The sequence below is a fragment of the Paraglaciecola arctica genome (assembly GCF_018861065.1).
In the GTDB taxonomy this organism is placed as follows: domain Bacteria; phylum Pseudomonadota; class Gammaproteobacteria; order Enterobacterales; family Alteromonadaceae; genus Paraglaciecola; species Paraglaciecola arctica_B.
Genome location: NZ_JAHKQO010000037.1, coordinates 1 through 57671 on the forward strand (window position 1 = coordinate 1; position 57671 = coordinate 57671).

General features: G+C 40.8%; 46 protein-coding genes (1 of these 46 running past the window's edge). 16 read left to right on the top strand and 30 right to left on the bottom strand.

All coding sequences use genetic code 11. The annotated features are described in order from the left end of the window. From KO534_RS16910 to KO534_RS16940, 7 genes are all read left to right on the top strand, one after another. The coding region (locus KO534_RS16910; RefSeq protein WP_215931280.1) for an Ig-like domain-containing protein at positions 1 to 1193 on the top strand (1193 nt) is incomplete at its 5' end. Positions 1194 to 1289: 96 nt separating this feature from the next. Then, positions 1290 to 3464 (top strand): type I secretion system permease/ATPase, encoded by a 2175-nt coding sequence (locus KO534_RS16915; RefSeq protein ID WP_215931282.1) that lies wholly within the window; start codon positions 1290 to 1292, stop codon positions 3462 to 3464. Then, the gene (locus tag KO534_RS16920; protein ID WP_215931284.1) at positions 3461 to 4834 is read left to right on the top strand and encodes an HlyD family type I secretion periplasmic adaptor subunit; all 1374 of its coding nucleotides are present in this window, start codon (positions 3461 to 3463) and stop codon (positions 4832 to 4834) included. The genes KO534_RS16915 and KO534_RS16920 overlap by 4 nt, the downstream gene beginning before the upstream one ends. Positions 4835 to 4895: 61 nt before the next feature. Further along, on the top strand, positions 4896 to 6266 hold the full coding sequence (locus KO534_RS16925; RefSeq protein WP_215931286.1) for a TolC family outer membrane protein: 1371 nt from the start codon (positions 4896 to 4898) through the stop codon (positions 6264 to 6266). Then, positions 6256 to 6912 carry an OmpA family protein gene (locus tag KO534_RS16930; protein ID WP_215931288.1) on the top strand — a complete coding sequence of 219 codons (657 nt, stop codon included), beginning with the start codon at positions 6256 to 6258 and terminating at the stop codon, positions 6910 to 6912. Before KO534_RS16925 ends, KO534_RS16930 begins: the two co-directional genes overlap by 11 nt. 15 nt (positions 6913 to 6927) lie before the next feature. Next, positions 6928 to 7638: a transglutaminase-like cysteine peptidase gene (locus KO534_RS16935; RefSeq protein WP_215931290.1), complete on the top strand. Its 711-nt coding sequence runs from the start codon at positions 6928 to 6930 to the stop codon at positions 7636 to 7638. A 3-nt stretch (positions 7639 to 7641) separates the two neighbouring features. Further along, positions 7642 to 9564 carry a bifunctional diguanylate cyclase/phosphodiesterase gene (locus KO534_RS16940; RefSeq protein ID WP_215931292.1) on the top strand — a complete coding sequence of 641 codons (1923 nt, stop codon included), beginning with the start codon at positions 7642 to 7644 and terminating at the stop codon, positions 9562 to 9564. 115 nt (positions 9565 to 9679) lie between these two features. Here KO534_RS16940 and pmbA read toward each other — a convergent pair whose 3' ends face one another. After that, positions 9680 to 11005: a metalloprotease PmbA gene (pmbA, locus tag KO534_RS16945; protein ID WP_215931293.1), complete on the bottom strand. Its 1326-nt coding sequence runs from the start codon at positions 11003 to 11005 to the stop codon at positions 9680 to 9682. 85 nt (positions 11006 to 11090) lie between these two features. On the opposite strand from pmbA, the gene yjgA reads away from it, so the two are divergent. Together yjgA and KO534_RS16955 are read left to right on the top strand one after the other, a co-directional pair. Then, entirely contained in the window at positions 11091 to 11630 is a 540-nt protein-coding gene (gene yjgA / locus KO534_RS16950; RefSeq protein WP_215931295.1) for a ribosome biogenesis factor YjgA, read from the top strand. Between the two features lie 5 nt (positions 11631 to 11635). After that, positions 11636 to 14071, top strand: coding sequence for an Ig-like domain-containing protein (locus tag KO534_RS16955; protein WP_215931297.1), 2436 nt, complete (start codon positions 11636 to 11638; stop codon positions 14069 to 14071). A 7-nt stretch (positions 14072 to 14078) separates the two neighbouring features. Here KO534_RS16955 and tldD read toward each other — a convergent pair whose 3' ends face one another. The 8 genes from tldD to KO534_RS16995 form a co-directional block, all read right to left on the bottom strand. Beyond that, positions 14079 to 15521, bottom strand: a complete 1443-nt coding sequence (tldD, locus tag KO534_RS16960; protein ID WP_215931299.1) for a metalloprotease TldD — start codon at positions 15519 to 15521, stop codon at positions 14079 to 14081. Further along, the gene (locus KO534_RS16965) at positions 15514 to 16317 is read right to left on the bottom strand and encodes a carbon-nitrogen hydrolase family protein (protein WP_215931506.1); all 804 of its coding nucleotides are present in this window, start codon (positions 16315 to 16317) and stop codon (positions 15514 to 15516) included. Before KO534_RS16965 ends, tldD begins: the two co-directional genes overlap by 8 nt. Before the next feature lie 28 nt (positions 16318 to 16345). Continuing rightward, the gene (locus KO534_RS16970) at positions 16346 to 20260 is read right to left on the bottom strand and encodes a YhdP family protein (protein ID WP_354667955.1); all 3915 of its coding nucleotides are present in this window, start codon (positions 20258 to 20260) and stop codon (positions 16346 to 16348) included. 61 nt (positions 20261 to 20321) lie between these two features. Beyond that, positions 20322 to 21785: a ribonuclease G gene (gene rng / locus KO534_RS16975; RefSeq protein ID WP_215931301.1), complete on the bottom strand. Its 1464-nt coding sequence runs from the start codon at positions 21783 to 21785 to the stop codon at positions 20322 to 20324. Continuing rightward, positions 21775 to 22344 carry a Maf family protein gene (locus KO534_RS16980; RefSeq protein ID WP_215931511.1) on the bottom strand — a complete coding sequence of 190 codons (570 nt, stop codon included), beginning with the start codon at positions 22342 to 22344 and terminating at the stop codon, positions 21775 to 21777. The genes rng and KO534_RS16980 overlap by 11 nt, the downstream gene beginning before the upstream one ends. Before the next feature lie 2 nt (positions 22345 to 22346). Then, on the bottom strand, positions 22347 to 22823 hold the full coding sequence (gene mreD / locus KO534_RS16985; RefSeq protein WP_215931303.1) for a rod shape-determining protein MreD: 477 nt from the start codon (positions 22821 to 22823) through the stop codon (positions 22347 to 22349). Then, on the bottom strand, positions 22820 to 23680 hold the full coding sequence (gene mreC, locus KO534_RS16990) for a rod shape-determining protein MreC (protein WP_215931305.1): 861 nt from the start codon (positions 23678 to 23680) through the stop codon (positions 22820 to 22822). The genes mreD and mreC overlap by 4 nt, the downstream gene beginning before the upstream one ends. A 58-nt stretch (positions 23681 to 23738) precedes the next feature. Further along, positions 23739 to 24782 (bottom strand): rod shape-determining protein, encoded by a 1044-nt coding sequence (locus KO534_RS16995; RefSeq protein ID WP_039989107.1) that lies wholly within the window; start codon positions 24780 to 24782, stop codon positions 23739 to 23741. Between the two features lie 157 nt (positions 24783 to 24939). Here KO534_RS16995 and KO534_RS17000 point away from each other — a divergent pair, with 157 nt between their 5' ends. The 4 genes from KO534_RS17000 to KO534_RS17015 are packed head-to-tail and all read left to right on the top strand — an operon-like array spanning position 24940 to position 27553. Next, the gene (locus tag KO534_RS17000) at positions 24940 to 26622 is read left to right on the top strand and encodes an ATP-binding protein (RefSeq protein WP_215931307.1); all 1683 of its coding nucleotides are present in this window, start codon (positions 24940 to 24942) and stop codon (positions 26620 to 26622) included. Beyond that, the gene (locus KO534_RS17005) at positions 26606 to 27010 is read left to right on the top strand and encodes a response regulator (protein ID WP_215931309.1); all 405 of its coding nucleotides are present in this window, start codon (positions 26606 to 26608) and stop codon (positions 27008 to 27010) included. The genes KO534_RS17000 and KO534_RS17005 overlap by 17 nt, the downstream gene beginning before the upstream one ends. A 29-nt stretch (positions 27011 to 27039) precedes the next feature. Further along, positions 27040 to 27147, top strand: coding sequence for a heme NO-binding domain-containing protein (locus KO534_RS23780; RefSeq protein ID WP_215931311.1), 108 nt, complete (start codon positions 27040 to 27042; stop codon positions 27145 to 27147). Positions 27148 to 27205: 58 nt separating this feature from the next. After that, entirely contained in the window at positions 27206 to 27553 is a 348-nt protein-coding gene (locus KO534_RS17015; protein WP_215931313.1) for a heme NO-binding domain-containing protein, read from the top strand. 72 nt (positions 27554 to 27625) lie between these two features. Here KO534_RS17015 and KO534_RS17020 read toward each other — a convergent pair whose 3' ends face one another. From KO534_RS17020 to pilM, 18 genes are all read right to left on the bottom strand, one after another. Beyond that, positions 27626 to 29497: an SUMF1/EgtB/PvdO family nonheme iron enzyme gene (locus KO534_RS17020; protein ID WP_215931315.1), complete on the bottom strand. Its 1872-nt coding sequence runs from the start codon at positions 29495 to 29497 to the stop codon at positions 27626 to 27628. 178 nt (positions 29498 to 29675) lie between these two features. Then, positions 29676 to 34580 carry a DUF6701 domain-containing protein gene (locus tag KO534_RS17025; protein ID WP_215931317.1) on the bottom strand — a complete coding sequence of 1635 codons (4905 nt, stop codon included), beginning with the start codon at positions 34578 to 34580 and terminating at the stop codon, positions 29676 to 29678. Next, on the bottom strand, positions 34580 to 35017 hold the full coding sequence (locus KO534_RS17030) for an MSHA biogenesis protein MshP (protein WP_215931319.1): 438 nt from the start codon (positions 35015 to 35017) through the stop codon (positions 34580 to 34582). Before KO534_RS17030 ends, KO534_RS17025 begins: the two co-directional genes overlap by 1 nt. Then, a complete protein-coding gene (locus KO534_RS17035; protein WP_215931321.1) occupies positions 35007 to 35870 on the bottom strand; it encodes a PilW family protein in 864 nt (287 codons plus the stop codon). Before KO534_RS17035 ends, KO534_RS17030 begins: the two co-directional genes overlap by 11 nt. Next, positions 35870 to 36412 (bottom strand): type IV pilus modification PilV family protein, encoded by a 543-nt coding sequence (locus KO534_RS17040; RefSeq protein WP_215931323.1) that lies wholly within the window; start codon positions 36410 to 36412, stop codon positions 35870 to 35872. The genes KO534_RS17035 and KO534_RS17040 overlap by 1 nt, the downstream gene beginning before the upstream one ends. Next, positions 36399 to 36947: a type II secretion system protein gene (locus tag KO534_RS17045; protein WP_215931325.1), complete on the bottom strand. Its 549-nt coding sequence runs from the start codon at positions 36945 to 36947 to the stop codon at positions 36399 to 36401. Before KO534_RS17045 ends, KO534_RS17040 begins: the two co-directional genes overlap by 14 nt. A gap of 85 nt (positions 36948 to 37032) precedes the next feature. After that, positions 37033 to 37548 (bottom strand): prepilin-type N-terminal cleavage/methylation domain-containing protein, encoded by a 516-nt coding sequence (locus KO534_RS23650; RefSeq protein WP_215931327.1) that lies wholly within the window; start codon positions 37546 to 37548, stop codon positions 37033 to 37035. Positions 37549 to 37724: 176 nt separating this feature from the next. After that, a complete protein-coding gene (locus tag KO534_RS17055) occupies positions 37725 to 38348 on the bottom strand; it encodes a type II secretion system protein (RefSeq protein ID WP_215931513.1) in 624 nt (207 codons plus the stop codon). Positions 38349 to 38445: 97 nt separating this feature from the next. After that, positions 38446 to 38976, bottom strand: a complete 531-nt coding sequence (locus tag KO534_RS17060) for a hypothetical protein (RefSeq protein WP_215931329.1) — start codon at positions 38974 to 38976, stop codon at positions 38446 to 38448. A gap of 4 nt (positions 38977 to 38980) precedes the next feature. Continuing rightward, positions 38981 to 40201 (bottom strand): type II secretion system F family protein, encoded by a 1221-nt coding sequence (locus KO534_RS17065; protein WP_215931331.1) that lies wholly within the window; start codon positions 40199 to 40201, stop codon positions 38981 to 38983. Beyond that, entirely contained in the window at positions 40188 to 42059 is a 1872-nt protein-coding gene (locus KO534_RS17070) for a GspE/PulE family protein (protein ID WP_215931333.1), read from the bottom strand. Before KO534_RS17070 ends, KO534_RS17065 begins: the two co-directional genes overlap by 14 nt. Next, positions 42056 to 43180, bottom strand: coding sequence for a tetratricopeptide repeat protein (locus KO534_RS17075; RefSeq protein ID WP_215931335.1), 1125 nt, complete (start codon positions 43178 to 43180; stop codon positions 42056 to 42058). Before KO534_RS17075 ends, KO534_RS17070 begins: the two co-directional genes overlap by 4 nt. Continuing rightward, positions 43177 to 44085 (bottom strand): ExeA family protein, encoded by a 909-nt coding sequence (locus KO534_RS17080; protein WP_215931338.1) that lies wholly within the window; start codon positions 44083 to 44085, stop codon positions 43177 to 43179. Before KO534_RS17080 ends, KO534_RS17075 begins: the two co-directional genes overlap by 4 nt. 3 nt (positions 44086 to 44088) lie before the next feature. Next, on the bottom strand, positions 44089 to 45747 hold the full coding sequence (gene mshL, locus KO534_RS17085) for a pilus (MSHA type) biogenesis protein MshL (RefSeq protein ID WP_215931340.1): 1659 nt from the start codon (positions 45745 to 45747) through the stop codon (positions 44089 to 44091). Further along, the gene (locus KO534_RS17090; protein WP_215931343.1) at positions 45737 to 46075 is read right to left on the bottom strand and encodes a hypothetical protein; all 339 of its coding nucleotides are present in this window, start codon (positions 46073 to 46075) and stop codon (positions 45737 to 45739) included. Before KO534_RS17090 ends, mshL begins: the two co-directional genes overlap by 11 nt. 6 nt (positions 46076 to 46081) lie before the next feature. Continuing rightward, entirely contained in the window at positions 46082 to 46759 is a 678-nt protein-coding gene (gspM, locus tag KO534_RS17095; RefSeq protein ID WP_215931345.1) for a type II secretion system protein GspM, read from the bottom strand. Between the two features lie 21 nt (positions 46760 to 46780). After that, positions 46781 to 47395: a PilN domain-containing protein gene (locus KO534_RS17100; RefSeq protein WP_215931347.1), complete on the bottom strand. Its 615-nt coding sequence runs from the start codon at positions 47393 to 47395 to the stop codon at positions 46781 to 46783. After that, positions 47395 to 48321 (bottom strand): type IV pilus biogenesis protein PilM, encoded by a 927-nt coding sequence (pilM, locus tag KO534_RS17105; protein ID WP_215931349.1) that lies wholly within the window; start codon positions 48319 to 48321, stop codon positions 47395 to 47397. Before pilM ends, KO534_RS17100 begins: the two co-directional genes overlap by 1 nt. 736 nt (positions 48322 to 49057) lie before the next feature. Between pilM and KO534_RS17110 the strand changes: the two genes are divergently transcribed. Beyond that, positions 49058 to 51076, top strand: coding sequence for a TonB-dependent receptor (locus KO534_RS17110; protein WP_354667956.1), 2019 nt, complete (start codon positions 49058 to 49060; stop codon positions 51074 to 51076). On the opposite strand, the gene KO534_RS17115 is transcribed toward KO534_RS17110, so the two are convergent. Next, a complete protein-coding gene (locus KO534_RS17115; RefSeq protein ID WP_215931352.1) occupies positions 51073 to 52911 on the bottom strand; it encodes a two-component system response regulator in 1839 nt (612 codons plus the stop codon). The two genes, KO534_RS17110 and KO534_RS17115, sit on opposite strands and share 4 nt — an antisense overlap. Positions 52912 to 53195: 284 nt before the next feature. Between KO534_RS17115 and KO534_RS17120 the strand changes: the two genes are divergently transcribed. Then, the gene (locus KO534_RS17120) at positions 53196 to 54353 is read left to right on the top strand and encodes a helix-turn-helix domain-containing protein (protein ID WP_215931354.1); all 1158 of its coding nucleotides are present in this window, start codon (positions 53196 to 53198) and stop codon (positions 54351 to 54353) included. Positions 54354 to 54523: 170 nt separating this feature from the next. On the opposite strand, the gene ssb is transcribed toward KO534_RS17120, so the two are convergent. Both ssb and KO534_RS17130 read right to left on the bottom strand, forming a co-directional pair. Next, complete coding sequence (ssb, locus tag KO534_RS17125) at positions 54524 to 55120, bottom strand: single-stranded DNA-binding protein (protein WP_215931356.1); 597 nt, start codon at positions 55118 to 55120, stop codon at positions 54524 to 54526. Between the two features lie 12 nt (positions 55121 to 55132). Then, positions 55133 to 56470 (bottom strand): MFS transporter, encoded by a 1338-nt coding sequence (locus tag KO534_RS17130; RefSeq protein WP_215931358.1) that lies wholly within the window; start codon positions 56468 to 56470, stop codon positions 55133 to 55135. 200 nt (positions 56471 to 56670) lie between these two features. On the opposite strand from KO534_RS17130, the gene uvrA reads away from it, so the two are divergent. Further along, positions 56671 to 57671 carry the beginning of an excinuclease ABC subunit UvrA gene (gene uvrA, locus KO534_RS17135; protein WP_215931360.1) on the top strand. The gene runs 1828 nt beyond the window's last position, so only the first 1001 of its 2829 coding nucleotides appear in the window; it begins with the start codon at positions 56671 to 56673; the stop codon falls past the right edge of the window.

The following is a 57671-nucleotide window of genomic DNA, read 5'->3' on the forward strand; positions in this document are numbered from 1 at the left end:
TGAATGTGGCAAACGTGAATGTACCACCTATTGCTGAGGACGATATCTTTAGCGTGGATGAAGGTAACAGTGTAAGCGGTAACGTTATTACTCATAATGATGGTGATGGTGCAGTTGATACTGACGGTGGCGATGGCGGAGCTTTGAGTGTCACTCATGTGAATGGTATTGCTTTAGTCTTTGATGCCACTACAGGTGAAGCGACAGTGGCGATTAAAGACGGTACTTTATTGATCAAAGCAGATGGTAGTTTTACTTACAATAATATTGGTTATGTGCTGGGTACAGCTGCCCCTAGTTTTAATTATACTTTAAGTGACGGTATCGATTCTGACATAGGTGCGGTTACAATTAACGTAATTGATTATGCACCTGATGCTATCGACGACGTAAATTATATTCAACTGACACAACTAGGTGATACAGATACAGCTAATCGTAATGGCGTTAAAGGAAACGTAATCACTACAGGTAGTACTGGTGATAATGCCGATACATCTGTTGATGGGTTTGGAACTCCAATTATCACCCAAGTCGAATACAATGGAAGCACTTTTCAATTTAGTGATACTGTCAGTTCACATGCTATTGATACTGGTTTTGGAGTTCTAACAATCAGCAGTTCTGGGGCATATAATTTTGTTACTCCGAAAGGTATGCAAATACCCGACGCAGATATGAACTTAGTATTTACTTACACAATTCAAGATGGAGACTTAGTTAATCCAGAAGAAGATTCAGCGGATCTAACTATCAACATTAAAAAACCTGTCGCACCAGAACCATTATCAAATGAACTGGATTTAGATTTCCAACAAACAAGCACTACTATTGACACTACATTTGATGCGAAAGTGGCTCTGCAGGCTGACAAACTTGCGTTTAAATTCTCACCAGACTTAGACGGTTTAGGCGATATATTAACCGAAGCTAACACTGACGGTCTTGAGACATATTTAGCAGCAATCGGGGAAGATAACCCTTCTAAAGTCAATATTGAGCTTACCAGTTCATTAAAAGATTCACCTTTAGATGACGCTAAGGTATTGTCGAAAGAGCAGAGCGACCAAGAGTTCAGTTTTTCGGCAACCGTGACTAATGGGTTATTGGAGGGAGGCGGCACCATAATAAGTGATCAGGCCGCAGCCACAAGCGCACCTATTGCTGAATTCGACTCGGCTGAATTGTTATAGTAGGATTCTCTTAGTGTGCAATTTTACATAACACAGTCATATCTCTATTGATTGTGTTATGTTTGCTGTGTTTTGTTTGAAGGAATATAAAGCTAAGTGCAATCCTCGGTTAAAGCTACTACTCAGTGGACAATAAACGCATCGCAGCGTTTAACTTCAGATCCTTTATTAGACAGTTTAGTGTTATTAACCGAACACTTTGGCAATCCTTGTTCTGCTGAAGCGTTAACGGCTGGTCTTCCTTTGACTGGCAGTCACCTGACCCCTGAACTCCTACCTCAAGCCGCTTCCCGCGCAGGGCTTAGCGCAAAGTTAGTGCGAAAAGGTTTAAACGAATTACCTTCAATGTTGTTGCCTTGTGTCTTGATGCTCAAAGACAAAAATGCCTGTGTATTACAGGAATTGAACCTTGAAGAAAACAAGGCCATTGTCACCTTGCCGGAAACTGGCGGCGAAGAGCAGCTTTCGATTGAAGAATTAGAATCCAGCTTTGTTGGTTATTTGTTTCTAATTAAGCAGCAATATCGTGGCGACAGAAATTTTGATGTACATATCAATGACTCCAAAAAACATTGGTTATGGCAACACGTTAAAAGTGCAACGCCGATATACCGAGACGTCATCATTGCCTCTATCATGGTGAATATTTTTGCTCTGGTTTCACCTCTTTTTGTGATGAATATTTACGATAAAGTGGTCCCCAATTTAGCTTTTGAGTCGCTTTGGGTATTGGCAATTGGTGCTGGTGTCGCTTACATTTTTGATTTTATTTTAAAGCAATTACGTGGTTACTTAATTGATGTGGCCGGTAAAAAAGTGGATATAGAAGTTTCTTCTAAATTATTTGCCAAGGTAATGGGGATTCCGCTAGAAAAACGTGCGCCAAGTATTGGTGGTATGGCCAAACAAATCACTGAGTTTGACAACGTCAGGGAGTTTTTCTCTTCGGCTACCATTACCGCATTGGTAGACTTGCCTTTTGCTTTGTTATTTATGTTTTGTATCTGGCTAGTCGCGGGCGATTTGGTTTTGTTTCCCATCGTTTCCTCTGTGTTAATTATTGGTTATACCATTTATACGCAACCTAAACTTCGCGCTGCCATCGAGGAAAGTAATAAGTTTTCAAGTCTTCGACATGGTCACTTAATTGAATGTTTGGGAGCCATTGAATCCATTAAGGCTAATGGTGCAGAAGGTGTCGTGCAAAATGCGTGGCAACAGATGATCGGACATACTTCCAGTTGGTTGCTTAAGTCTAAAATGATCACCAATTCAGTGATTAATTTCGCTAGTTTTATCGTGCAAATTTCAATCATAGGTGTTGTCGTGTTAGGCGTTTACCGAGTATCCGACAATTTGATTTCTATGGGGGGCATTATCGCCGCGGTGATGTTAACTGGCCGCGCGATTTCACCTGTAGCAAAATTAGCCGGTTTGATGACGCGCTCAAATCAAACCGTTAGCGCCTTAAGACAACTCGATAGCTTAATGGAACAAGAAGGTGAGTTTGAAGACAAAGGTCATCTAGCAAGCCGTCCCAAATTGTCTGGGAATATTAGTGCAGACAGTATTAGTTTTACCTACCCAGATACAAAAAATAGTGCATTGCAAACAATGTCTTTGGATATCAAAGAAGGTGAAAAAATAGCCATAATTGGGCGTAATGGTTCAGGTAAAACCACCCTAGCTAAATTACTACTGGGTTTATACCAAGCGACTTCTGGTAATCTTCGCTTTGATGGATTAAATCATCAACAAATACACCCTAGCGATCTGCGGCGAAATATAGGTTATTTGCCTCAAGATATCATTTTGTTTCACGGTACTATCCGCGATAATATTCTGTTTGGTACCAAACAAGTGACTGAATATCAGCTCATTAGAGCGGTACAATTATCTGGTGTGAATGCCTTTACTGATCACGAAACTCAAGGTTTAGATCAACAGGTAGGTGAAAGCGGTAACAATCTATCTCGCGGACAACGACAGTCAATTGCTTTGGCGCGTGCAATTTTAAATACACCGCAAATCCTACTATTAGATGAACCCACAGCCAGCTTAGATGCCCGTGCCGAACAGCAATTCATACAATCCATTAGTGCCACTTCAACCGACAAAACCTTATTGTTAATTACTCATAAAATGGAATTACTGTCTTTAGTGGATAGGATCATCGTTCTAGAAAAAGGTAAGTTAGTGATTGATGGCCCTAAAGACGAAGTTTTGCAAAAGCTTAAAGAAGGTAAAAACAAAGCGGCGGTTAAGCCATGAAAGTTAGCCAAAAAGACCTAGAAATGGCCGATGATGTATATGGGGCAATGTTAACTGAAGTGCCTAGTTTGCATCGTTTAATCATCTGGTCCATGGCAGGATTACTGGTTAGTTTTATTGTTTGGGCTTATTTTTCTGCACTCGATCAAGTGACCTCAGGTATCGGAAAAGTCATCCCTTCCTCTCAAGTACAGATTATTCAAAGTTTAGATGGCGGAGTACTGCAACAATGGTTTGTGCAAGAGGGCATGCCCGTTACCAAAGACCAACCTATTGCCAGAATCGATGACACTCGTTTTCGTTCAGACTTCGCAGAACAAAAACAAGAAGTGGATAGCTTACGAGCCAATATCATCCGCTTAAGAGCAGAAATTTCCAGTATCTTGGTGGGTAATAATGAAGATTGGAAGTTGCAAATTGAAATAACCAAAAAAGTGCCAATTTATCCTGAGGATCTAAATCTCAGTGCAGAATTTATGGTAAAGGAACAACAAGAAGAATACTCAGGTAGATTAGATAATTTAATCAACCAGTTGGCTATCCAAGGGCAACAAATACAACAAAAAGAGCAGGAAATAACTGAGTTAGAGTCGAAAATTAACACGCTAGGTATCAGCTTAAACTTGGCTAAAAAAGAGCTAGCGCTAACTACGCCCCTTGCTGAAAAAGGCATAGTGTCAAAAATAGAATTGTATAAATCAGAGCGCACCGTCAATGATCTTCAAGGTGAGTTAGATGGTGTGCGTTTGTTAACCCCGCAGTTAAAATCCGCGTTACAAGAAGCCATACTCAATCGACGTGAAACCGTTTTGTCGTACCGAAACGAAGTAAGAGCAACACTTAACGAACTGCAAAATAAACTCTCCCGCATTAACGAATCTCAGGTCAGTGCTCAGGACAAAGTCACTAAGGCATTAATTTTATCGCCTGTTGTGGGAACCGTAAAAACCATACATGTCAATACTTTAGGTGGCGTAGTAAAACCAGGACAAACTATTGCAGAAATTGTTCCTACGGAGGATCAATTAATGGTAGAAGCTAAAATTAAGCCTAGAGATATTGGTTTTATCTATCCAGGTTTACCTGCAGTGGTTAAAATAACCGCGTATGATTTTGCCCGATATGGTGGTTTAACTGGTACAGTAGAACACATCAGTGCCGATACGACTCAAGACGAAGAAGGAAACAGCTTTTATGTGATTCGTGTGCGTACCGATGCTTCAAGTATCAAAAATAAAAACCAAGAAGAGATGCCAATTATACCGGGCATGATGACAAACGTAGACGTTATCACCGGTAAACGTACAATTTTGGAATATATATTAAATCCGCTGTTGCGTGCTAATGAAGCCGCACTTAGGGAACGATAACGTACAAGCAAATTACTAAAAAACAATAAGATGGAGTTTTTATGACTAAAGGTAAATCGTTATGCGCATAACTGCAGTATTATTCTCATTATGCCTGCTTGCATTGTCTTCACAAGGACTAAATGCACAGAGTTTAGAACAAACAGTCGCCCTTGCATTAGATACTCACCCTGATATTCGTCAGGCGTTCGCCCGTTTCAAATCAAAAGAAGAAGATGTTAATCGTGCTTCGGCTGGATATTTGCCAACAGTCGATGTTACGGCTGGTTATGGATACGAATACACTAATACTCCTGGAAACCGTTTATCGGATTTGGGGTTTGACGATGGTGAAACTGAACTTGGCAGAGGTGAATTTGGTATCAGTATCAGTCAAATGCTGTTTGACGGTATGTTCACTAGTCATGAGGTTAAACGTACTAAATTTGAAGCCAGTGCGGAACAATGGACTTTGGTTAGTACAGCCGAAGATTTAGCTCTTTCAGTTAGCCAAGTATATTTAAATTATTTAAAAACTCAGCAGTTGGTGACTTTGTCTGAAAAAAACGTCGAGTCTCATCGAGAAATTTACGGGCAAATAAAAGAACGAACTGATTCAGGAATGGGAAGCATAGCGGATCTGTCACAAGTAACAGGTCGCCTAGCCCGTGCTCAATCTAACTTAATTGCCGCGCGCAATAATCATGAAGATGCCCGAGCGGAATTTATTAGTGTCACCAACATTATGCCTGATGATTTAGTCATGCCAGTACCAGATGCTGATATGTTACCCGCTGACAGTGCTAGCGGATTAAGTTTTGCTTTAGAACGACATCCCATCATCAAATCTGCACAGCAAGATATTCGAGCGGCTCGGGCTTACAGTGGCTCGGTTAAAGCCAATTATTATCCTAAATTGTCTCTTGAAGTGGCTGCTAACGCCGACAATGACATTGCGGGTGAAGATGGCTTTAACCGAACTGGTTCAAATGTAGGTGGGCATCGCAATGACCTAAGTGTCATGGTACGTATGCGTTATAACCTTTATTCCGGTGGTAAAGATGTGGCGCTAGAACGAGGAGCTGCTTATAAAACCACAGAAGCGCAGGAAATAAACTACCGTGCCCACCGTGAAGTTACAGAGAGCTTTCGCTTAGCATGGAACGCATATGAAATGTTGGGGTTACAAAAACAATACCTGCAACAACACGTCGTGACTTCAAAAGAAACTCAAGAAGCCTACCAACAACAATTTAGTTTGGGGCAAAGAAATTTGCTCGATTTGTTGGACACAGAAAATGAACTTTTTCAGGCGCGCCAAGATTATTTAGATGCTGATTTTGATGAGTTGATAGCTAGATATAGATTATTGAATGTAACCGGACAATTGCTTGATTCGTTGCGAGTGACTCGGTCTTCAGCTTGGAAAGGAGAACATGAGTATGAACATTAAGTCCACTATGAGGCATATTTCAGTTTTTGAGGTGTCTGCTGCGACAAAGTTATCTTTAGTACTGTGTGGAGCCTTGTTGTTTTCTGGTTGTGCTAGTAACAACATAGTTAAGTTAGAACCTAGTGTTAAGCAGTTGCAGGATCTGAATGATTACGACCGCGACGGGGTCATTGAGGCTAGAGATAAATGTGACAACACGGTTTTAGGTGCAATTATTGATAACTACGGCTGCGGCGCAAAATCTACTTATATTGTTCCACTAAAAGTGGACATTAAGTTTGCTAACGATTCTTATATGTTGCCGAATTCAGCAATCCCAAAAATTCAACAAGTAGCGGAAATGCTCTCAGAAAAACAGGATCTTAAAGTCTTGATTGAGGGGCACACCAGTAAAGTTGGGAGTGCTGCACACAATCAAATTTTATCAGAAAACCGTGCGAAAGCGGTTGAATCAGTTTTGGTTAAAGATTACAAAATATCGCCAGAGCGTGTGTCGTCCATAGGTTACAGTTTTGATCGATTGGCTGATACAAGAGATACAGAAGAAGCACACGAAACCAATAGGCGTATCGTCGCTGAATTGAGCAAAACAGTGAGTAAGGATGAAATGCGTTGGACTATTTATACGGTAGACCAAGTCCAATGATAATTAGTGAGTAATATGACGAGCAGCCGTTTTATAACAAGGAGGTTATTAAAGAAGCCAGTTCAAATATTACTACTAAGTATGACCTTTTTGTCTGCGCTTTATGCCGATCAAATTACTGAACTTGATGGTCCCAAAATTGTAAAGGCGCTGCAAAGTAGTTATGGCGATCGCGCCGCTAAACGCGGCGCAGCTTGGCTTAACTTAATGGTTCCAGACCCAAGCTCCTTAGAGCAAGAAAACTTAAAAAAGGTGAATCGTTTTTTCAATACCTTTCACTTTATTGATGATATCGAATTATGGGGAGTGAACAATTATTGGGCTACTCCGGTTGAGTTTATTGGAGTAAATGGTGGAGACTGCGAAGACTATTCAATCGCCAAGTATTTTACCTTATTGGAGCTAGGTATAGCTGATGAAAAAATGAGGATTACTATGGTCAAGGCCGTACATCTTAAGCAATATCATATGGTGCTTGCCTATTACGAAACGCCGGCTTCTATCCCCCTAATTTTAGATAATTTAGATGGCGTAATTAAGCCAGCTAATGAACGTAACGATCTTATTCCTGTGTTTAGCTTTAACGGTAGTCAGCTGTGGTTAAATAAAGAAAGAGGTAGCAGTGTTTTGAGTGGTAACTCTTCGCGTCTTAAACGATGGCAAGATTTGCGTCAACGCATTAACACCGCAAAACTCAAACAACCCAAGATAAAATTGGAGTTTTAAGTAATGACCCTTTTTAGACAAATAAACTCACTTCTATTTGGACTGTTTTTGTTGGTGATGGTCAGTTTAGTTTATTTTCAATTTACTCAAACCCGCGACTTTATGAATCAGCAAATGCAGTCCGACTTGAACAACACCATGACATCTTTAGGGTTGATGTTGCAGCCTCATATAGAAACCGGCGATATGGTATCGGCCGAAACCTTGGTCAATGTGATATTTGAGGGCGGGTTTTATCGTAAAGTGACCTTAACTTGGTTGGCGGATAACAAAAAGCAAACTTGGGAAAACCCAGTGGTTATTGAAGGTGTACCACAATGGTTAATTAACTTGGAAGTGTTTGGCGTTCAGAAAAAAGAAAGCATCATTACGTCTGGTTGGATGCAACTGGCTACGCTAGAAGTGGAGGCTCACCCTGCACTAGGGTATCAGCAACTATGGCGGATCATGAACGATACTGTGATGATTTTATCTCTGTTGTTTATTCTCAGTATCTTTTTGTTGAGGTTTAGACTAAACCGTATTCTAAAACCATTGCATGATATTGCATTGCAGGCTAAACAATTAGGGCAACGCAATTTTGGGCAGGACTTAGCCTTACCGCAAACTACAGAATTAAAAGACGTTGTCAGTGCAATAAACTCGATGTCGGGTCAACTAAAACAAGTATTCCTCACTTTAGATAAAGAAGTGAGTGAGCTAAAAGAAGACAAACTTGTTGACCAAATTTCACAGTTACCTAATCGACAGTACTTATCTGCGCAAATTAATAATTGGCTAAATGAACCGGGCTTTGGTGGGCTTATTTTAGCTAAGTTTGATTGGTTAGAAGACATCCATAGTAAATATGGGTACCAAGGTCGCGACCAAATTATTAAAGTTTTGTCAAAAAGAATGATGTCAGAATTACCCCATATTGCAGAAGGGGTCATTGCTAGAATAGCTAACACTGAGTTTGCATTCTTGCTGACTAAAGCAGAACATCATCAAATTGAGAGTTACCTACAAACTCTTATAAGAATTATCAATCAGGAAATTTCTAAGGCTGGCTGTAATGCTAATAGCAAATTTGCCTTGGGTGTAAGCCAACGTATCGATAACATGCAGCCTTCTGATTTGTTATCCCAATCCGATAATGCGTTACAACAAGCCCTTAAAGAAGGCAAAGTTAGTCATTGGATTGATGCACAGCAGCCTCAAAAATATAACCGAGAACAATGGCGCGCTAAGCTAGTTAACGCAATAAACAACAATCATTTTATGTTCCAGTGGCAGCAAGTCAGTGCGATGCGTTCTGATGAAGTGATTCAACGTGAGCTTTATTGCCGTTTACACATTGACGAAAAAATTGTTAGCGCAGCCGAGTTTATGCCTTTTATTGAATTGTTATCTTTAGGAGCACAACTTGACAGATGTTTACTCGAAAGCATAGCGCAGCAGAAAATTGTGGAGCAGACCAAACAAGCCGTTGCTATTAACTTAACCCAAGATAGTGTGCAAGACCCTGAGTTCGCGCCATGGCTTACTCAGTTTTTGCAAAAAACACAACATAGCGACCATATGTTATTTGAAATGTCAGAGTCAGCGTTAATTAGCTCTTTTGAACAATGTAAAAAGCTTTCAGAAATAATACGTCTGGCAGGAGCAAAATTTGGTGTTGATCAGTGCGGTCGTCAAATGGGGTCACTTGATTACCTTCAAAAACTTCAACCTGATTATATTAAACTGGACCAATCTTTTGCCTTTTACGAAAAGCTAAATCAAAGCAATGAGATGTGCAGAGCATTAATCAATGTTGCCAATGGTTTAAATATTGCGGTAATTATTACCGGTATTGAAAATAAAGATCAATTAAAGCAGTTTGCATCATTACGAGCGGACGGATATCAAGGTTATATATCGGCACCAGAGGATATCTCTGTGTAATACTTGGTTAGCTCAATAACTCTCATACTTATTGAGTCACGAGTGGTTAACAGGTAATCCACTAAGGCAACAGAAGGTTGCCTTAGTGTTACTAGAATTCGATGAAACTCTAAGCTTATTCGCCTGCTATCTGCATTTGTTCGATTAATATTGAGCCCGTTTGCACACTGCCGCGGGTTTCTTGCTCTGCGCCAACAGCCACAATATTTAGCAACATATCAGCTAAGTTACCTGCTATGGTTATTTCGTGAACTGGATATTGAATGATTCCATTTTCTACCCAAAAACCCGCAGCACCTCTAGAGTAGTCGCCAGTTACAATATTGACACCTTGCCCCATAAGCTCTGTTACATATAAGCCCGTATCAAGTTTTTTGAGCATTGCTTTATCAGATTCGCCGCTGTGTTGAATAAACCAGTTATGGATGCCACCGGCGTGACCTGTAGTCTGCATGTTGAGTTTACGAGCCGAGTAACTGGTAAGAAGGTAATGGTTGAGTATTCCTTGGCTTACTACATCCATATCTCGGGTGATGACACCTTCGTGGTCAAAAGGGGAACTGGCGAGCCCTCTCAAAATATGGGGGCGTTCGATTATATTAAACCATTTAGGTAATACTTGATGCCCGAGTTTATCTAACAAAAATGAAGATTTTCGATACAAACTACCACCGCTAATGGCACTGATTAAATGACCAAATAGGCCCGCAGCAATTTCGCGGTCAAACAACACAGGCACCTTGCAAGTTTTAATTTTTCTCGCACCTAGTCTATCCAAGGTAAATTTCGCCGCTTCTCGACCTATTTGTTCCGGGCTAATTAACTTGTCAACTTCGCGAGCAACGGTATAGCTATAGTCGCGCTGCATGTCGCCATCTTGCTCACCAATAACTACACAACTCATGCTGTAGCGACTACTGTTATATCCGGCATTTATGCCATGACTATTACCGTACACCTTAGTGCCTAAATTGGCGTTGTATGACGCACCGTCTGAATTAGTAATACGTGGGTCGACGTCCAAAGCGCTCGTTTCGGCAGCGATAACTTGTTCAATGGCGTAATCCGTATCCAAGTCAACTGGGTGAAATAAATCTAAATCTGGATAATTAAAGGCCATTAAATCTTTATCGGCTAGACCTGAACACTCATCATCACTGGTATGTTTAGCTATTTCTAGGGCTTTTTCGACGGTGAGAGTTAATGCTTGGGGTGACAAATCAGCAGTTGAAGCACTGCCTTTTTTCTTGCCTTGGTATACGGTAATACCTAGGCCGCCGTCGTTGGTAAATTCGACAGTTTCCACTTCTTTTAACCGTGAAGACACGGCTATGCCTTCTACTTTGGATAAGCTAGCCTCGGCTTGAGTCGCGCCTTTATCCTTGGCTAATTCTAAAACATCTTCTACTATGCTCTGTATTTCAGCTAATTGTTGTTGCATAAGGCCTTCATTATTTGGCTACACTGTAGTTTATTATTTCGATGGGGGTTACAATCTTCAATAGTGTATCACTAAAGATAATGTCATGGTTGCCTCGAAAAAAAACAAAGATATAGAAGTTGAATTCGACGTCAGTGAAGAAGACGAACAACTTAGTAAAACGCGAATTAAAGCACAAATGGTTGCGATGCAGAAATTAGGTGAATCTTTAGTTCATCTTGGTCAATCCTCGTTAGCCAAAGTGCCTATGAACGAAGAATTACTAGAAGCGGTGATGCTTGCTAGGAAAATTTTGCGAAAAAAAGAAGGCTATCGTCGGCAATTGCAATTAATTGGCAAAATAATGCGCAACACTGATATAGCACCAATAGAGCAAGCTTTGGCCAATATAAAATCTGCCCATAAAAAAATAAATAATGCTTTTCATGGAATTGAAGTGCTGAGAGACGAAATTTTGCAGCAGGGCGATAAAAAAATTGACCCTACTATTGCAGATTATCCCCTTCTTGACCGCCAAAAGTTAAGGCAATATGTACGTCAAGCAAATAAGCAACAAGCTGAAAATAAGCCTCCAAAAGCCTCCCGTGAGCTTTTTCAATATTTAAAACAAACCATAAACGGATGATTTTTATGCGAATGAATTTTATTTTTGCTTTTTTTGCTGTGCTTATACTAAGCAATTGTGGTGGAGTGTCAGGCGACAATGGCAGTGATCCTTTTGGTTCAGGAACAACATCAGACACATATAGTATTTCCTTGGCTATTCTTGACCAGCAATGTGAGACGAAAACGGAAGCTAGTTTTACCGCAGGTGAAACTGTATGTGTTCAGGCAACGTTGAAGCAAGGTTCAAAACTTGTATCGGGAGAAATCATCAGTTTTTCAACTGGGGTTGAGCAGGTTTCTGAACAAACTAAACTTACCGATAGCAATGGTGTTGCTGAAATATTCGTAGAAAGTAGCAGTGGCGATGTTGGGGCCTTAACGCTAGTGGCAAGTTTTGACGAGGTTACTTCACAAACGAATTACGAGTTTCTAGCGGTTGAAACGCCTTATGCACCTGAATTAAGCATAGATTTAAGCATCCTTAAAAATAGTGTGTCAGTTAACCGTTTCAAAGTGAACGAACAAGTTCAAATTCGCGCCTTTGTTAGCGATGAAAACGCGCAACCGGTTGAGAATATTATTGTAAATTTTACAGTGGACAGGGGTGGTCTCAGTACAGATGATGCGCTGACTGATACTTCTGGAATCGCCCAGGTAACGCTAACACCTGAGGATGCAGATATTGGTGCCGCTACAGTAACCGCTTTTACATTAGTTGATGATGAAGAATTATTAACGTCACTTAATTTCGAAATTCAAGCGTTGGATGTGACTAGCGAACAAATTGTCAGAGTGGGACATTTTGATTCCGACGGTGTGTTTGTAGAAAATGAATTAGGCATAAGCGCATCTGACGAAGATGGCAACGTTGAAATTAGCGCTGGCGCGACTTTGGGTGTTTCATTGGCATTAGTGGATGAAAACGACCAACGTATTTTGACGCAAACCCCAATTACTTTTACATCTAGTTGTGCTGAGGATGGATTTGCCAATATTGATCAACAAGTTAATACGGTAAATGGTGAAGCCTTTGCTACCTATGAAGACTTAAGCTGTGCAGGCGGAGACGGTAATGAGGATGTGATAGTCGCGTCACTTGTAGTAAATGATTCCACCGTTTCCATTACTCGTTCTATTTCCATACTTGCTGAATCAGTAGGGTCCATCACGTTTATTTCTGCAGACCCCACGCAACTGGTGTTACAAGGTACCGGTGGTCAAAATAGCCAAACTATTTCAACTTTGGTGTTTCAAGTTAATGGCACATTAGGCAACCCACTTGCACAACAAAACGTGGTTTTTTCACTGAACACTGAAACTGGTGGATTGAGTTTATCTCCTGCTACAGGCATAACCAATTCGCAGGGACAGGTAAGCACCCGTGTCACCTCTGGAAATGTACCTACTTCAGTTAGAGTGACAGCTGAAGTGCAAATTGACACAGGTGCAACTGTGCTAACTCAATCAGACTTACTGGCAGTGAATACCGGTTTGCCCGACCAAAATAGCTTCACACTATCTGCAGACAATCTAAACCCGGAGGCTGACAGTATTAGTGGTCAAACTGTCAACGTTGTCGCACGTTTGGCTGATACCTTCAATAATCCGGTGCCAGATGGTACCTCTGTGAGTTTCACTACTGAAGGTGGTTTTATAGAGCCTAGTTGTGTGACAACTAGCGGTACATGTAGTGTGGTTTGGACAAGTGCAGAGCCGCGAACAACCGATCATAGGATCACCATTTTAGCGACTGCCATAGGTCATGAAACTTTGTTTGATGCCAACGGCAATAATAGTTATGACGATGCAGATGGTTCAGCAATTAGGGATAATACTGATAGTGGATTTACGACCAGTCAGTTTGGACGTACTGGATTTGTTGACCATAGCGAAGCCTGGCGAGATGATAATGCCAACAATATTAGAGATTCATTTGAAATATTTTTAGACTACAACAGTAACGGCCAATTCGATGGTCCAGATGGCCTCTTCAATGGTCCTCAGTGCACATCCGCTAGTACTTGTGGTGAGGATACAGCTAATACATTACATGTTCGCCGGTCGTTAGAGCTGGTATCTGCTAGCTCAGAAGCATATTTAGATATTCTGAATCAAGGTAACTCGGTAATATTCAGCAACCATCAGAGTGCTTCCGAGCCTACTCTAGAGTTAGAGCGCGGCGAAATCATCAATTTAACATTGAGGTTTTCAGATACAGCCAACCAACCTGTAGCTAGTAGTTCGACTATCACAATTACCTCCAGCTCAGGTTTATTGGCAGGACAAATTAGTTCGGTAATGAGATCTACAAATTCGAATAGTGCTTCTAGTGTTGATTTTACCTTAACCAATAACCTTAGTGAAACCACTGGAATTGCGACCACTGCAACAGTTAATGCTGAAGTGGTTTCGCCAAGTGGAATTGTTTCAGTGGTAACATTTGTTGTGACACTTAACTAGAAAAAAGTTAAGCGGTACCGCCAACAGTTAACTCATCTACTTTCAAGGTGGGTTGACCAACACCAACGGGCAAACTTTGCCCGTCTTTACCGCATACTCCAACGCCTTTATCTAAGGCCAAGTCATTACCTATCATGGAGATTTTTTGCATCGCTTCTGGGCCGTTGCCAATTAAAGTAGCACCTTTGATTGGCGTGGTGATTTTGCCTTTTTCGATAAGATAAGCTTCGGATGTGGAGAATACAAATTTGCCTGAGGTGATATCGACCTGTCCGCCGCCAAAGTTAGGTGCATATATGCCTTTATCAATTGAGGCAATGATTTCTTCGGGTGATGATTCTCCACCCAACATATAAGTATTGGTCATTCTCGGCATAGGCAAATGAGCATAAGATTCACGGCGACCATTTCCGGTCGGAGCAACACCCATTAATCGAGCATTGAGTTTGTCTTGCATATAACCTTTGAGAATACCGTCTTCAATTAACACATTGTATTGAGTAGGAGTGCCTTCATCATCAACGCTGAGTGAGCCACGTCTATTAGCTAATGTGCCATCATCTACTACGGTACAGCCTTTTGCCGCAACTCGTTCACCAATTCTGCCACTAAATGTAGACGCGCCTTTACGGTTAAAGTCACCTTCTAAACCATGGCCTACTGCTTCATGTAACAATACGCCAGGCCAACCATTACCAAGCACAACCGGCATTTGCCCTGCCGGCGCAGGAATAGCCTGCATATTTATTCTGGCCATATGAATCGCTTCATCTGCAATTTGTTGGTAGCGAGGTCGACCGTCATCGTCTGTGACAAAATAATCATAGGCAAATCTTCCTCCAGCACCAGAGCTACCTCTTTCACGGCGGCCATCTTTTTCCATTAATACTGAACAATTAAAACGGATAAGCGGACGAATATCGGTGCAAAACGTGCCATCTGTTGCAGCGATTAAAATTTCTTCATATACACCACTGATGCTTATGACTACTTGGCTCAAAGCGCTTTCTTGTTTGCGGATATATTCATCCGCGGCTCGCAACAGAGCGATTTTTTCTTGCTCTTGCATTCCCAAAAGTGGATTTTCGCTATGATAGCGACTAACAGGGCGACTTGGCTTGAGCGCAGTAACTTTGTGTTTGCCACCTGAGTTGGCGATGCTTCTTGAGGCTTTTGCTGCTTTAAGTAGTGCTTCGGGGGAAATATCATCAGAGTAAGCAAACCCGGTCTTTTCACCACTTACTGCACGCACACCTACTCCGCGCTCAATATTGTAGCTCCCTTCTTTAATGATGCCGTCTTCTAATACCCAAGTCTCATGTTGACTTGACTGAAAATACAAATCAGCGAAATCATTATCATGCTGATATATGGTACTTAGAGCTGTTTCTAATGTGGCTCGGGTTAGATTTGATGCATCTAGTAAGTTCTCTTCGACCAAATTAGACAAGGTGACTCCTGAATTTGTTGTGCTGATAAACTGGCATTTTAGTGCGAATTTCAGCGAGTAATGGGTGATCAATTTGAGCATGAATCATGCCGGTATCATGGGGTAACTCAACTAGTTTGTCGCCCCAAGGCGAGATGATACAGGAGTGACCGTAAGTTTGTCGTTTATTGCTGTGTTTACCAGTTTGATTTGCGGCAACAATGTAACACTGATTTTCTATGGCACGCGCCTGAAGCAATGCATCCCAGTGTGCCTGTCCAGTTTGCTGTGTAAAGGCAGCAGGCAATGCCAAGACGTCTAATTGTGCAATTTGATTCATCGCTAAAAACATACCTGCAAACCGTATGTCATAACAAATGGCTAAGCCTAGAATGCCAAATGGAGTGTCAGCGACAATAAGTTTATTACCTGATTGCGTGTAGCGAGATTCTTGATAGGTACCGGTATTATCTGCTACTTGGACGTCGAAGAGGTGTGTTTTTTGATATTCTTCGACTATTTCGCCACGGTCACTAATTAACAAACTCGAAGCTGTGAATTTATTAGCGGTGGAACATAGTAGTGGCAAACTACCCGCGACTATCCAAACGCCATATTGTTTAGCTAAGTCTTTAAGCCTCTGTTGTATGGGGCCATGATTTAAATCTTCCGCAATCTCTAGCATCAATTTATCGCCCCCTCCAAAACACGCAAAACATTCTGGCAAGACTACTAAACAGGGTCTTTGTGGGGGTAGTTTTTGAAGCTGTTGCTCTACAAATTCAAGGTTTTCTTCAACTAAGGGTGAAGACGTCATCTGAATAGCGACAATATTAGGGCGGGTTTTATCCACTTTTTGCTCCCTCAACAATTTTTTGGTTGTTAACCTGTGGTTCTAATTGTAAGTGCTTAGATTGGTCAGGTTTTTGGGGTTCGAGCTGCGGCGTTATTCTCGCAGGTAAAGAGACTTCTTTACTGTCTCTGCCTAACTCAGTGAGTTGAGGTTCATCCAAAGAACCAGTTAATGAAAACTTGATGTTTGAAATGACTTTAGCAGATGTCAGCATCTGATCTAGCGCAAGTGCTGCTAATGCTGTAGCAGGATTGATCATCCACGCCACTATTACAGGCAAGCTTGATGTCACATTTGGGGTGAACTCGATTTGGTAATTTAGTTGTTGAGCATTCAGGTCGGTATAACCGTGCATAGAGATTTCTCCGGCTCCGCCATCAACTAAAGTATCTTCAGTATATGCGATACCATTTTCTAGCTGAAAACTGCCGTTAATTTTATCGTAGAAAAATCCCTTGGCAAATATGTCTCTAAAATCAAGCTGCAGCTTACGCACCAATGAATCAAGACTCAGTAGACTAAATATTCGTGAACCTTGGTCACTTACTTCAGTTAAGTAACCATCGCTCAAGCGCCATTCAATTTGGCCATTAAGGCTGTCGAAGTTAAATTCGTAGGGGGAGTTTTTCCAACTCAAATCGAATTTGGAGCTGGTTTTCGAATCTTTGATCCCCGAATCTAAATCAAACCCTTTTAGGAATGCACCAAAATCGGAACTGCTAAATTCACCTTTTAATCGAGTACTACTTTGGCCATTATTTAAGAACCAATCGCCTGAACCGTAAAATAAACCATGATCATTATTCAATCGTACCTGTTCGATTTTCATACCAGTGGCTGAGCGGGTTAAACTAAAATCAATCTTTCCAAGATCATTTTCCATTAGGCGGCAGCGCTCACAGGAAAAACTAATGGGAGGTAAAGTCTCCATATTGGCAACAAATTGATTAGACGAGCCGGACTGTTTTTCACCCTTGTTGGGTTGACTGTTTTGCCATTGCTTCATTTCGATAAAGTCAGCGTTAATATCGATTCCTTTATTTAGCCAATCTTTATATAAGGTCATTTCCATGCGGGTTTCTTCGGCATTGATGTCAAAAAGCCAGCTATCACTGGTATTTTTTGCCACCATCTCTAATCCAGTAAATCTCTGAGAAGCGATTAGTGCGCTATCTGCAGTGATGAAAATGCGTTTGGGCGCCTCGATTAAGGGAGTTTCATTATTGTCAGGGAGATCACCAATAAGGGCGTTGATTACATTGTACCAAGGAGTAGCATCTAACTCCTGCATATTGGCTGAGATACTAAAACCTAGGCCCATTCCTAACATGTCTGATTGACCAATAGATAAATGTGCTCGGGAAAATTGCATATCGCTATGAGGTAAATTACCGTTAAATTCAACCTCCTTTCCTAAGGTCGCTTTTATTGAAGAGGCTTGTTCATTTCCTTGGCTAGTGATTAAAAGCGGCAAAGATTGTTCTGAGTGTTTCGCAAATGGTGCAGGCAAATCTGAATCAATATTTGATAGATTACTGAATATTTGAGCGGAGTATTCATATCCTTGGGGTGGCAGAGTAAGTGCGATATCTGCTGACCAATTGCTGGTTCCTGAGAGGTAATCGATTAATCCAGGAGAACAAAGTTCCAGCAAAGGTGTCACCTCCCAATCTCCCTTGATATTAATATCTGTCTGGTAACCACGAGTTTCTTGTAAGCCAGCCAATTGCAATGTAATGGGTTGCTGTAATAAATGCGCCTGTATATTGCTGGCATTAATTTTACTGTTAACGAAGCTTACTGTGCCATTGGCTTTTTCTAACAAAATATTCAGGCTAGGCAATTCAACTTTGTTTTCGTTTAATTGCACTTTACCCTTCGCGACTAACTCTTTACCTGACAGAGGGATCATTAAATTCAATTGAGTTTTTAGCGGACCATTGACTTGCACTTGTTGTAAGGTTTTTCCGAGCGTATCAGCTAGATTACTTTGCAGCATTAAGTCTGTTACTTGTTTTCCATTGGCTTGGGCGTCTGCATCGATGATTAATACTGCATTTGACGCGAGTTGCGGAATTTTGGCTGATAAGTTTGTTAGTTCAACATCTAATAGACGGCCTTTTTGACTAACCATAGTGAGGCTTTTATTCTCGAAAAGTAGATCGACATCAAAATTGTTTAGCGCGGGCCATTGTGGCGCAAATTTTAATTCTCCGTCGTTTATTTTGACCTGTGCCTGAAATACCCCTTGCCCCTGTTCAAAAGGAAATTGGTTAACTTGGCCGTGCCACAATAATTGCGCATTTTCTATTTGACCTTGGATCAGCGCGTTGGTGAGGTATTTTTTTGTGTCTTTTCCCATCAGTTCTGAAGGGTAAAGTTTGGGTAACTGCTTGACGTCAATGGCTTCAATTTGGGTCGATAACGCTAAGTATTTATTGTGACTACTATAGTAAAAATGCGGGCTTAAACTAATTAGGTCGCTTTTCAAAAGGGCATTTTCAGAGCTAACATTGACGCCATTGGCATTGGTCTCAATAAATAAATCGGCATAAAAGCGTTGGTATTCGATATCTTCTGGTAACAATTTATCAATTGAAAGTTGCCCCGATTTGCTTTTTAAGTTTAACCGTCCGTTACCATTGAACCAATTTAACTCGGTTGCCATACCAGACATACCCGGAATCGCCGTGGTTTGTTGCCAGGTTAAGTCGCTTATTGCTGCTTTAACTGCCACGTCGCCGTCTAAAGTGCGATGAATATCTATCGAATCTAATATCGCTTGAGGTTGCAGTGATTCAATTAGCTCCGTTTGGTTTGCTTCCAATGCTAAGGCTAACATTGGCAACACAGATGCCACTTGTAGTGGTTGCTCATGTTGCAACGACAAGGCTCCAGTTTTGTCTACCTTACCTAACCAATTTGAGACCAACACGTTATCATTTATTTGCATGGTCAAATTATTGAGGTTAAATAGCCACTCATCATTCACTGGACTGGCATTTATTTGACCACCCAATACCGCCAATTTTGTGTTATTTTCTGAGTTATCTTTGTTTGGATGTTGCCAGTCAAAGCGGCTATTAGATAGATCAAGTTGTACCGATTGAAGTGATTTTTCTTTAATGGTTGCCCACATAACAAAACTGCCACGACTCTCAAGTAATTCGTGTTTGCTGGGGACCCAATGTTCAATCCAAGGGGATAGGTCTACTTCTTCTCCTTTGGCGAAAAAGGTGCCAAATAAGGTTTCTTGATTGCCATATAAATCCAGAATAAATGACGAAGAATTCTTTGCGATTTCTTCAATTTGCATTTGTCCCACACCCTGATGGTGCTCGTCTTTATTGACCCATGACACTTGGTCAATCAGTACAACTTGTCGCTGATTGTTTGCTGTGTTGATAATTATTTTACTTTGACTAATAGAAAACAGTTGTAGTTGCTGCAAAAACAGCTTTTCTAAGGCATCGATTATGGGGTAATTGTTTTGCTCTTGGCTAATCGAAGCTACATCAATAGTTAGTTCCATTTCCTGTAGGTCAAATTTGTTAGATTGAATTTGCCAGGCCAAAACAGATTGCCAAAAATCGATTTCAATGGATGTTTCGGCAATGGTAAGATTCAATGGAGACTGTTCGTTTTGGATTAATTGAATATCGCGTAAAACTATAGCGGGTCCTATGCCTTGCCATCTTGCAGTTATTTCACCAATTTTAATTTGAGCGCCAACTTGGCCGGACAACCAAAGCTCTAAGTAATTTTTTTGACCGTTCATATAGGGCAAAGAATAACGTGCAACACTTAAAACCACCGCAACCACAACTAAACTCAAGGCAACCAATGCCCAGAGTTTTTTGATCAAGTAGGCGACATAAAATGAAGCGCCTTTGGTTTTGGTATTCACGGTTTTAATCTGCTCACATTATGACAATGTTGAAAGTTTTGGGCCTAGGTTTATACCCCGCTTACATCATTACAACATCGAATTTGTCTTGATTGTACAGAAGTTCAGTATGAACCTTAATTTGTTTGCTGACGAACACTTCAAGTTCAGCCAACATATGTGACTCTTCTCCTAATAACGCGTCGGCCACATCCTGTGACGCATAAACCACAAATTTATCTGCGTCGTATGCTCGATTAACCCTTACAATTTCGCGCATAATTTCGAAACATACTGTTTCGACGGTTTTAATAGAGCCGCGGCCTTTACACACAGGGCATTCGCCACATAAAACGTGCTCTAAACTTTCACGGGTTCTTTTACGGGTCATTTCTATTAAACCTAACACAGTAAAACCGTGAATATTAATCTTTGCTCTATCTTTACTTGTGGCTAACTCAAGGCTGTGCATGACTCTTCGTTTGTGGTCTTCGACTGTCATATCGATAAAGTCGATTAGGATCATGCCACCTAAGTTTCGAAGCCTAAGTTGCCGTGCAATCGCTTGAGTTGCTTCAATATTGGTATTAAAAATGGTTTCTTCTAAATTACGATGACCCACAAATGCGCCAGTATTAATGTCTATTGTAGTCATCGCTTCGGTTTGGTCGATAATCAAGTATCCACCAGATTTTAGGTCTACTCGTCTTTCTAGTGAACGCTGACATTCATTTTCAACATCGTAAAGGTCAAAAATGGGTCGTTCGCCTGGATAATATTCTAAAAGTTTATGCAATTCTGGCACATACTCTTTGGTAAATTGTTGCAACTCTTGTAGTGACAACTTTGAATCAATTCTAATGCGATCTAATTTTGTTCCCACAAAGTCTCTGAGCACCCGGCGGGCTAACGGCAGGTCTTCGTAAAGAATGTGGGATTTATTTTTCATTCGCGAGCGAATTTTCTGCCACAAACGTTTTAGGAAATCGGCATCTTGGGTGAGCTCTTGTTCTTTTACCCCTTCGGCAGCAGTACGTAATATAAAACCACCATCTTCACTACAGAAACTCTGCACTAAGGCTTTTAGGCGCTCTCTTTCTGCTTCATCTTCAATGCGTTGGGATACACCGACGTGCTCAACACTTGGCATAAATACCAAATAGCGCGAGGGGATCGTAATATCAGTGGTAAGTCTTGCCCCTTTAGTGCCTATTTGATCTTTGACTACTTGAACAACAATGTTTTGTCCGTCTCTCACTAGCTCACGAATATCTCGTTTTTCGATATGGTTAGGTGAAACTTCTTCTTCAACTTCACTGTGTATTGCAATGTCAGAGGCATGTAAAAATGCGGCTTTATCTAAGCCAATATCCACAAATGCCGCTTGCATTCCCGGTAATACTCTACTGACTTTACCTCGATAAATATTGCCAACCAAGCCACGTTTAGTGTGCCTTTCGATGTGGATTTCTTGTAATATTCCACTCTCTATCAAAGCCACACGAGATTCAGAAGGGGTAACATTAATTAATAGTTCAGCACTCATTTACAACCCCAAATTCAGTTAACAATATTTTTGTTTGGTATAAAGGTAGACCTACGACAGCGCTGTAACTTCCATTAATATGTTTCACAAATTGTCCTCCAAGCCCCTGTATTCCATAGCTTCCGGCTTTATCTTGCGGTTCACCACTTTGCCAATACCATGCTATTTCTTGAGTAGTTAGAGGGCCAAAACAAACTTGAGTTTCAACAACGGTGCTTTTTTGTTGTTTAGCGCTAATAACAGTGACTGCAGTCAATATTTGGTGTGTATTATCAGAGAGTATATTCAACATACGTATAGCGTCATTTTTGTGTTTCGGCTTACCTAAAATTTGACCTTGGGCCACCACGATTGTGTCAGCTCCCAATACGATATTGTTGTTATCAGTCCTTTGAAAACCCATAGCAGACTTTTCTTGGGCCATTCTTTGCACGTATTTTTTTGGGGATTCGTGGGGGAGTACAGTTTCGTCAATATCTACTGGAAATTGCGTGAATGGAATACCTATCTGTTGCAGTAATTCAACTCGGCGGGGGGACTGTGAAGCAAGTAATAACATCATTAATGGAGGCGTAGTTGGCGTCTAACTTTACGCAATAACCAGAATAACCACGGCCAAATCACCATAGAACTGGCTACGGGCCACAAATAGTCAAACAAAAAATAAATATCGGTGATTAAATGTTGTAACCAAAAAATCACCAAATTATACAACGCAGCCATAATGCCAATGATGATAGATTGCTGCCACACAGAGTAATTACGTAAGCGTTTATAATTCACGACCAAGACATAAATACATAGGCACATAGCAAAACTGTGCACACCCATACTGGTACCCAATAATATATCTAGAATTAGACCTGTAAAAAATGCCACTCCTACATTGACTCTGTTGGGGAGGGCTAATGCCCAATAACTAAGGACTAATAGTACCCAATCGGGGCGGTATAAGTCAGCGACAGCCGGCATCGGCATAATTTGCAAAACTAATGCAATCACAATGCTTAGCGCAATTGAGTAATTGCGTATGCTCATTTTACTGTTACCTCTGCTATTGATTCTTCTTGGAGGGTGCGCTCGGACCATAGTAGCAGCAGGTATTTTAAGCGATCAAGTTGCGCAACTGGTTTTGCCTTAATTTGCGAAAATGGCCGACTCTCATCTCGAACAATTGAGGTAATAGTCGCGACTGGATAACCCTCAGGGTAGACATTGCCTAAGCCAGAAGATAGCAACAGATCGCCTTCTTTTAAGTCACTACTATGGGCTACATGCTGGATCAATAGTTCGTCTAAACTACCTGATCCAGAAACAATTAGGCGTACATTATTTCGGGCAACTCTAACGGGTATAGCGTGTGTGACGTCTGCAATAAGTAATACACGGCTATTGGTTGAACTGACTTGCATGATTTGCCCTACAATACCGTTGTCATCTAAAACAGGTTGTCCCTCGAACACCCCATTTATTGCTCCCTTATTAATTACTATTTGATGGCTGTACGGGTTGTTATCTACAGCCATAAGTTCAGCTACAACTTTGCGAGTATTGTCTTGAACAGGTGAATTTAACAAGCTGCGAAGCCGGTCATTTTCTTCTCGCAAAAAAGTTAAACGTTGCAACTGGCCGTTCATTAGCATGGCATCATGAGTTAACTTTGCATTGTCGTTTAGCAATTGTTCGTGGGAAACAAAGCGACTTGCACTAGCATTGAGTAATTGCCCAGGTAAGTTGGCCAAATATTGCAACGGGCTTACCAGTGAGTTGAGGTACACTCTGGTTGTGCCGAAACCATCAAATTTGTGGTCAAAAATTATGAGTGACACTGAAAGTATAAGAGCCAGAGCTAACCTGTTAGGCAGGGAGGGGCCACTAGAAAACATCAAATTCATTATTGCCTGCCTAAAGGCGACATCGTGTCGCCCTGTTTACTATTAAATATCAAAACTACTACTCGTAGCTAAAGAGATCGCCTCCATGGATATCGATCATTTCGAATGCTTTTCCGCCGCCTCTTGCAACACATGTGAGAGGATCATCAGCAATAACCACAGGGATCCCAGTTTCTTCCATCAGCAGACGATCTAGATCTTTAAGTAAAGCTCCACCACCGGTCAAAACCATTCCTCGTTCAGAAATATCAGATGCTAATTCTGGTGGAGACTGCTCAAGGGCGACCATCACAGCCGATACTATACCGGTTAAAGGCTCTTGTAAGGCTTCTAGAATTTCATTGCTATTGAGCGTAAACCCTCGTGGAACACCTTCTGCTAGGTTGCGACCGCGTACCTCAATTTCTTTAACTTCTTCGCCTGGATAGGCTGCACCGATTTCATGTTTAATACGTTCAGCTGTTGCTTCGCCTATTAACGAACCAAAGTTACGTCTAATATAAGAAATAATTGCTTCATCAAACTTGTCGCCACCTATTCTAACGGAAGATGAATAAACAATACCGTTGAGTGAGATAATCGCTACTTCTGTGGTGCCGCCACCAATATCGACTACCATAGAGCCAGTTGCTTCTGAAACAGGTAACCCTGCACCAATTGCTGCGGCCATAGGCTCGTCAATCAAATATACTTCACGGGCGCCTGCACCCAATGCAGATTCACGTATCGCTCGTCTCTCTACTTGTGTCGAACCACAAGGAACACAGACTAGTACGCGCGGACTGGGACGCAAAAAGTTATTGTCGTGAACTTGTTTGATAAAATGTTGCAACATTTTTTCTGTTACGTAGAAGTCAGCAATCACACCATCCTTCATTGGGCGAATCGCTTTTATGTTTCCGGGAGTTCTACCCAACATTTGTTTGGCTTCACGCCCCACGGCAGCAACACTTTTTGGTCCCCCTGCGCGCTCTTGACGAATTGCTACAACAGAAGGTTCGTTGAGGACAATCCCCTGATCCTTGATATAGATAAGTGTATTTGCAGTACCGAGGTCGATTGATAAATCGTTGGAAAACATTCCCCGTAGCTTTTTGAACATGTAAAAACCGCACTTTGGTTGATAAGAAAAATATTCCGCTAACTGTACCAATGCACCGTGAATTGGGCAAGTACAGAGCATCAACAAGGCCATAAAAATAACGGTTTCAACACATTTTTGTGAATTAAGTGTCAAAAGCAACTATAAAACTCTATTTTTGGCTATAGTAAGCTGGCAATTTGAAATAGACGTACTAAGTATCGACATGAATGAAGAGAGACTAGAAAAACGTTATCAACGGGAGCGACAAGCTCGAGAAGCCGCCGAATCGCTATTGGAAAAAAAATCCCTTGAATTATTTCAGCGTAATCAAGAATTAGAAGAGGTAAAAGAGAGCTTAGAAAAACAAATTTTAGAACGCACCCGAGAAGCAGAAAAAGCGAAATCTGAGGCTTGGGAGTCCAATCAGGCAAAATCACAATTTTTGGCTAATATGAGCCATGCCACCATGACCCCCTTGACCGCTATTATTGGATTTGCGGAAGTGCTGTTACAACACAAAGTCAGCAGCGAAGATAGCATAAAATATTTAAATACTATCGTTGGAAGTGGACGTCACTTAAGCACTTTGTTAGGTGAAATTTTAGATATAAGTAAAATTGAAAACAAAAATTTAGAACTGCAACCCATAAGGTTTAATCTCCCCAATTTGTTACAAGACATAGAACAAATGTATCTCTTTAATTGTAAAAAGGAGAGGTTAGATTTTGTGATGGTAATTGAATCGGATATTCCAGAATGGGTAGTTACAGACCCTACTCGGCTTAAACAGGTTTTGCATAATCTACTTAACAATGCGATTAAATTTACTAGTGAAGGCTGCATAAGCGTACACGTAAATTTCCAACCCACTTCTAATACTTTGTTGATTGATGTAGTGGATACAGGTGAAGGTATTGTCGAAGAAAAACAAGCTTTGATATTTGAATATTTTCGCCAAGCCGACGCCACTATTTCGAGTAATTTAGGTGGAACAGGAGTGGGTTTATTTATTACTAAAAGTTTGGTTGAATTGATGGGCGGTTTTGTGGAACTGCAATCTACTGTGGGGAGGGGCTCTAAATTTTCAGTCTCTATCGCCTGTGAGGACTGTGAAGGTAAATGCAGCACTATTAAGGCTAGAAGAGTCGTTGATTCTCAATCGGTAGGCATTCCTTCACTAGTTGGCAATATTTTATTGGTAGAAGATATCGAGGTTAATCGCCAGTTGATAACCCTTAATTTGCGCCAAACTGGAGCCAAAATCGATACAGCAGTAAATGGTCTAGAAGGCCTACAAATGGCTCTTTCAGGCGAATATGATTTGATTTTGATGGATATTCAAATGCCTGTTATGGATGGAAAGGAAGCCTTGAAGTCGCTACAGCAGTTGGGTATTAGTACGCCAATATATGCACTGACTGCCAATGTTATCTCCGCTGATATACAGGAATATATTGCGCTCGGTTTTAGTGGGGTGTTGAGCAAACCTCTTGAATTAAATAAATTACACTCTGTGCTTAAGCAATACTTGCGCACTGAAAACCACTCGGACGCTGAAAAAGCTCAAAGGTCTAATTTGTTCGCTCAAGACCCAAAGATAAAAGCGCTATTTTTTAGTGAGTTAAGCAAACAAAATATGGAAATTACCGAAAACATAAAAAAGCTAGATTATGCAGGTTTGACCAATGCTGCACATATTATTAAAGGGTCAGCCGAAACCTTTGGTTATGACACTTTAACTAAGTTAGCTTCGGAGTCTTTGTTATTATTAAGAAAAAAGCAGTATGAACAAGCCGTTCAACAATGTACCAATCTCAATCTAAAGTTAGCGGAAGTGTTAAATGAGTATAACGATTAATATATTACTAGTAGATGATGTCGAATACAGCAGAGAGTTGTTGCGCGCCGCGATTTTAGTGTGCATACGTGAACATAAAACTGAAATTGATGTGAATTTTTTTCATTCTTCTACTGGCGAATTGATACCTGATAGGATCGCAATACATGATATTGATTTGGTGTATTTAGATATTGAATTGCCTCATACCAGTGGCCTTGAAGTATTAAAACAAATTCGAAAAGTGTACCCAGAAATGATGGTAGTGATGGTCTCTGGTGAGAGCTCATCAAAAAATGTCACTTCTGCGATTAAAAGTGGCGCCAATGGTTTTATTGTTAAACCTTTTAATTCAGGGCGAATATTAGATACCTTACAAAGTTACCTTAAAAAAGCGAAAAAATTGTGAAAGGCATGATTTTTACAGAGTTCATGGACATGGTAGAAAGCGTTTTTTCGATTGATGTTTTGGAGGAGATTATAGAGAAAAGCGATTTACCTAATAGGGGAGCGTACACTGCCGTAGGTACATACGACCACCAATAAATTGTAAAAATGACAGCACATCTCAGTCAAGCAAGCTGTTGATATTCCGATTGATACCTTGTTAGAGTCATTTGGTAAACATCTATTTTGTCGGTTTTCCAAACGCTACCCAGAAATTTTTGAGGAGGTCAGTGGTCCCTTTGAACTTTTAAAAAATATAGACAATTACATTCATGTTGAGGTAAGAAAACTTTATCCTGATGCTGAATTACCACGTTTTTATCATCTGCAAACGTCAGCTAAAGAATTGATAATGTACTATTTATCATCTCGTCATTTTGAAGAGCTCGCCGTGGGCTTATTCAAGGGATGTTTAGCACATTTTAAGGTCGAAGGTGAGGTTCACAAAAGTGAGACAGAATATCAAGGGCAACAGGCGATAGAAATTACTATCATTCTAATTTAAAGATTTAAAGCGAGCCGGAAAATTGAGTTTATTTCAAACTCGCCCTACTGTTCTTGAGACCGTTATCGAGTTTCATTGTTCACGAACGACTCTAAAACCAATGTAGTTTGAACGGAAGCTGCTATCTAATTCCATTCGAGTCGACACTCGGGCTAAACGTGGTGCAAAATTCCACGCTCCACCGCGAACCACTGCAGTGCCATCTGATTGTTTGCTGGTGGTCCATTCCCAGACATTACCAACTGTATCGAATAAACCAAAATCATTGCGTTCAAAAGAACCCACTGGCGCTGTGCTAACGTTAGACCACTGACTGCCACACCAACCACAGTTTGCGTTGTCTGTGCTGACGCCTTCGCCCCACCAATAGTCTGTTTCCTTGCCCGCTCTTGCGGCATACTCCCAACGCGTTTCACTGGGTAATTTATAAGCTTGACTGCTGGCTTGTGATATCCATTTTACGTAGGCGTTGGCATCACGCATACTCACGCAAACTACAGGGTTGTTTTCATTCTGAGCAAATCCAGGCGCACGCCAATTGCGATCTTCTTTCCATACTGCTTGCCCATCTTCATATGCGGCGCAGCCTTTTTGTTTTTCTGCATCAGTCACATAACTAGTTGAATTTACAAAAGTTTCAAATGCCTTTACGCTTATTTCGGTTTCGCTGATTCCGAACGATTGTTTTAGGTCTTGGGTTTGCACCGGGCGTTCGTTGTCTAGGCCAACTCCAGTAATATCTCCCATGCGAAAACTGCCAGCAGGAATCACTACTAAATCAGGTCCAGGAATGTCTCCAGCCAAAATGTCTTGAATTCGTTCACCTTTGCTAAAGGTATACTGTGAACGATCTAACTCGACTTTAAGGGTTTGTGATTCAGACAAAGAAACTTTTTGTCTGCTTGATTCATAGCCACGTTTAACCACTTCAATATCATGTTCACCAGAGGGTAACATGACTTGTAGTTTAGTCGAGCCGTAGCTCACACCATCAATGAATACTTCGTCATCAAACACGTTTGAACGCACCGTTAGTTCGTACATTACCGACTCATCTGTAGCCATAGGGGAAACTTTCACCTTAGTGGCTTTTGCGTTTTCGTTACCCTTAAAATTCACGCAATATCGTCGGTCTAATCCTAATAACTCGCAGCCTTCAGAACGTTTTAAGTTACCTTGCAATTCTAAATTCATCTTAACGTTAAAGTTACCTTGACCACTAAAGTTGCTATCAGCAACTTCGCTTCGCAATACTTGCACTGAAGCATCTGACGTAGGTCTTCTTTTTTGAGCTTCATCCGATTCACTTAAACCTGCATAAACACTGTCTAAAAATCGTTTTGAGGCTTTTTGCTTAGCTAAGGATTTACCGCGATTAATACACTTCGCTAATGTCTCATCTTTATCACACGCAATGTTATGGCTGACAACTATGGCTTCTTGACGGTTAAACTCTTGGTACAAGCGATCGATACGGGCGCTGTTTAGTTGCTCTTTTAAACCTTCAATGGTGTTGAGCAGGCTATGTTTCGAGATTTGCATCTGTTCCACTTCTTGTAACTCATTTTGCCACTGATTGTATTTATCAGTAATGGCGTCTTTGATAGCTTTATGAGTCCTTACTGCTTTAGCGTAAGTTTCGATAGTGGGCGATATATTTAACTCAGGATCATCAATGACCTTTTCATATTGTAAGTTCATTTCAATCAAGGCAGATTGTCTATCCGCGTCAGCCAGTGTGGCGTTTTGACGAAGTTCGCTTAGTTCTCTTTCTAAGCTCGCTGCGTTGGCAATTTGAGCTTCGAGTGAACTGTTGTAATTATCGTATTCTGACTGTTTTACAGAAATTTTATTTTCAACTTCTGCAACCGATAAGTCGGCAGCCAAAAGCTTGTGACTAAACGAAAGGGCAATGATAATAGAAAATTGAGCTATACGGTTCATTATTCGGTTCCAAACGGGTTGCTTGATGGCAACTATTTTTATTGTCATGACATAAATCGGGCGTAATGTTACCAGATCACAACTTTGCGTAGCCTATGCTATTGAGTTACAACAAAAAGCGCAAGCTTGTTACGTGGGCAAACGTTATTTTATTCACCTCACCCTATATAAATTAGGTTTAATTAAATACTTCTCGCCAATGAATGATCCTATCGTTACCTCGAAATAGACCAAATGTGACTGTAGCTTGAGGGAAGTCATCAGTATTGATGAAACCGTCTCCACTCCAATCGTAATTAAGATAAGTTGGCCAAGTTACGTTTGTTGCCGTGGGATCCAACCAAATATCTAACTCGCCGGCGGAATCAGGTGCTTCAAGAGTGAATTGGTTGCCAACAGCAACACCTTCAATCAATACTCCGGAACTGGTAACACTATTAAACGAGTTAGCGAAGGTAGTATCTGATAATTGAATTTCATTATTTGCTTCGCTGAAATCGATACTGGTGCAATTGCTATCATCGATATTTAATAACCACTGGTCAGCATTAAAATATTCAGATTTTATCGGTACGTTAAGTGATTCGGTTTCAGGTCCATAGGTACTCTCCAATACCAAGCGACCATAACGAATTTGGGTACCTGTAACTTCTTCTATGTCCCAGCCTAAGCAGCTTGTATCAGTATGACTGGCTTGATAACAAATACTGTCTTCATTACCATTTTGGTCTATAAAAGTGCTGACAAAAAAGTCGCTAGTAAATGCCAGTGTTAACTGCGCTTCAAATGGTGAAACCGGAGCAAAAACGCTATTGTCAGTTGGATCCACTTTGTTATATCTGAAACTCCCATTGTTAATGGTAACCGTTCCTGAACCATCAAAATTGTCATTGCTAGCAATGATAGGCAATTCACCTAAATTGAGAACGCTGACAGGTTTGCTAGAGGCATAAGTTGAGGTATCAACAAAGCTTAACTCCGCTGCAGTGGGTTTTTCTGGCAAGTAGTTCCAATAAGTGTCACTGTAATTAAATGTTCTATCGCCCAAGGCGTTGTAGGCTGTAATAGTAAATTCTGGAGACGTTTCAAAATCTACACTCTGACCTAAATAGCTAAATGTACTGTTACAGGTATCAGCCAATGTCGGTACCTCGGTTAAGGCGACATCAAAATAAGCGGGATAGAAATCTCCAAGTATCAGGGGGTCAGCAACAGCAACTTTATTTCCAAGGTAATTGGCATCTTGAACATCTATTTCAATACGGCCGACTTCAGTGTAATGGGCCAAAGAGTAACTATGCTCGCCGTCACTAAAACTAAGGCCTGAGGCATCGCCAAAGGCTGCACTTAGGCCTGAAATTGTGGTGCCTGAATCCGAATATTTAAAGGTACCATTTTCACCGGAGCTAACAGGAGAAACTCTCATCACTTTTAATTGCGGGTTTTCAGCCTGGTAATTCGGTAATAATTTATCATTACTGCCATAAGCGCCGATGACAAAAGTAAAGTTTTCTGCAGCCACATAGTTATTTTGGTTACCTGTGCCGCCATATAATAATTCAGTTTCAGCAACACTCAATTCTAAGTAGCTAGGGTAAACATCAACAGGCTCATTGTCGGAGTTTTCGAACGTGACACCATCTATTTCAGCGGCCACACTCAGCGTTAATCTACCTGCATCGGGATAATTCAGCAGCCCTAGGCTCGCTACCCCTTGCGCATCAAACTCTACTGCAATGTTGCCACTACTTTCACCTGTTCCATCACCCGCGATATTAATATCATTGAGCGGTTTGAGACATTGGTTCGGTGATTCGCAGTCATACGATAACGTAATTTCTTGGGGGCCCTCTAACAACGCTTCACATACGTTATCGACACTGCGAACCGCCCTTACATTAACGTTTTCGAAATTATTAGCGGCAATTTGATCTGGTAACGGGTCACCAATAGTTGCGCCGTATATTTCAAATCCATCATTTGAAAACGTCATGTCACAGCTTTCAGTCGTGCCATTAAAACAGTAAAAATCGGCCTCTGGATTAGCTGCGGTTTTTGCCATAGTAATAGTGCTTTCATCGGTGATATTTAGGCTGGTGGTCAATTCGCCAGTAAAGACTAGAGTATCGCCGCCTGACCATCCAGATGGGGCTAGAGTGATTGCAGTTTCTTGATCGTATAAAATGTCACAGTTTGCATTTGCACAGGCTTTGATGGTGACTGTTTCGGCTTCGCAAGTGAACCCTTGGCCATCATGTACAATTTCATAATGATCCGGCGCGATAGCCCTACATTCATGTCGTTCATTCATAATCTCTATGACTTGGGAGGTGGGTAACACACCTTGGTAAACTCGCACTTCGTCAATTAGCCCGTGAAAGTCATAACTGGCATTTCTAGACCAGCCGCCTACCCGCAGTTCGCTGTCGACCACCGCACGACTTTTATTCGGTGTGCTGTGTCTTTGGGTAAGTGTTTGTTTTACACCATCGATATGCATAGAATTGCGAGTAACGCTACCATTTGTAAATTCCACGGCAATATGATGCCAGCCATTGGCTAAGCCAGCGTTTGAAACGCCGTACACGTCACTATTTCCAGTGTTAAAGCCAATTGCACCATTGTAGATCCAGATGTCGTGTATGTCCCAACCTATCGGCATGGTGTTGTTGGTACCATCCCAATTCATCCAAAAGGTGACTGTGGTTTTGACATCATCGGTTCTGGTATCTAGTGGCAATCCTGTCACTTGAATTGCGCCATCATTTTGACTGGCATACCCACAAGTACCAAAATTACCTTCTAACGCAGGAGTAGTGGTCTCTGGTACTGAATTATTGTTAACCCTAGCATGATGTTCGTTACCACTGCTGTCGATAATTTCGTCTGGGCTTCCATCCCAGTTGTCTTCTTCGAAACGGTATTCTAACAATAATGTAGGTGGAACTGGGCAAGTTCGGGTTTCACCCATAATTTTTACGATTTGAGTTTCGGTTAGCGCGGTTGTATACACTTTAGGTTCGTCGATGGCACCATTAAAATGGAATCTCGATCCGCTTTCTCGAGAATTATTGGTTTCGCCACCAATACTTGCTGGTCCTGTGTCGCTACCCCATGTGCCAGTGTATGTAGATACGGTATCGCCATTATTAAGCACTTGTGCGACACCATCAACATAGATCTGTATTGTTTTGGCTGTGACATCATGGACCGCGGCGACAAAGTACCATTTATTAGTTGTAATCACTGCGTTTCTGGTGTCAACGATCACCGGACGAACGGCCCTAGAATAGAGTCTTAACTTGCCCGCACCGCCGTCACCTAAACTAAAGCCGAATCCTTGAGTATTATTTTGATCATCGATAAAAATTCGAGAGTCAGAATTCAAGTCCGCAGCATTGATCCATGCGGTAATCGTGAGACTTTCGGTTAAATTGGGAAATGAGGAAGGCAATTGCACGTAGTCATCATCACCATCAAATTGACCGTAGTGACAGGTACCAGGACTGCCTTCAAAAACAGGATTGATGTCGTCGGTAACTGACGCATTAAATGGCGTTGCGTCATATCCATAGATGCTACTATCAACGACTTGGGCGGTATAATCATTCCATTTAAATTCATCAAAATGATATTCAGCAATGGGCCTAGGAGGACAAGGGTGGCGTTCTTGCATGATGGTTTCGATTTGCGAGGTGGTCAGCGAGCCTTCATATATGCGTACTTCATCTATTAGTCCGTGGAAATCGTAACCACTATTAGCTGACCAGCCGCCAATTCTCAGCTCACTGTCTACATAGGCTCGACTGTTACTAGGTGTACTCTGACGTTGGGTGAGCGACTGCTCAACGCCGTCAATATACATTCGGTTATTAGTGATATTACCGTTAGTAAATTCGACCGCTATATGATGCCAGCCATTGGCTAGGCCAGAACTTGAAGTGCCAAACACGTCACCATTGCCAGTGTTAAAACCTATTGAACCACTCACAATCCAAATATCGTAGCTATCCCATCCAATGGGCATGGTGCTGTTGGTTCCATCCCAATTCATCCAGAAGGTGACAGTGGTTTTAACATTCGGGGTAGTGGTATCAAGTGGCAATCCAGTGACTTGAATGGAACCATCGTTTTGGCTGGCGTATCCACAAGTACCGGTATTGCCTGTTAAAGCTGGAGAGGCGAAATCTGGCAAAGAGTTATACAACACCTTACCATGATGATCATTGCCAGAGTAATCGAGAATTTCGCCAGCAGTGCCGTCCCAGTCGTCTTCTTCGAAGCGGTACTCTGCAATTAATGAAAAGCAATTTTGTTCAGCCCGTCCGCTTCCATCAAAATTATTTCCGGCAGATTCATTCTGGTAAATACTTAAAATATCACTACTTGAAAGTTGTTCATCAAATATCTTGAATTCGTCTAATAAACCAACAAAACTTTGAGAAGAGGTAAAGCTGCCGCCTGTTCTATCTTGTTCTTGACCAATGATCACAGCATTAGATTTAGACCGCAATTGGCCACTACCGACACCGTCATCACAATCTTGTCGTTGTCCATCTATATATAAACAGACAATGTTACGAACACGTATTACTGCTAAGTGATGCCATTGACCGTTTGTTAGTGTAATACTGCTATTAAGTATTTCACTTCTATCCCCGACTTTTACGACTACCTGTTGGCTATTTCTCAGGTAGATTTCTAATTCATCGTCACTTCCGTTTCCGTAACTTAAAGCTTGAAAAATTTCTTGTTGGGATTTGGTAACCGAGGTTTGAAACCACACAGAAACAGTAAAGTTATTCAGCCCGTCTACTATTTCATGGGGGAGGCTGGCCCAGTCAGACGTATTGGTCGCCGACAAATCTAAAGCACTATTTGTAACCCCTTGAGCGGAATTAGATACCACTCCCGTAACTTGGGCGTTGTAGGTACCGGTTTGGTCAATAATTTCGTTACCCGTGCCAGTATACTCACATTCATCAAACTGGTAATTAACGATTGGATTGGCTATGGCAAAGGCATTAAATGCTTGGGTAACGCTGAATACAAAAAATACCAAGGCAATCAATCGATTAATCATTATTCTGACTCCAGCATTGCGTCAATATACACAAAACGCGTCACATTTATTTTACCCGCAGAGCATTGGCCTGTGCTGGAAAAGGTCCAAAAAGTAAAGGTTTTAGCGCCGTCTTCGATTGATTTAGACGTGGGAGTCACACTGTAATTACAGTTTTCTAAACCGGCTACCGCGTTAAACTCTTTTGACACTGGATGGTTACACCCTCCACCAAATTCTTGTGCTACAGCACATTCTATTCCAGCTCTCGCCGCATTTAGGGCTCTTTGGCCTAGTACTTCATGGATAATAGAATCTGAAGACGATGATAATAATCGTGTTATCGTTAGCCCTAGCAGCGCTAATACAATTATCACGAACAAAGCTATAACCAGCATGCTGCCTTTTTGGTTAGATAAACTAGCCAATGAAAATGGTTGATGTTTTTTACGGTACATTGGGTACATGTATTTCACTACTGAAATTGATAATTTCTTCGTTATGCTCAAAGGCTAACAAAACATGCACTATGCTGTTACGCGTTAGCGTGGCTTCATATATTCTAAAAGGTGTCTCACTAGGGTTATTAAAATCATTATTGATGTTTTCAGCCATCAAAGTACCTGAAGTATAAATAACCTGATCCTCGCTTATATTTCCTTCATTTCGATAGATACTGCGGTCGTTCTGGTGGGCACAGTAACTGATGGTTTTTCTACCTATATACAGACGAGAAGCGGGCGAGTGATCTTCAAAAGCTCCGCTGACAGTTAGCACTGCGGTTCCACTAGGATCATCAGCCGTATTGCAACTTGTATCGGGCCCGGTATCCGTGCAACTAGTTATTGCTTTACGTTTGTTATTTGCCAAATGATATACGTCGTTGTTGTTTTCGAGAGTATTAGTAGGATAAACAATGGCGAAATCACCAGGATTCAATTGAAACCCTATTGGATTATTGGCGTACTCCACTATAGTGGCTGAATTCGATGTGTCAGGTTTCACTGACAAGCTAGTATAAAAACTCACCCATTCAGAAGGTATAAATTCAATACAGATTATAGAGCCGGAGTTATTGGCCCTTACTCGCGCGCTGTTGGGGACCGCCATTCGGAGTTCTCGGGTGAGTCGCTCTACAGCAAAACGACTGTCTCCTAACAGTTGGTCGCGTTCAGTGGCATCGTTATAAATGCCTACACCTGTACGAATAAAACCAGCGATACCAACAGATACAACCCCTAAAACAATGATCACAGTCACCAATTCGACTAAGGTAAAACCTCTATTTGTTGTCTTAGTTGAGCAATACACTAGTAATTACTCCGAAAAGTAGAAAATATGATATTTTCATCATTAGGAGTAGTAACAGTAACGGTAATTAACTTAGTGTTACTCACAACGGTATCTGCGATTCCATCCATGTTAGCGTCGTAAATAACCGTTACATTAAGAGCAAAACCTTCATACAAATTGTTGTTATCTATTGTAGTGCTTTCACCAAAAGTGTTTTTAATCCCAGCACCTGATTCAGTCAGTCCATTATAATCATCCACATCGTCAAAACTCGCTCGAGTCTCTCCGGTATCTGGACCTAAATTAACCGTGCCAATACATGCGGCATCACAAAAATTTGTGCCACCAGTGCGATCGGATTTTTCATCAAAAGACTTACTGGTAATTTCGTTTAATATGGATTGCCCCAATTCAGTGGCTCGAACTTGATAGATAGGCTCTACGCTGCGTATTGCTTGAGGTACAATCAAGGAGGTAAACAAAACTAAGGCGATAGAAAATACTATAATGCCGATAACAAGTTCGGTCAGTGTGAATCCAGCAGCTTTATTCACAAGCATGGATATACCCCTGAGATTCAATACACACCGACGCTGCGGATTCACCCGTCATAGTAATTTTACAAGTGGCGCTGCAATTTCCGCTTTCTAATTGGGGGCGGCCTAAATCATCAAAATCGATAGAATTAAAATTGGGTTGTGTGGATAACCCCACTCCCTCACTCGCCATTTCTGTAGCAGTAGTAGAGAGATAATCAGGATTACTAAAATCGATATTGCTAGAACATGTTGCACTAATTGAGCTAGATGTGCCGCTGGTATAATCCAAAGTAGGGGGGCCAAAAGCCGCTGCGCTGCTATTAAAATTTATTTTAAAACAATATCCACCACGATTGTCATACATTGCACGGGTTTGCATATTACGCAGCGCGGATACGAGTCTAGCCTGATAGGTGTACTCAGCGTAACCCGAGGTCCCAGAAAAACGGCTGAATACTGATACAGATAAAATGCTAAGTAGAATAATCACTACTACTAGCTCTATTAATGTAAAGCCGGCCACTTTGTTACTAGGTGTATGCTTGTTCAATATCATTCTCGCTAGAGCGTAAAATGACTAACACTCGACTCGCGTAACTTAAATTTGGAGTTACAACTCCAAATTTAAGTTAGTTATAACACTAGCAACCATCTGTTTGAACAACAACAGTAGGTGAGACGCCTTGACTCGCCGTGTCAGTATAAGTAACTTGGCATTGATTCGCTGCAACAGTAGTCGCTGCAGTACCGAGTGGAGTTATCGTAAAGGAACCAGAGGCGGGAGAGTCTGCTGTGAAAGTCCAATCTCCAGTTACAGCTGTTAAATTTAAATCTACCCAACGTTGTAACATTGTTGCGTTCATTGTGAGAGCACTTGGGTAACCAAAGTTTGTATCAACATCGCCTCCGCTAATAGTTACTTTATTATTATCTACACTTGGATTCGTACCTGCATTTTTTTGCTCACCTGCAATGGCAGATTTTGCATACACTAACTGAGAGCCGCCTTGTATTGCCGCTTTTACACCTTGCAAGGTAGAAGCTGTAGCATCACCTTGTATATCAATAAATTTAGGGGCGGCGGTTACAGCCAAAATGCCTAAAATCACGATCACAATAATTAATTCGATTAATGTAAAACCACGTTGTTGTTGCATGCTTTTTTGTCCTCAAAGGGTTTTTTAACTAAGTCCCTGAATCTATTGGATGTTTTATACCATTTAAACATCATTTTAACCAATTACTTGTGTTTTTCTAGTTATCTTTGTTTATACCTAAGTATATTTTCGAGCGTTTGGTTAAGGTTTATCACCACAGAAAATTATCGCTGTGATTAATTGTTACTAAACACTATCACCTGGCCAATTCTTGGATCGTAGATAAACCCATTTCCAGCCAAGTTATCGGTTGGCTCAGTTGTGCGATTTTTGACTGTTTGTGTTAGGTAATAATAACAAACATCATTACCACCTGAACCTACACCTGTTCTTACATTAGTAAAATATCGGAAGTTTTCAAACGGTCGATCATTCCAATCCGAAGAAATGGTTGGAGCACTTTGCATAATTAAGTTGAAAATACTCTCGCAGTCTAAGGTACTCATTTGGTCATCTTCAGAACTACTGTCGGTGTCTAATTGCCCGGTTGGGTAACCCGTATCTTGATCGATGCCTACTTGAATACTTTCAATTGTTACGAAGGTCGAATTGGTGCCATAATTTTCAGTCGGGCGGCCTTCTAATTCCCATTGAGCTCTGACTAAGCCAACTCCAGTGGCAAAACCTCCCGCCACTCCATCTACTGTTGCATCCTCGGCATCTGCGGTCACATCTAATAGTCTAGGTAAAGCGGTCGCAGCCAATAAGCCTAAAATAACCACCACTATCACTAGTTCTATTAGGGTAAAACCCGAGGTGGCTTTTTTAGGGGAGCCATAGTGCCCGGTATTTAATTGCATATTTGTCTCAACTTTAGCGTTGCTGTTGCTCTTAATGTTGTTGGTCATAGCGGCGCTCCTACAAGGTTTTTCACTTGTGATTTTTTAAAAAAGGTAATCATTCTTTAACTTTTAATACCTGACCCGAAAACACTTTGTATTCGAAGTATGGACCAGTAGATAATCGATATCGACACACAGAATCCAATGGATTATCGTTAAGTTTGATCCCGTCGTAATATTCAGCAAAAATTTTAAAGCCGTCTATGTTCATTGGCATATTGAGTAACATTTTCCAAATGTTAGCACAGCCTTCTGACGTTGGTTCTGCTTTTGGCCAACCTAAATGACTCATAAATATAGGTTTTCTATCTGTTTCAATTAGAGTTTCATTCTCGCCCAGCTTATTGGCATAGGTGATTAACAGGACTATTTCAGGGCGGCCTTCCCCTTGCCACTGCCAATGGGCATTACTCACGCTAGTTGAAAACTGCTCAGCTAAATTTTCCAACGCAAGTCGCCGTAAATTAGTAGAGCCGTTATTTAGATGAATCATAAAGCCCAACATTAAACTGATAAACACCACTACCACAGTGATATTAATAAAAAGGCTACGATTACGCTCATCTGCTGCTTGGTTTTTATCCATAACGTTAGCCTTTTATGGCCCCCATCATGTCCCACATAGGGGTAAAAATACCTAGGGCGAGGATTAATACCATACCGGCTACAATACTTATTAAGATAGGTTCTATTTTCGAGGTGAGGCTTTTTAAGTCGTAGTCGACCTCTCGCTCATAAAACTCTGCTACTTCTGCAAGCAACTCGTCTACTCGACCTGTTTCTTCACCAACACTTATCATTTGTAATACCAAAGGTGTGAATAATTTACTGCTGCTGGCCACTCTAGACAAGTTTTCACCTTTTTCGATATTCTTACGCATGTTTAATATGCATTCGGCCATATAGGCATTGTTAACTGCCTCTGCTACTAAATTAAGCGCCGAGGTAAGTGGCACCCCAGATACCAACATCATCGAAAAACTGCGGGCAAATCGGCCTAATAAGGTGCGCTCAAAAATACTGCCAACAATAGGTAACTTTAACTTGGTTTTGTCCCATTTGTAGCGGCCAGTTTCAGTTCGCAAGTACCTGACTAATAGGTAAATTCCTACTGTGATCCCTACAACTAAGAAGGGCCACTTGGTGATAAAGAAGTTCGACGTGGCCAATAATATACGTGTCATTAATGGCAATTCAGCACCAAAAGAAACAAACATTTCAGCAAAAATTGGGATCACCACCATATTCATTATTACCATGGCTATGACTATGGCCATTAACACAAACATGGGGTATCGGGTTGCTGCTTTTATTTGTTTGCGGGTTTCCTGTTCGCGTTCAAGGTAAAATGACAATTGCAAAAAGGCTTCGTCTAATTTACCGGTATTCTCTCCTACGTGCACAATACTGACAAATAATCGCCCAAAAACCTGGTCATGTTTGTTTAACGCTGTAGAAAGCGTGCGACCTCGTTCTAATTGATCCGCAACGTCGTCGAGTGCCATAGCCATTCGTTTCGAACCTGTAGTATCAGCTAGCCCTTTAACTGCCCGTAAAATAGGTATTCCTGACTTAGCCAACGAATACATTTGTCGCGAAAATATCACCAAATCATCAAGCGTGACATTGGGCGTTAAAAAAGAAACCTGTGCGGATTCTTCGATTTGTTCTTGGCTATTTTCGGTGATTTCAATAGGAGTAAAGTTTCGCCCAACTAATATTTGCGCAACTGATGAATCATCTGTTGCCTCTAAAACACCAGAGGTCAGCTCACCGCTCGCATTTCGTGCCTTATAGCTAAATTGGGCCACCGTCGCCTCCTGGTGGTTTATTTAATGGTTCTAGTTCAAATGAAAAGCCTGACGATTTAGGAGGCTCTTCATTGGGTGCTTCATTAGCGGTTTGGTCTTCTACCACTTGCGCTAATTCTTGCTCAATAACTTCATTATCATTGGGTTTAGAAATAGTTCGTTCATCTGCGACCATTTCTATTAATTTAAGTACTTCGTCGACTGTAGTAATGCCCATTTTGGCATACATTAGCGCTACTTTCGCAAGAGGTACAAATCCGGGGCTTTTTTGCGCCGCTTGAGAGAATGAAATAGTGTCATTCAATTTTAAGGCATTCATCATGTTTTCGGTCATTTCCAGTAACTCGAATACACCTATACGCCCTTTATAACCGGTCCTATTGCAGCTCTGGCAACCTCTACCACGTTTGAAGTTTATCGCTTCCAAATTGTCATCTAAGTTATTTAACCATAGTAATTCTTCTGCATTGAGGCGGTAATCTTCACTGCAGTTGTTACAAATTTTGCGCACTAACCTTTGTGCTACTACAGCACGTAAAGAACTGGCTACTAGATAACCTGGCGCTCCCATATCTAATAATCTAACGGCGCTGCTTATTGCGTCATTGGTATGCAAGGTAGAGAGCACTAAGTGCCCAGTTAATGCACCACGTAGTCCTATTTCGGCTGTTTCTTGGTCGCGCATTTCGCCGACCATAATAATATCGGGATCTTGACGTAAGGTAGTACGTAATACGTTGGCAAAACTTAAGCCAATCTTGTTATTGGTTTGTACTTGGTTGATTCTTGGGAGTCTATATTCAACTGGGTCTTCTACCGTTATGATTTTTGATGCTGCTTTATTGAGTTCGCTTAGTGCCCCATATAAGGTGGTGGTTTTACCCGAACCAGTAGGGCCAGTTACCAGAATCATACCGTGTGGTCGGTGCAATAGGCTTCTAAAGCGAGTTAACAGATTATTTGGCATACCTGTTTGATCAAGGGTCAATAGGCCAGCAGATTGATCGAGTAAACGCATTACTACCGATTCACCTGCTTGTACTGGCATGGTCGATACCCGTACATCAATTGAGTGGCCTTTGATACGCATACTGGTTCGGCCATCTTGGGGAAGCCGTTTTTCAGATATATCCAAACCTGACATTAATTTGAGTCTAAGTACCAAGGCCGATGCGATGTTTTTTTCCTGAATGACATTCTCTTGCAGTACACCATCAACCCGCATTCGAATCCGTAATAATGCATCATCAGGTTCAATATGAATGTCTGATGCCTTGGCCTGAACCGCATCTTCAAAAATTGATTGTAATAGCCTAGCTACTGCTGTGTCTTGTTCGTCCCCAACGCCCGAGTCAAAATCGAATTCGGCTTCATCTTGATATTCTTCCGCAAGTTCTTGTGCAAATGAGGCAATTTCTTCAGTGCGGCGATAAAAGTTGTCATAGGCTTGTATCAACTGGCTATCACTAACCACTGCAACATCTAAAGGTTTAGGTAATAGCCGAGACAATACATCAATAGCCGCCAAATCCGCAGGATCGCTCATCGCAACTAGAAGCCTATCGCCTTTGTCTTCAATCACTAAGGCGCGGTGCCGACGGGCTTGCACTTCAGGCAGCATATTGACTGCCGCTAGCTGCACATTATGTTTACTGATATCGACCAAGGGCACCTTGAGGTGTTGTGACAAAAATGACAGAAGCTGGTTTTCGGTAACTAATCCCAGTTCAATCAACATGAATCCCAGTTTACGACCTGACTCTTTTTGTGCCGCAAGTGCCTGCATCAACTGTTCTTCGCTGATAATTTCCTTTTGGACAAGTAAGTCGCCTAGGCGTATTTTGGCTTTAGGTTTCATTGATCGCCTGCTAATACTGAAATTCGTTGTTGGATAAAATCATGCACCGATCTATCTAATTGGTCTAGGGATTTAGCGTTTGTATAGGCCTGCACCGCTTGGTCAATTTCACCCAATTGATCTTTTGCAATACCTAAACCTAACCACCATTTTGCATTGTTAGATTCGATTTGAGTTAAAGATTGATAATCTGTCATGGCCAATTTTGTCTGTTTTAGTTGTTGCGCTAAAGCCGCCCGATAACCTAAGTATTCTACTTGATTGCCTGTAACAGGTTGAAATTTAGTCAATACCTCTAATGCTTGTGTCGGCTCTTTTTGAATCATCAGCAGTCGTGCCAACATCAATCGTAAATCACTTTGAGCTGGGTGTTGCGCAATTCCTTTAACAAGGAGTTGCTTAGCTTGCGCATAATTACCTTGGGCAAATAGTAAGGATGCGAGCTTCTTGCGAGCTTTAATATTTGTAGGTTCAGTTTCTAATAATTTGTAGAGTAACGAGCTTGCCAAATCGAGATCATCTTCTTTAAGGCTTTCGACTATACGTTGTTTTAAACTGTCGCCGCTATTTTCCTTGTTACTATTTTTTTTACTAAAACTAGCAGTTGGTTCTGCAGCAGTTGAGGTCATTATTTCTGGCGGCCGAGAAGTCTCAGCCGCAACGTCTTGAGTATCTATTACTTGTAATGAGTCTGGCTGGGCTTCAGTTGTATCGGACTGGTTTGGCAAACTAGGCTTTGCCATTGTAAGCTTACTTGGCGTCTCCATTTTTGCAGCAGGAGTGGCAACTACAATGTCAGTTTTAGTTTGTAGATCTTTATTGTTTTGTGAAGTAACTGGCCGTTGTTGGGTTTCTTCTGTGACCATGGACATTGTTTGCGGAACATTAGATGCCAAGGTTTGCGTTTCGGTTGTTGCTAAAGTCTGATTGGTTTTGGTTTCAGAAAATAGCCACTGGGTATCCATTAGTGCAAAAATAATGGCGGCAATAGCCAAAACTAACAGTAATATAACTAATGGCTTCGATTGTTTTTTGGGTGGCGCCTGATAGTCAGCCGTTATCTCATCAGTTTGAGTTTGCCGGGCTTCTAAATCTTGTAGCATTTTGTTCACTACACTCATATTTCGAACCCCGACCAAGCAAAATAGGCAAAACTAAAAGACAACATCACGACTAAAATTCCGATAGATGAAACAAGTAAAATATTGCTGGTTTGGTTAGCTGCCTCGGTATCTTTTATTGAGAGTTTAATATGTAGTGGCGTGATTTTTTGCATGCCTTCGCCAAAAGCAAGCATTAAGGCTTTATGGCATAATACGTTGACTATTCGGGGGGTCCCCTTGCTGGCTTTATACAGTAAGGAACAACATTTTCGGTCGAATAGATCGCCGCCTCGGTAACCCGCTACATTCATCCGGTGTTTAACATATTGGTATACCTGATCGGCATCCATTATTTGCAAGGAATAAGAAAACGTTACCCTTTGTTTTAATTGCCGTAGTTCGGGTAGAGCCAATTTATCGTTTAATTCTGGCTGACCAAACAGTACCACTTGTAATAACTTACGAGATTCGGTTTCGAGGTTGGTAATCAGCCTAAGCGCTTCAATGCTCTCTACTGGCAATGCTTGTGCTTCGTCAATTATGAGTACCACACCTTTATTTTCTTGGTGAATTTGAATCAGACGTTGTTGAATTCGCTGCGTAAACTCTTGCTGGTCGGCATGGTCAGTTAATACCACATTCAATTCACTCGCCACTGCGCGGCGCAGTTCTGAAGGGGTAAGATAAGGATTGGGAATGTAAGCCGCTACAAAATGCTGAGGCAATTCGTTTAACAATTTACGACAAATCAGCGTTTTACCTGTGCCTACTTCACCTGTTACTTTAATAAAACCTTCGCCTGTCCTAAGTGCCGTTAACAACACTTGAATGGCCTCTTTATGACTAGGCAGGCCAAAAAAATAACTGGTGTTAGGTGTTAAAGTAAAAGGTAACTCTTTAATACCGAAGTGGTATAGATACATGATTTAGTCCACGTGCAGCCAGTCAGCCATTTGATCCCGGCTTCGTCTTAACTGTTTTTTCCATGTGTCTTTATCCACCACTGTAGGTTTAATCAAAATCACCAGTTCTTTCTTAATCTCACTATTACTTTTATTTTTGAATAGATTACCCAAATAGGGAATATCCCCCAGCAAAGGAGTTTTTGACTCTGATTCAGAAATAATAGATTGCATCAATCCGCCAATCACCACTATCTCACCTGATTTGGCGCGAATAACCGTATCAGATTCGCGGATATTACTTTGCGCCAGCGGCAGAACATACTGCTCTTCGTTTAGCGTCACTATTTTTTCTTGCTCTTGTGTTTCGATAACCGAAGGATGAACATGTAATAAAACCATACCTTCAGCATCAATTTGTGGTGTCACATCTAAGGCTATACCCGAAAAGAAAGGGGTTAATTCAATGTTAGGCACCACAGATGTGGTACTACTAGAAATAGTGCTTTGACTTGACACATCGGTGACAAAATATTCGTCGTCTCCGACTTTAATCACCGCTTTTTGATTATTAACCGCCGTCACTCTTGGGCTAGACAATACTTGTACATTGCCTTGAGTAGACAATAACGACAACACTCCAGAAAAATCCTTATTAATAAAAGATAGGCTGGTTAAATTGCCCAAAGCTGCGCTAACACTATTACCTAACGTACCTGCAGTGTTCGAAAATTGAAAATCGGTTGAACCACTGTTGGCTAATATTTGTCCCCAATTAATGCCCTGTTGGTATCCATCATCCAATGAAACCTCAAGAATTCTCGCTTCGAGGATGACTTGCCGTTGGATAATTTCCTCCGAGACGTCTAAAAATGCTTTCACTGCTCTAATTTCTTTTGGTAGAGCTCGAACTGTTACTAGACCAGCTTGAGGGGTGACCATGACACTTTTTCCGTCTCCCTCACCTATCATCGACTCCAAAGTTTCTAGAAGTTCAGTCCAAAAATCTGTTTCAGTACGCGTAGAAATATTAGTGCCGTTACTATTGGTATTTGTACCGTAACTGCTGCTACTTCCTGAGTTACTAGAATTGCCAGTGTATCCGTTTTGAGAGTTGTTATTACTATTATTGTTGCCAGAATCTTGAGTTACGCCCCCAGAGGTAATACTGGTTTGCGTAGAACCATCACGAGTCATCAGTAAATAGTTAATAGCGAAGGTTTCAGTGCGCATTCCTGACGGATAAATACGATAGATATTTCGTTTACGCTCGATTTCGTAACCATAAATTTCAGAAACTAAATCAAATACCTCTTCCAACGCCACTTGTTTTAGGTCTAGTGAGATTTCGCCAGTGACTTCGGGATGAATTGCTACGCTGAAAGGGGTGTCTTTAACTATGCTACTAAAAAACGCTGCAGCATCCACTTTTTGGGCATTAATATCGTACTTTGACTCCCCAAACAATTGGCTAGATGAGTCACTAGGTTTGGGGAGTAATGCTTGATTAATTTCGTCCGGTACCGATTCTAAGGGTTGCCGCTGTGGCGCCGCATTAGTTTCGTTTTCGTACTCGGCAATTGCAGAGTCCAAAGAGTGCGAAACAGGCGCTTTTTTCTGCGTACTTTGGCATGAACAAATAGCCACCATTAGGCTAATAAGTAGTAATTTGTTAGAAACCATTATTCGTGTCTTTTTTAATGTTGTTGTTATTGACATAAAGTGTTTTTGGACCATCTGAACCTTCTAATAAAACGTGATTTTCACTGATCAATAGCACCTTGTATTCTTGCACTAGTTGCCCTTGGGTAACGCTTTTCCCATTTATAATAGCTTGTCTGTTATGATTGGTTTTAATGATGGCGGTTAATTTTAAAGCCTCTGGCAGCGTTGCGTCTGAATCTTGCCCCAGAACAAAAGATTTATCAGGGTTAGGTTTAGTTGGATCTTGCAGTGTACTGGCATGGGCACTGGAGAGACTAAAAATTAATAATATTAATAGGTGTTGCATTTGCCTTTATACCCCTATGAAAGCTTTGTTGGTGCTAAGAGTGTAGATTTCTAACTCAACACTTGCGGTTGGGTAATCGCCCACTAAATAATCAAATTTTTTCCAGTAGAATTTCCATGGTAATGATTCCAATTTTTGTAAATATTCTTGAATATCAAAATATTTCCCCTCAAAAATAAGTGTGACACCATGGCGATAAAGTCCTGCCTTTGACTCTTCTCCTTCTTTGGCGGGTTCCAGTAATATAGGAACAGGAGCTATTGATTGTAACTCAATTAACTTTAACCCTTTGCTACCAGATAGCACACTTTCTAACATTCCTGCCATTTTATTAGCGGGTACTAAGTTGCTAGTTTGTGTTTCTAACTGCAGTGTAATGTTTTGGATTTCACGTTCTAAATCGGCAATTCTGGTATTGACAGGTTCATTAGGATCAGAATTTAGCTTTTCGGATAATTGCGCGACTTGAACTTCTAAGCTCGATATTTCTTTTTGAGTATTATCACGGTTTTGTTGTAATTTTTCGGACTCCTTGAAAAGAGGCTCGAATAAAAAGGTATACATCAATAATAGTATTACAACTAAACCACAAATTAGAATTAGGCATTGTTCACGGGAACTTGTGCTGTGGAATTTAGCTGATAACTTTCGGTATTCTGCTTCGAGGGCAAGTTGTTGTTTCATATTTTACCCGACCCTTTTAAGCTAATCATTGTTAGCTCCAACTTCTTGATTAGACTCGTTTCCAGACGAAATAATAAATTTGAGTTGTTTATCTGAGTCCAAATATAGCCTAGTATCCGCGAATTCTTGCCCATTAAAATAATCAGTTTGCCCTAAAGAGCTAAGCCATTTGGGTACAAGGGCAGAATCTGTTGTTGCACCTTGCACCTCGACCTTTGCGCCATTTAAGTTGATATGAGTTAACCATAGCCCTGTTTGATTATGACCAGCGAGATCTATCATTAAGTTGGAGTAACCTTGTGTTGTTAACTGTTCTCGTCCCGATAATTCATCTAACACCCGTTTTTTAAGGTTAACTAGCTGCTGATTATCTTCAACTTTTTGAAGTAAAACAGGATCAATTTTAAGACTGTCTACCGCGATTTGTAATTCTGTCGCTAATATTTGTTGTTTCTGCTTATCACGTTCTAAAATACCTAATTCCGCTTGTAAATTTTGTTGTTCTGATGCGAAATAAAAGTACAGTAAGCCGCATAAAATAGCCGTGAACACCCAAGTTGCGATTACAATATTCAGAGAAAGCAAACGTAACTTCGGGTGAAACTCTGGGTGGTAAAGGTTAATTCTATTTTTCATCAGCCAATCAAACTCGCGTTATCAATTGCGGCACCTAAACTTGCTAGGCTTGATGGTGCTATTGGCATTTTAGTATTTTTTGAGACGTTTGGGATAAACGATTCCACTGGTACAAAAATAACCTCTTTAATAAACTCCGCTAGCGCATCCTGATGAATGGTATCCAAAGAAAGATAGACTTTTTTAACCGGAGCTTGACGTAATTGGCTCTCAAAATAATCCATGGAACGTTGAATTTCCAAACTCAAGTTATCAACGACGCCCATTTTTAATTCTTCTGGTGAAAAATTAGCTAAATTTTCATAGCCACGTAATCGTCGAGAAAAGTACAATTCGTTGCGTTTAACAATATTTAAACTCAGCTGCCCACCTTCTTCTTGTTTTAGGGTGATAATGGCATCGTCGCTGGGCACCACTAAGTTACATGTTGCGAGCTCTTCAATTCCAATGATATTCAGTGCTAACCCTGCTTTTAAAACACCATTTCGAACTTCTCTAACTTCTTGCTTACTGATGGCAACCACATTTAATTTTTTGAGGTTAGCTGCTTCAGCTGGGGTATCGAAATAGTCAATCGCAAGTTCATCGTCACTGAACAATTGTTCTTTGACTGACCATTGCAGCGCTTTAAGTAGCTCTGTGTCCTCAACTTCTGGTTTGTCTAACTGCAACATTTGATACTTTGAAATAGAGAACGCGACATTACACTGAGTATTAGTGAGACTATTTTTGTCGACATAGGTTTTGAGTGAGCTTTGCCAGCTTTCGATTGGGAGAGTGTCTTGTTTTACCCAGCTAATTTCGCCTTTAATCTTTTGTAGAGTAGAAACATGAAATTCGTCTACGCCAATTTCAATCCCTACGGAATGAAACTTAGAGGCTTTGCTAAAACGTCTTTTTATAAACTCGCGCCAACCTATTTGCATGTCACAGACTATATTTCTTTATAACTAAGCTCCATTACAGCAAAAAACAGCGTAAAGCGCTAGTTTTATATAGGCTTTTGATATGGGCAGTTTATTTAATAAATCCAATGATTTATGGCTAAAAACTGGATGAATAAAAGGCAATCATAAAGTCATTTCATGAGTACAACTACGACTCTGTGCAGGTCAGCTCAAAAAGCAAATCAACTGATTATTTGTTAGATTTTTATCAATGACCTGATGTGGTTCAAAATAAAAAGTTCTAATTTTTCATAGGGTTAATGGTTTTTTGGCATGGTTCGATTCTACCAAACACTACAACAAAAGCGCACTTTTTTGTTTCGGTATGCAACAACACTGCAAAGAGACTACTATGCGAAGCATTATAAGGTGTTTAGAGAAAGTATTAGGACGAAATGCCCCAATAACAAGTTTAATTCAATGGCGAAAGCTGTGGCACATCAATTAAAATGCTGCGGCATCAAACACACTTTAGTTAGTTAACTTTTGATTAAGAGTTGTGCTTTTTAGTTTGATATAAAAGCCAGTCAACATTCATAAAACTGCATTTTCATTAGTGAACTATTTGTCAATAAGGGTGGCTAGTTTAAGAGATTTAGCACTCATACTTTGATAAAAATTAAGGTATGCAGCTAGAAGTTTGCAACGTACAATAAGAATATTTTTAACGTATTACTACATAAACATAAGTGCTTTTGGAGATTTTTTGGACTACGTGAATCGTTTTTTTAGTGTGTTTTTATTGATTATCCCAGCTATAGGTTTAACCCAAGAACAGCCTATTGACAATATTACAGTAACTGCCACTCGAACGACTGATAATGTCTTGGACATTGGTAGTAATATCAGTTGGTTGGATGAAGAGAGTTTGAGGTTGGTTGAACAACAACATATTAATCAAGCTTTAGTCAGGATCCCTGGTGCTTGGATTAGCCGTGGAAACGGTCAGGAACACCTAACGGCTATTCGTTCCCCTGTGTTGACCGGAACAGGGGGGTGTGGCGCATTTTTCACTGCACAGGATGGAATTTCATTACGTGCACTAGGATTTTGTAATGTTAATCAATTGTTTGACGCGAATACCGAACAGGCATCTTCTGTCGAAGTTTTACGTGGTCCAGCAAGTACTATGTATGGCTCTAATGCTGTGCATGGCGTCATTAACGTTCTGACTCCCAATCCATTTGAAGTAGAACAATCATTTTTATCTTTGAGTGTTGGCCCTCATGACTATTCTCGTGGCATGTTTAGTTTATCCAACACAGGTGATCAACATGGTGTTTTGTTTTACGGCAATATCACCAAAGACGGTGGATATTTGCAAGACAGTGGTTTCGAGCAGCAAAAATTTAATTTGATTCATCAATACCAAGAGGGTAAGTGGCAAATTAAAAATGTACTAGCAGCAACCAATCTAAACCAGGAAACTGCTGGCTTTATAAGTGGTTTGGATGCTTATAAAGATGCGGCGCTTAAAACTCAAAACCCTAATCCAGAAGCGTTTCGAGATAGCCAGTCTATGCGCTTCTACAGCCAAATAAATTATCTTGAAAACGATACTACCAGTCTTACCTTTACACCTTATGTTAGGTGGGCTGATATGCAGTTTTTGCAACACTATCTAATTTGGCAACCTCTTGAAGAAAACAGTCAATCTAGTGTTGGCGCACAGCTACAATTCCAGAAAAATTACGGTGACTTAACATGGTTGAGCGGTTTCGAAGTCGATCTGACTAATGGGCAATTAACTGAGACTCAATCCGAAGATTTTTCACCTACCATCCCAGCTGGCACACACTATGATTATGAAGTGGATGCAACTGTATATTCTCCATTTGCGCAATTACAATGGGCCGCTAGCGAGCAGCTGAATCTTAGCACTGGTGTGAGGTATGAACGCACTAAGTATGACTATAACAATCACCTAACCGCGGGCAGTGCTTGTGCTGATGACGTAGAAAATTGCCGGTTTACTCGCCCTGAAGATCAAGTGGTCAATTATGAAGAATGGTCATATCAAATAAATGCGAATTATGCGGTAAACAATCAGAATCGACTTTATGCTCAATATTCAACAGGCTATCGAGCGCCCCAAGCCGCCGAGTTATTTAGACTTCAAGCAGGGCAAATACTAGCTGAACTTGAAGCTGAAAATGTCGATTCCATCGAATTCGGTCTAAGGGGGCAGACCCAAGGTTTTTTTTACGACCTAACCTTGTTTACGATGCAAAAGAACAATTTTATTTTCCAAGATACCGATAGACAAAATATCAGCAATGGCGAAACCTCTCATCAAGGCATTGAGTTAGCAATAAACTATCAATGGCAACAGTTCTATATTTCTGGCAATGGTACTTTTGCGAAACATCAGTACGCTACAAACCTTAGGCTAAGCCAGGTTAACATCAATAACAATGAAATAGATACTGCACCTGAACACATGGGAAGTGTTCAATTTGGATGGCGAGCAGACTCAGGCAGCTTTATAGAGTTAGAGTGGGTGCATCAAGGTAATTATTTTCTTAATCCAGAGAATACCGCTGAATACAGTGGTCACAATTTGCTTAATTTAAGAACAGGTTGGGCGTTAACTGATAAAGTAGATATCAGTGTAAGAGTCACAAACCTGAGCGATGAAGATTACGCAGAAAGAGCTGATTTTGGCTTTGGGAGTTATCGTTATTTCGTAGGTGAGCCTAGGTCAGTTTATGCCACACTTAGACTCAAGTATTAACTTAAATTACTGATGGGTTCTGGTTTATGAAACAGTGACCCTTGGGCGTGTTTTATTCCAATTTCAATTAAATTATCGGCTACTGTTTCATGTTCAATATGTTTAGCAATCAACGCTTTACCAGATAACTCTGCTACTTTAGTTAGTGTTTCCCAAAGAAGGGTATTGCTTGGATTTTCTGAATAGCCGCCTATCACCGCGGCATCTATTTTTAAGTAATCTAGTTCCAATATATGTAGATACTGAATCAGAGAAGTTTGCCCTCCAAAATCATCCAGACAAGTTTTACATCCTAATTTTTTGAGGTGGGATAAAAACACGCCAGATCTCTCAATCGTGAGTAATACGTCAGACTCTGAAATTATGAAACACAACAAACCGGGTTTTATGGACGTTTCTAACAATATATTTTCGAGCGTTATCAGAAACATAGGGTTAGTTATGGTTTCTGATGAAAGATTGATTGAAACATGACTAAATTGGCTATGTAAGTGTTGATTGTCCTGCAACCAATTTAGGGTGGCTTGTAGAACCCAGAGGTCAATTTTTTTATTAATTTGGTTTCGTCCCGAAACCTCTATGTACTCCTTGGGTAGTTTCAATTGATTAGCGTCTTCACTGTTAAGCTTTACTAACATTTCGAACGAGGGCAATTGATCCTGTTGTGCTTGCAAGGGGTTAACTTGCTGATAAAAAAGTGACAAAGCGTTTGATTTTAACGCTGATTCAATGCGGCTGGCTAAGTCGCTAGTTGTTTCTTTAGCTAACTGTCTTACACCCACATTTTGATAATTGACAATAGATCCTAACCCCTGTTTCTTGGCTTGAATCGATGCGTGAATAGCCTTCGATGTGATTTTTCTGGCGCTCGATTCATGCTCGTCTACAACGCAAAAGCCGACACAGATTTCGGCTTGGATTTTTTGTGACTTAAAACTAAAAGGAAAGCTACTTAAACAATCGACTAAACCTCTTGCGACTACTGCAGCGTTTGTGACAGAAGTGTGTTTTAAAAAAACTGCGAATTGATCGCCGCCCAACCTACCTAACAAAGCGGAGTCACCTAATTGCGATTGTAATAAATTGCTAACATTACAAAGAACATAGTCGCCTGCGTCCCACCCAAAACATTGATTAACGACTTCAAACCTTACTAGATCCAGAAATAGCAGTACCCCATCTGTTGCATCAAAAGTTCGCTGATCTAGATAGCACTGCAAGTTGCGCTCAAAGCTAACCCCATTAGGTAATTTCGTTAAAAAGTCAGTGCCTTCTTCGAGCTTTAAACGATTATTAAGCAACCTTGACTCAAGGATAGCTTGCTTAAGTTTTTCATTAGAATCAGCTAAATCGCGGTTTCGTTGTTGGACTTTACTTTCTAACTCGAGGTTAGTTTGCTGAGCTTCTTTTACTAAGCGGTTCATATTTAAGTGAAACTGAGTTCTTACTATTAATTCTTGATTATTAAAGGGTTTCAATAAGCAATCAGCGCCGCCGACTTCAAAGCCTTGGAGCAATTCGGCTGTTGTAGCGGTTAAGAATATTATTGGGATGGCGGATAATTGCGCATCCGACTTAAACTTTTGACAGGTTAAAAAACCATTCCAACCTCCCGGCATGTTGATATCTAATATGACTAATTCAGGATAAAAACTGCAAGCCAATTGATAGGCTTGTTCTCCACTGGTGGCGGTTCTGACTTTATAACCTTCTTTCTCTAAAACAAGGCTAATAATTCGTAAAATCCCAGGATCATCATCGACTACCAGAATATTTTCTTGCTTTTGGCTTGGTCCATACTCTGGATAAAATACTTGCCGCAATTGACCGTTCATATGAAATTAATTTCAACTTGTTTTCGAGATAGAAGACGATACATTCTTGTAACATATTCAGCAATGGGATGGTCAAAATTTATCATAAAATATTCTGTATATTTTAATTTTTGGGAATAAAGGTACGATTTAAGGGATGAAAAGTAAATTTAGCGTTTATTTGGTTTTGCCTATGTTATTGTCAAAAATTCATGTTTGAAATAGTAATCTAGTGTTTTCCCTTTAATTGCGTTTATGTCTTTGGGATAGGTCTACTATGTTGTTTTGATTAGAAATATTTATTGATGAATCACTCTCAACCTTCTTTAGTACTGACAGCGGCTGTTAATCGTTTATTGAGCGAAAGGGACTTGCCTGCATCCTTAACCATTGAACAATGTGCCTGTGAATTGTCAATAAGCATGACTTCGTTTAGGCGTAAACTGGCCCAAGAAGAAACTAGTTATAAACTTATTCAAAGTAAATTTTTAAATGAACTATGCGTAAAAGCCTTGTTAACAAATCAAATTAAGATTGAAGATTTGGCTATTAGGCTGGGTTATTCAGAACGGGCTACGTTTGAACGAGCCTTTCGGCAAAAATTTGGCGTCACGCCATCACAGTTTAGATATTTATCATTGGCAAACAGTGTGCATAGTAACTATGTAAAACTGACAGAAATCGCAGAAAATATGCCACCCATGCCAAGCAGTTGTCAGCAACTATTGCTTGAAAAAGATAGAGACAATCTTAATCTGCAAAAAGTGATTGAGATTGTGACTAAGGATGTCATTCTTTCAGGGCGTATTATGGGGCAAGCCAGTAAGGCCATATATGGCAAAACGCCCCAAAATTTACAAGAAGCGATAAGTCGAAATTTAGGCATTCAAACCGTTGTGAATTATGCGCTAGTGTTTGCAATGAAGGACGCGCTACAACAACATTTAGAGCAGGTCATTTTCGAGCAATATAGCCAAGCTTTTTTATTAGCACCTAAACTCTTTCAACATACCCGTAAATTGTTAACAAAAAATCTAACTTTAGATATCGAACTTACCGAGCAAGTTTTGGTTTTTTCGCTACTAGGTGTTTTCCTGTTGAGTCATAAAAGTGCCCATAGACACGAAATGGTGCGGTATTCATTGCGAGGTATAGACGACTTAGGTTCGCTTAATAGACACATTCACGAGACCATGGGGATCAGCCTTTATTCTGCGTCCTCGCTTATGTTGTCGTTATGGCATATAGATGCAAGTCTAGTGAAACAAATAGCCCACCTGGATAAAGTAAGCCAAGCAGTTGCAAAAGGTACAGAACAAGATGAGCTAGTGTTATTTATGCTGTCGTGCTTATATTTTGCAGCGGCTGGGCATAGTGATTTTAGTGTTTTGGAGCAAAAGGCTGAGTGTTTAAATATTACAAACTTTGATGAAATAAAGCAGTTGTTGGCAACATTAAATTAAACTTTTGGGTCGTTAGTTAGCGCGGCTTATTAACAACCATTATGTTGTCGTACTACTGCTTGAGGCAAAAAAGTAAAGCATAACAATAACAAAGCCAGCTTTTACGCTGGCTTAAAGTTTAGATGGTAGTTAAAAGTGTTTTATCCTTTACACTTTTAAATCCCGGAAGCCTAAAAAGGAATATCATCGTCAAAATCAAAATCTGGTTCAGCCATAGGTGCAGGTTGACCTTGCTGTGGTGCTTGATTAAAACCTTGATTGGATTGTTGAGGGTTACCTTGAGCTGGTGGCTTTTGGTATTGTTGATTCTGCTGAGGCGCTTGTTGATAACCTTGCTGTGGCGCTTGCTGATAACCTTGATTAGGCTGTTGCGCAGGACGTTGTTGACCTTGGAAGCCACCTTCAGATTGACTGCCACCGCGTCCACCTAACATTTGCATGACGCCATTAAACGGGTCTAAAACAATCTCTGTGGTGTATTGATCTTGCCCTTCTTTGTTCTGCCATTTACGGGTTTGAAGTTTACCTTCAATATAAACCTGACTACCTTTACGCAAATATTCACCAGCGATTTCAGCAAGTTTTCCGAACATGGAGACACGGTGCCATTCTGTTTTTTCTTGCATCTGGCCACTCTGATCTTTCCAACTTTCTGATGTGGCTAAGGTTAGATTGGCCACTGCCTTTCCATTAGGGGTATACCTTACTTCAGGATCTTTGCCTAAATTACCCACTAAAATTACTTTATTTACACCTTTACTCGCCATGTTTCCTCCTAATTACTCTTTTAAATTCAGTACAAGTCGAGCTTGTTGAATATCGAAATGTTGTTCTGCCTTTATGTACATAACTTGTTCATTCGGAACAACTGTTATATCAACCAAGCCTTTTAGCGCCGAAAGCTGCTGTAAAGTCAGATCTGTTATTATTTCATTTGTGTTAAGTGTATACCTTTTTAGCCTTTGCGTCCCGTTGATCCCCTTAATCAGAAGTAACCATACAGCACATAAAATACTGGCCAATACAAACACCCACTGAATGCCTAAAAGTGCGCCAATACTGCCAGATAACACCCCACCAATAAATGCACCAAAAAACTGAAAACTCGCATACACACCCATGGCTGAGCCTTTCTTACCAGCAGGGGCGATATTTGAAACCATTGCCGGAAAATTTGCTTCTAGATAATTGAAACAAGTGAAAAATAGGCTTACCAATATCATCAAATAAATAATCGAATGTTGGCCAAAAACAAAGAGTCCAAATATAATCGCCATGCCAGCAACGCTGAATTGCATGACCGCCTGTTTGCTTTTAGCGGCTAGTGCCATAAGTACAACAAGGCCAATAACCGAAGCAAATAGCACCACAGAATAGACTTGCCAGTGAGTGGAAAGCGGCCATTTTAAATCAACTAGGAACACCGGAATTTGCACAAATAGTAGTGTGATCAGCATATGCAGTAATAACACACTAATATTGAGGCGTATCAATTGAGGGTGCCTAAATAGATTTTTAAGGTCTTCGTAAATGGGCAAAGTATCACCCTTAGGTGCAATGTTTTTTGCATTAGGTACTACAAATAATACTAAGAATACGCACAAAGTTGCCAATACACCTGTTATCAGGAAAATACCGCTCAATCCAAATTTACTGGCAATAATAGGGCCTAAAAGTAATGCTAAGTAAAACGAAAAACCGATAGAAATACCGATGATGGCCATAACTTTGGGTCGTTGTTTTTCGCGGCTTAAATCACCGGCTAACGCCATAATCGCACCAGCAATTGCGCCAGCCCCCTGCAGAAAGCGCCCGACAACAACCCAAACTAAACTGTCAGCCGTTGCTGCCACAAGACTACCAACAGCAAATATGACCAACCCTCCAGCAATCACTGGTTTGCGCCCAATTTTATCGGATAAAACCCCCATGGGAATCTGCAACAATGCTTGAGTGAGCCCGTATCCACCTATGGCTAAGCCAACCAAAAACGCGGAATAATCGGGGTATTCTTGGGCGCTAACGGCAATGACGGGCATAACCATAAACAGCCCAAGCATGCGTAATACATACACAAAGGCAAGAGAGAAAGCGCTGCGAAGTTCGGTAGAATTCAAGGTTTAATCTATTATCAAAAAATCAAAAAGGTGGATGTCAAAATAGCCGACTAGTCTAGCATAGATTCCATTTCGACAAACAATTTAAACAACATTTTTGATTAGCTGTAATGTGCCTTACAAAAGATAATCAGAGTTGTCGTAGAGCTAGTTTCAAGAGTATGTAATACTTCTTCTTTTGCATTTGATAAAAGTTAAAAATGGATAGAATTGAAGTACGCGGTGCTCGAACCCACAATCTAAAAAACATCAATCTAGATATTCCCAGAGACAAATTAACTGTTATCACAGGTTTGTCCGGTTCGGGTAAATCTTCCTTGGCTTTTGATACCTTGTATGCCGAAGGGCAAAGGCGTTATGTCGAGTCTTTATCGGCTTATGCTAGGCAGTTTTTGTCTATGATGGAAAAGCCTGATGTGGATCATATCGAAGGTTTATCACCCGCTATTTCGATCGAACAAAAATCCACTTCTCATAATCCCCGCTCTACAGTGGGAACCATTACAGAAATTTACGATTATTTGCGTTTGTTATATGCACGAGTTGGCGAGCCCCGTTGCCCTGATCATCATGTAGCGTTAGATGCACAAACAATTAGTCAAATGGTTGACCGCGTACTCGAGATGCCGGCTGATATTAAACTGATGTTGCTTGCCCCTGTTATTCAAGGCCGCAAAGGTGAGCATCTTAAAACTTTAGAAAACCTTGCGGCCCAAGGTTTTATTCGGGCGCGAATTGACGGTAACGTATGTGATTTGTCGGATCCTCCTGATTTAGATTTACATAAAAAACACACCATTGAAGTGGTGGTTGACCGCTTCAAGGTGCGCGAAGATCTAAAACTTCGTTTGGCAGAGTCATTTGAAACTGCCTTAAACTTGTCTGGGGGCACGGCTACAGTGGCCTTTATGGATGAGCCCGAAAAGGCAGAGTTGGTGTTTTCTTCTAATTTTGCCTGTCCACATTGTGGTTACAGTATGGCTGAATTGGAGCCTCGTTTATTTTCCTTTAACAACCCAGCCGGAGCTTGCCAAAGTTGCGACGGATTGGGCACTAGGCAGTTTTTTGATCCCCATCGTATTATTGCCAACGAAGAAATAAGCTTGTCTGGCGGAGCTATTAGAGGCTGGGATAAACGTAGTTATTATTATTTTCAGATGTTGCAAGCCGTGGCCGACCACTACAAGTTTGACTTGGCTGT

What these genes read in the sequence shown, in the direction of transcription:
- KO534_RS16920 (WP_215931284.1), top strand. Translation starts at nt 3,461, where the DNA reads ATGAAAGTTAGCCAAAAAGACCTAGAAATGGCCGATGATGTATATGGG.
- KO534_RS16925 (WP_215931286.1), top strand. Translation starts at nt 4,896, where the DNA reads ATGCGCATAACTGCAGTATTATTCTCATTATGCCTGCTTGCATTGTCT.
- KO534_RS16930 (WP_215931288.1), top strand. Translation starts at nt 6,256, where the DNA reads ATGAACATTAAGTCCACTATGAGGCATATTTCAGTTTTTGAGGTGTCT.
- KO534_RS16935 (WP_215931290.1), top strand. Translation starts at nt 6,928, where the DNA reads ATGACGAGCAGCCGTTTTATAACAAGGAGGTTATTAAAGAAGCCAGTT.
- KO534_RS16940 (WP_215931292.1), top strand. Translation starts at nt 7,642, where the DNA reads ATGACCCTTTTTAGACAAATAAACTCACTTCTATTTGGACTGTTTTTG.
- pmbA (WP_215931293.1), bottom strand. Translation starts at nt 11,005, where the DNA reads ATGCAACAACAATTAGCTGAAATACAGAGCATAGTAGAAGATGTTTTA.
- yjgA (WP_215931295.1), top strand. Translation starts at nt 11,091, where the DNA reads ATGGTTGCCTCGAAAAAAAACAAAGATATAGAAGTTGAATTCGACGTC.
- KO534_RS16955 (WP_215931297.1), top strand. Translation starts at nt 11,636, where the DNA reads ATGCGAATGAATTTTATTTTTGCTTTTTTTGCTGTGCTTATACTAAGC.
- KO534_RS16965 (WP_215931506.1), bottom strand. Translation starts at nt 16,317, where the DNA reads ATGACGTCTTCACCCTTAGTTGAAGAAAACCTTGAATTTGTAGAGCAA.
- rng (WP_215931301.1), bottom strand. Translation starts at nt 21,785, where the DNA reads ATGAGTGCTGAACTATTAATTAATGTTACCCCTTCTGAATCTCGTGTG.
- KO534_RS16980 (WP_215931511.1), bottom strand. Translation starts at nt 22,344, where the DNA reads ATGTTATTACTTGCTTCACAGTCCCCCCGCCGAGTTGAATTACTGCAA.
- mreD (WP_215931303.1), bottom strand. Translation starts at nt 22,823, where the DNA reads ATGAGCATACGCAATTACTCAATTGCGCTAAGCATTGTGATTGCATTA.
- mreC (WP_215931305.1), bottom strand. Translation starts at nt 23,680, where the DNA reads ATGAATTTGATGTTTTCTAGTGGCCCCTCCCTGCCTAACAGGTTAGCT.
- KO534_RS16995 (WP_039989107.1), bottom strand. Translation starts at nt 24,782, where the DNA reads ATGTTCAAAAAGCTACGGGGAATGTTTTCCAACGATTTATCAATCGAC.
- KO534_RS17005 (WP_215931309.1), top strand. Translation starts at nt 26,606, where the DNA reads ATGAGTATAACGATTAATATATTACTAGTAGATGATGTCGAATACAGC.
- KO534_RS23780 (WP_215931311.1), top strand. Translation starts at nt 27,040, where the DNA reads ATGGTAGAAAGCGTTTTTTCGATTGATGTTTTGGAGGAGATTATAGAG.
- KO534_RS17020 (WP_215931315.1), bottom strand. Translation starts at nt 29,497, where the DNA reads ATGAACCGTATAGCTCAATTTTCTATTATCATTGCCCTTTCGTTTAGT.
- KO534_RS17025 (WP_215931317.1), bottom strand. Translation starts at nt 34,580, where the DNA reads ATGATTAATCGATTGATTGCCTTGGTATTTTTTGTATTCAGCGTTACC.
- KO534_RS17030 (WP_215931319.1), bottom strand. Translation starts at nt 35,017, where the DNA reads ATGTACCGTAAAAAACATCAACCATTTTCATTGGCTAGTTTATCTAAC.
- KO534_RS17040 (WP_215931323.1), bottom strand. Translation starts at nt 36,412, where the DNA reads ATGCTTGTGAATAAAGCTGCTGGATTCACACTGACCGAACTTGTTATC.
- KO534_RS17045 (WP_215931325.1), bottom strand. Translation starts at nt 36,947, where the DNA reads ATGATATTGAACAAGCATACACCTAGTAACAAAGTGGCCGGCTTTACA.
- KO534_RS23650 (WP_215931327.1), bottom strand. Translation starts at nt 37,548, where the DNA reads ATGCAACAACAACGTGGTTTTACATTAATCGAATTAATTATTGTGATC.
- KO534_RS17055 (WP_215931513.1), bottom strand. Translation starts at nt 38,348, where the DNA reads ATGCAATTAAATACCGGGCACTATGGCTCCCCTAAAAAAGCCACCTCG.
- KO534_RS17060 (WP_215931329.1), bottom strand. Translation starts at nt 38,976, where the DNA reads ATGGATAAAAACCAAGCAGCAGATGAGCGTAATCGTAGCCTTTTTATT.
- KO534_RS17070 (WP_215931333.1), bottom strand. Translation starts at nt 42,059, where the DNA reads ATGAAACCTAAAGCCAAAATACGCCTAGGCGACTTACTTGTCCAAAAG.
- KO534_RS17075 (WP_215931335.1), bottom strand. Translation starts at nt 43,180, where the DNA reads ATGAGTGTAGTGAACAAAATGCTACAAGATTTAGAAGCCCGGCAAACT.
- KO534_RS17080 (WP_215931338.1), bottom strand. Translation starts at nt 44,085, where the DNA reads ATGTATCTATACCACTTCGGTATTAAAGAGTTACCTTTTACTTTAACA.
- mshL (WP_215931340.1), bottom strand. Translation starts at nt 45,747, where the DNA reads ATGGTTTCTAACAAATTACTACTTATTAGCCTAATGGTGGCTATTTGT.
- KO534_RS17090 (WP_215931343.1), bottom strand. Translation starts at nt 46,075, where the DNA reads ATGCAACACCTATTAATATTATTAATTTTTAGTCTCTCCAGTGCCCAT.
- gspM (WP_215931345.1), bottom strand. Translation starts at nt 46,759, where the DNA reads ATGAAACAACAACTTGCCCTCGAAGCAGAATACCGAAAGTTATCAGCT.
- KO534_RS17100 (WP_215931347.1), bottom strand. Translation starts at nt 47,395, where the DNA reads ATGAAAAATAGAATTAACCTTTACCACCCAGAGTTTCACCCGAAGTTA.
- pilM (WP_215931349.1), bottom strand. Translation starts at nt 48,321, where the DNA reads ATGCAAATAGGTTGGCGCGAGTTTATAAAAAGACGTTTTAGCAAAGCC.
- KO534_RS17115 (WP_215931352.1), bottom strand. Translation starts at nt 52,911, where the DNA reads ATGAACGGTCAATTGCGGCAAGTATTTTATCCAGAGTATGGACCAAGC.
- KO534_RS17120 (WP_215931354.1), top strand. Translation starts at nt 53,196, where the DNA reads ATGAATCACTCTCAACCTTCTTTAGTACTGACAGCGGCTGTTAATCGT.
- ssb (WP_215931356.1), bottom strand. Translation starts at nt 55,120, where the DNA reads ATGGCGAGTAAAGGTGTAAATAAAGTAATTTTAGTGGGTAATTTAGGC.